The organism is Amycolatopsis anabasis (genome assembly GCF_009765355.1).
Taxonomy (GTDB): Bacteria; Actinomycetota; Actinomycetes; order Mycobacteriales; family Pseudonocardiaceae; genus Amycolatopsis; species Amycolatopsis anabasis.
The window spans coordinates 55,847-112,106 of sequence record NZ_VTHK01000017.1 but is presented as its reverse complement, the minus strand read 5'-3'; the positions used below and the strand labels follow the sequence as shown (position 1 = coordinate 112,106).

The following is a 56,260-nucleotide window of genomic DNA, read 5'->3' as shown; positions in this document are numbered from 1 at the left end:
CATCACGCTCACGTGTGCTGCGATCTGTAACCCGCCCACCCGAGCCTGCTGAGTCCGTATGACGACGCCGTGCGGGGAGGGACTCCCCTTCCCGCACGGCGTTCCAGCGAGCAGCCGTCGCGACCGAGTGGAGTGTGCGTGGAGCCGACCTTCCGATGCGCCGACGTGGCACTCGTCCGCGTTCCCCTGGGCGTGCGGCAAGCCGAGGAGGTGGCCCCGGACGCGGATGCGGTTCCCGCCTTCGACGACGAATGGTGGGAAAACCGATTCCGGCGGCTCGCCGAAGACGAGGCCCTGGTCGAGGCGGTGGAGCACGCCAGCCCGAGCCTGGCGCGGGTGGTGTCCAAGGTGCTCCGCGGCGAGCCGGTCAAGTCCAAGGTGCTGCGCCGCGCCACGCTCGCGTTGACCAAGTACCACCTGCGCAGGAACGGCCGGCCGACGCCGTTCGGGCTGTTCGCCGGGGTCGCCCTGGCTCGCATCGGAGACCACCCGTCGGTGCGCTTCGGGACTGAGCACCGCTCGGTCAGCCGGCCGGACGCGGGCTGGCTGGACACCGTGCTCGAACCCCTGCGCACCGATGCCGACGTGCTGGCGAACGCCGTCGTGGTCGCCAACGCGGTGCACCTCGTCCGCGACGGGCGGCTCGTTCTGCCGGAACGTTACGACGAACGCGGTGAGCGCCGGCTGGACACCTCGGTCCGGTTCACCCCGCTGGTCCGCGAGGTGCTGCGGGCGGCGGCGGAACCGATCCGGTGGTCCCGGCTGCTCGACCAGCTGCGCGCCAGGTTCGCCGTCGACCAGGGCACGGCGCTCGAACCGGTGCTGCGGCAACTCGTCGCGGCGCGGTTCCTGATCACGGATACCGAGCCGCCCCCGGACTGCACCGATCCGCTCGGTCACCTCCTCGCCGATCGGCGACGCGCGGCTCATCCGCTGTTCGAAGAACTGCGGGAGGTGCGGCGCGGCCTGAACGAGTTCGACGGCAGTCCCGCCGGGCAGCGGCAGCCGATCATGTCCGCCGTGTGGAAGCGGATGCGGTCGTTGTGCGAGGCGGAGAACCTGGTGCAGACCGATGTGCGGCTCGATCTCGACCTCACGCTTCCCGCGGAACTCGCCCGGGAAGCGGAACGTGCCGCCCACACCCTGGCGCTACTCGGTGTTGCCGAGGGGCCGCGCTGGTTGCCGGGTTACCACGAGCGGTTTCTGGAGCGCTACGGCACCGAACGCGTCGTTCCGGTGCTGGAGTTGCTCGACGGTGACCGGGGGCTCGGTCTGCCACCGGAGTACCTCGGTCAGGACCTCGGCCCCCGGGGACGACCGGACGACCGGCCGGACCGGGATCTCTTCCTCGGCGAGCTGGTGATGGACCACCTGAAGCAGGGTGGTGACGAGATCCTGCTGAGCGATGCCGACCTCGAGCGGCTTTCCGCGGCGCCGGAGGAGGCCCGTTACCCGGTTTCCGCGGAGCTGTGCACCGAGGTCGTCGCCGAAAGCTGGCAGGACCTGTGCGCCGGCGATTTCCGCTTGATCGTCGCGGAGTACTTCGCGTCACCCTCGGCCGGAGCGACCGTCTCGCGGTTCGCGCACCTGTTCCCGGCGGAGCAGGACGCGCTGAGGCGGCTCGCCACCGCCGCCGTGTCCACCCACGGGGCGGTCGCGGCGCAGGTCGCCTTCCGCCCGCGAGCGCCGAGATCGGCCAACGTGGCGTCGATTCCGCAGTGGCTACCGGTGCGCATCCCGCTCGGGCACGGCCCCGCCGCGCGCGGGACCGAGGACGTGCGGCTGCGCGACCTCGCTGTCGGCGGCACCGTCGAGCGGCTCTACCTGGTGGACACCGCGACCGGCGACCACGTCGTGCCGGTGCTGTGTTCGATGGTCAACCCGCGCACCGGCCATGTGCCCCCGACGGCGCGCTTCCTGCTGGAGCTGGGCGAACAAACCCTGCCGCGCTGCCAGCCGTGGCAGTGGGGCTCGTGGGCGAACGCGCCGTACCGCCCGAGAATTCGCCACGGCAGAACGGTCCTCGCGTCGGCCAGCTGGCTGCCCAGCCGGGCGATGGTCGACGCCGTGCGGAGTCCGGACGACTGGCGACGCCAGGTGCACGCCTGGCGGGAACGATCGGGCGTCGCCCGTCAGGTCCGGCTGACCACCGCGGACAACCGGGTGCCGGTGGACCTCGACGATCCCCTGCACGTCGAAGTGTTTCGCCAGGAGCTGCGGAAGAACCCCCGGCTGTACCTGCAGGAAGTCCCGCGGCAGTCCGGTGCGGGCTGGTTGCGCGGGCCCCGCGGCGGGCACGCCAACGAGGTCGTCTTCCAGCTGCTGGGAAACCGGCCTTCCCCGGAGAAACCGGCGCAGCCGGTCGCCGCCGTGCGGCGGACGGCCGATCTCGTCCACCTGCCGGGCGGCGAGTGGTTGTACGTGAAGTTGTACGCGAAAGACGACTCCGTGGAACGAATGGTCCGGGAGCATCTCGGCCGGTTGCTCGGGGAAGAACGAGCCGCCGGTTCGGCGGTGGACCGGTGGTTCTTCGTTCGATACGCGGATCCGGACGCGCACCTGCGACTCCGGTTCCACGGGAAAACGGAATTCCTGTGGTCGGCACTGCTGTCCCGGCTGCACGACTGGGCGAGCGGGCTCCGGGAGGCCGGTTTGCTGAACCGCTTCGAACTCGGCAGCTACGAACCGGAAGTGGAACGTTACGGCGGCGAGGACCTGCTGACCGAGGCGGAGCAGGTCTTCCACGCCGACAGCGAACTCGCCCTGGCGTTGACGCCGTTGCCGCGATCGAGCGACACCGCCGAATCGATCGCCGCGCTCAGCGCGCTGGCCCTGCTGATCCGGTTCGCCGGGGTGCCCGAGCTGATCGGCTGGCTCGAGGCGGTGCTGCCGGTGGACGAGCGTCGCGAGATCTCCTGGGACAGGCGGGAGGCGCTGGCCGAGCTGATCACCCCGGACGGGCTCGTGCGCGCCGAGGGGAGCCTCTTCGGGCAGAGCCAGGTGCGCTCGACGTGGGAGCGCCGGGACGAGGTCGTCCGGGAATACGCGGCCGCGTTGTCCCGGTCGGGTTGCGGCTCGGTCGAGCGTCACCGCATCGGCATGAGCCTCGCGCATATGCACTGCAACCGGTTGTTCGGGCCGGATCGCGCCGCCGAACGCGCGGTGTACGCGTTGCTCCACGGTGCGCTCGGCCTGCGCGTGGACCGCGATCGGCACGGCCGGTGAACGACCCGCGGGATCGGGCGCGCCACCTCGCGGTCGAACTGGGTGAACGGCTACGGCCCCCCGAAGCCGTCGGCCGCGTGGCGGCGAACGCCCCGCGGGTTCCCGGGCAACCGGCCTGGGACCCGGCCTCGCTGCTGCTCGGTCATCCCGGGATCGCCCTGCTGCACGCGGTGCTGTCCAGGCACGACCGTTCCTGGGCGACGGCCACCCGCGCTCACCTCGCGGCCGCCGTCGACACGTCCGCCGGTGCGGCCCGGGCCAGCCGCGGTGGAATCGTCGAACTGGTTCCCGCGGCCGTGCTGCACCGGACGAGCGACGGCGGGTTTTCCGGTTTGCTGGAAAAGGCGTCCCTTTCCCTCGCCGAGATCTGCGATTCGCTGACGAGAACCTGCGAAGAGAATCTCGACCGGCAGGGCACGAATGGCCCTTGGGTGAATTACGACGTGGTGACCGGGCTGGCCGGAAAAGCGCGGATGCTGGTGGCGCTCACCGATCTCGGCTACGAGCGATGCCGGACGGCATTGCGGGCCGCGCTGCGATTCCTGGTCGCGTTGACCCGGCCGGTGACGGTGTACGGCGCGGAGGTTCCCGGGTGGTGGTCCGCGCCGAGCCAGTACGCCGATCCCGACGACCGGTCGCGGTACCCGCGAGGCGATTTCAACCTCGGGCTCGCACACGGTATCGCCGGGCCGCTCGCCTTGCTCGCGATCGCCGAGCGCAAGGGTTACCGGGTGGCGGGCTCGGCGGAGGCGATGCGGCGGATCGTCGAATGGTTGCTGGGCTGGGTAAGGGAAGACGAGTTCGGCCCGATGTGGCCGCAGCGGGTCAGTTTCGCCGAGCAGGCCGGCCGGTCCGGCATCGAGCCGCTGCCCACCAGGGCCGCGTGGTGTTACGGCACGGCCGGGGTGGCCCGGGCGATTCAGCTGGCCGGTCAGGCGCTCGGCGACGCCGGTTTGTCGGCCCTCGCGGTGGACGCGTTACGCGGAATCTTCGCGCGTCCCTGGTCGCGGGCCGACCTGGAAGGTCCCACGATCTGCCACGGGGAAACCGGGCTGCTCATGATCGCGTTGCGCGCTGCCGCCGATCACCCCGACCCCGCGTTGCGGAAATGCGTGGACGATCTCGCGGACCGAATCATCGGAAGTTATTCTCCCGCGGCGCCGTTCGGATTCCAGCACCACATCACTCATCGGTCCGAGCCGTTCTTCCTGGATTCGCCCGGCTTGCTGCAGGGCGCGGCGGGAATCGCGCTCGCCCTGGCCAGCTTCGCCGACCGGGAAACCAATCCATCCGGCACGGAATGGGATTCGTTCCTCCTGTTGAGCTGACCGGCTGCGACGGGTCAACGGCGCCGGGGGTTCAGGCGTTCGGCCCGGGCGGCGCGGGTGTCCAGGATCGCGCAGACCAGGGAGCCCAGTGCGGCGAGGATGCCGAGGTAGCGGCCGAAACCGGCGTTGATCGCGACCCCGGCGATCTTGAAGATCTCGCGCTGGTCGTCGTCGAACTGCAGCTCGATGAACAGCCAGCCGAGCACCACCAACAGCAGCGCGACCGCGGCGGCGACCAGCCACAGCTGGGGGAGCCCGCTGGACCGGACCTTCCGGAGCTGGCCGAACACCACCACGACCAGCCCGGCGAGCAGCAGCAGGATGGGCGGGAACCAGCCGAAGAACGTCGAGTTCCAGGCGTTGCGGGCCAGATCGCTCGCCGGTGCGTCGCGCAGGTCGCCCGCGGTCTCGGAGTTCGTCGCGCTGAGCACCGTCCACGGGAGGAAGGTGGCCGCGAACGCGAGCAGCCCGGCGGCGAGGCCGGACCACTCGCGCCAGCTGACCTGTCGGAACGAGAAGGACACTTAGGCGCCGACTCGTTCCAGGACCAGTTCCCGCACGCGTTTGGCGTCGGCCTGGCCCTTGGTCGCCTTCATGACGTCCCCGACGATCTTGCCCGCGGCCTGGACCTTGCCGCCGCGGATCTTGTCGGCGATGTCCGGGTTCGCGGCGAGCGCCTCGTCAACCGCGGCGAGCAGCGCCGAGTCGTCGGAGACCACCTTCAGGCCGCGCTGCTCGACCACCTCGTCCGGTTCGCCCTCACCGCCGAGCACGCCGCGCACGACCTCGCGGGCGAGCTTGTTGGTCAGCTCGCCGGAGTTGATCAGCGCGATGACCCGGGCCACCTGCGCGGGGGTGATGGCCAGCTCGGCCAACTCCACCTCGCGGGAGTTGGCTTCCTGGGAAAGGAAGTTCACCCACCAGCCGCGCGCCTCGTCCGGCTTCGCCCCGGCGTCCACGGTGGACTGCACCAGCTCGACCGCGCCGGTGTTGAACAGGTCGCGCAGTTCCTCGTCGGAGAGTTCCCACTCGGCCTGGATGCGCTTGCGGCGTTCCGAAGGCATCTCCGGCAGGGTCCCGCGCAGCTCCTCGACCCACTCGCGGCTCGGGGCGATCGGCACCAGGTCCGGCTCCGGGAAGTACCGGTAGTCCTCGGCGGTTTCCTTGGTGCGGCCGGACGACGTGGTGCCGTCGGCCTCCTGGAAGTGCCGGGTCTCCTGGGTGACCGTGCCGCCCCCGGCGAGCACCGCGGCCTGCCGGGTCATCTCGTAGCGCACCGCGCGTTCCACGCTGCGCAGCGAGTTGACGTTCTTGGTCTCGGTGCGGGTGCCGAACTCGCTCGCGTCCTTCGCCATCAGCGACACGTTCGCGTCGCAGCGCAGCGAACCCTGGTCCATGCGCACGTCCGACACGTTCAGCGCGCGCAGCAGATCGCGCAGCGCGGTCACGTACGCGCGGGCCACCTCGGGCGCGCGCTCACCGGTGCCGGTGATCGGTTTGGTGACGATCTCGATCAGCGGCACCCCGGCGCGGTTGTAGTCCAGCAGCGAGTGCTCGGCGCCGTGGATGCGACCGGTCGCGCCGCCGACGTGCAGCGACTTGCCGGTGTCCTCCTCCATGTGCGCGCGCTCGATCTCCACGCGCACGACCTCGCCGTCGTCCAGCGTCACGTCCAGGTAGCCGTTGAACGCGATCGGCTCGTCGTACTGCGAGGTCTGGAAGTTCTTCGGCATGTCCGGGTAGAAGTAGTTCTTCCGGGCGAACCGGCACCACTGGGCGATCTCGCAGTTCAGCGCCAGGCCGATGCGGATCGCGCCCTCCACGGCCTTGCCGTTGACCACCGGCAGCGAACCGGGCAGCCCCAGGCAGGTCGGACAGACGTGCGTGTTGGGCTCGCCGCCGAACTGGTTCGGGCAGCCGCAGAACATCTTGGTGTTCGTGTTCAGCTCGACGTGCACCTCGAGCCCGAGCACCGGGTCGAAGCGCTCGATGACGTCGGCGTAGTCCATCAGCTCAGCCACCGCGGTCACTTCCCCGCTCCCTTCAGCTCCGGTACCCGGTGCACCAGCGAACCGCCCGCGGCGGCGTTGCGCGCGGCCTCGTAGGCCGCACCGACCCGGTAGAGCCGGTCGTCGGCCAGCGCCGGGGCCATGATCTGCAGCCCGACCGGCAGTCCGTCCTCATCGGACAGTCCACTCGGGACACTCATGGCGGCGTTCCCGGCCAGGTTCGACGGGATGGTGCACAGGTCCGCGAGGTACATGGCCATCGGGTCGTCGACCCGCTCGCCGATCTTGAACGCGGTGGTCGGCGTGGTCGGCGAGACCAGCACGTCGACCTTTTCGAAGGCCTGCGCGAAATCGCGGGTGATCAGCGTGCGGACCTTCTGCGCCGAACCGTAGTAGGCGTCGTAGTAACCCGAGGACAGCGCGTAGGTGCCGAGCATGATCCGCCGCTTCACCTCGGGGCCGAACCCGGCCTCGCGGGTGAGCGACATGACCTCCTCGGCGCTGTGCGCGCCGTCGTCGGACACCCGCAGGCCGTAGCGCATCGCGTCGAACCGGGCCAGGTTCGACGAGCATTCGCTCGGCGCGATCAGGTAGTACGCGGGCAGCGCGTAGGTGAAGTGCGGGCAGGACACCTCGACCACCTCGGCGCCGAGCGCGCGCAACTGCTCGACGGCCGCCTCGAACGAGCGCAGCACGCCGGGCTGGTAGCCGTCGCCGCCGAACTCCTTGACCACGCCGACGCGGACGCCCTTCAGGTCGCCCGAAGCGCCCTCGCGGGCGGCGGCGACCACCGGCGGCACCGGGGCGTCGATCGAGGTCGAGTCGAGCGGATCGTGCCCGGCGATCACCTCGTGCAGCAGGGCCGCGTCGAGCACCGTGCGGGTGCACGGGCCCGCCTGGTCGAGCGAGGACGAGAAGGCCACCAGGCCGTACCGGGAAACGCCGCCGTAGGTGGGCTTCACGCCGACCGTGCCGGTCACCGCGCCGGGCTGGCGGATCGAGCCGCCGGTGTCGGTGCCGATGGCCAGCGGCGCCTCGAACGCGGCGATCGAGGCCGAGGACCCGCCGCCGGAACCGCCGGGGATCCGGGCGTGGTCCCACGGGTTGTGGGTCGGGCCGAACGCGGAGTTCTCCGTGGAGGAGCCCATCGCGAACTCGTCCATATTGGTCTTGCCCAGGATCACCACGCCCGCTTCGCGCAGTTTGCGGGTGACCGTGGCGTCGTACGGCGGCAGCCAGCCCTCGAGGGTGCGGGAACCGCAGGTGGTCGGGATGCCCTTGGTGGTCAGCACGTCCTTGAGCGCGAGCGGGACCCCGGCGAGCGCGGACGCGGGCGCCTGACCGGCGGCGAGGCCGTCGTCCACGGCCTGCGCGGCGGCGAGCGCGCCCTCGGTGTCCACGTGCAGGAACGCGTGCACGAAGTCGTCGACCTCGGCGATCCGGTCCAGATGGGCCTGGGTGACCTCGACCGAGGACAGCTCCCGGCGGTGGATCTTCTCGGCGAGCTCGGCCGCGGTCAGCTTGGTGACATCGGTCATTGTTCCTCCCCCAGGATCCGCGGCACCCGGAAGCGGCCTTCCTCGGCGGCGGGCGCCCCGGCGAGCGCCTGCTGCTGGGTCAACCCCGGCCGGACCACGTCGTCGCGGAAAACGTTGGTCAGCGGCACGGCGTGCGAGGTCGGCGGGATGTCCGCTTCGGCGACCTCGCCGACCTTGGCCACCGCGTCCAGGATCTGGTCGAGCTGGCCGGCGAAGACGTCGAGTTCCTCGTCGGTGACGGCCAGCCTGGCCAGTTTGGCAAGGTGCGCGACCTCGTCGCGGGATATGTTGGGCACGCGGGTGACTCCCGGGGTGTGCTGGTCGGACGGGTGTTCGAGCAGCAAGTCTATGGCGGACGACGGCGTCGTCTCGACTGGGTTACGGGTCGGCCGGGGATCTCGCTAGGCGGACGGCGGATCGGGTTAGCTCTTCTGGTCTGCCACAATCGTCGACCGGCAGACGTGCTCCACGGCGAGGCTGGAGTGCCCGAGACGAGAGGGGTGCACGTGTCCTTCCTGATCCGGGTCCAGCTCCCGGACAGCCCGGGAACCCTGGGCGCGGTGGCCACGGCGCTCGGCACGATCGGTGCGGACATCCTCAGCGTCGACGTGGTCGAACGCGGGAACGGGGTGGCGATCGACGACCTGGTGGTGGAGATCCCCACCGGGCGGCTGCCCGACGCGCTGATCACCGCCGCGGAGAGCGTCGAGGGGGTCGAGGTGGACGCCGTACGGCCGTATGCCGGGGTCCTGGACACCCACCGCGAACTCGAACTGGTCGAGGAGATCGCCGCCCGCCCGGCCGACGGACTGGACGTCCTGGCCGAGGGCGTGCCGCGGATCATCCGGGCGGGCTGGTCGCTGGTGGTCAAGCACTCCGAGGCCGGGCTGCACCGCCTCGCCGCGTCGGCCGCGGCCCCCGAGTCCGATCTCACCGAACTCCCGTGGCTCCCGCTCGAACGCGCGACCATCCTCGACTCCGAGGACGGCTGGATCCCGGAGACCTGGAAGGAACTGGGCACCGAACTCGCCGCCACCCCGCTCGGCAAACCGGACAAGGCCCTGCTGGTGGGCCGCCCGGGCGGCCCGATGTTCCGCGCCGCCGAGGTCGCCCGCCTCGCCCACTTCGCCGGAATCGTCGCCGTCGTCCTCGACACCTGACCGCGAGTCCCCCGCTCACACACGCGAGTTGCACACTCGGGCAAGCGAGTTCGACGTTCGGGCAAGTGAGTTACACACTCAGGTAGGCGTGCTCGCGAGTTCCCCACTGAGGTTTTCTCCAGCGGGGTCGCCCTGTGTCGCGCTGGCCAGCTACCGAAACGGGGAACACACGCGACCAGAACGGGGGACTCGCGGGCGGGCTGCTTGCGGGAACGTGCGGCTCGCGGGTCAGAGAGGGAACGCGTAGGCGAGGAGGCGGACGTGGGGTTCGGGGCCCCAGTCGCGTTCGGGGAGGCGGGTGAAGCCGAGGCGTTCGTAGAGGCGGTGGGCGGTGGTCATCTTGTCCAGACTGGACAGGACGACCTGGTGGGCGCCCAGTTCCTGGGCGCGGCTGAGGACGGCCCGGGTGAGTGCCTCGCCCACCCCGCGGCCGCGGGCGGCCGGGGCGACCGAGAGCATCCGGAACTCCAGCTCGCCCTCGCGGGAGATCTCGGCGAGCGCGGTGCCGGGCCGGACCACGGTGACCGAGCCCAGGACGACGCCTTCCGCGTCCACCGCGGCCAGCAGTTCCGCGTCCCGCGCCCGCGCCTCGGTGTCGCGCAGCTTCTCGGCGTAGCCCGCCTCGGCGCCGTCCAGGAAGCCCTCGCCCCGGTAGGCGGCGACGGTGATCTCCCCGATCTCGGCCAGTTCCCCGGGCCGCGCCGGGCGGATCTCGAATTCACTCACCGGACTCCCCAGTCTCTTCTTCACCCGCGGGCAACGCGACCTCGGCAGCCGCCTCCGGCCCGCGGTCGAGCAGCACCCGGAACCCGTCCTCGTCCAGGACCGGCACCTTCAGCTGCACCGCCTTGTCGTACTTCGATCCGGGCGAGTCGCCGACCACGACGAACGCCGTCTTCTTCGACACCGAACCGGCCGCCTTCCCGCCGCGCGCCATGATGGCCTCCTTGGCCTCGTCGCGGGAGACGGTGGCCAGCGAACCGGTGACCACGATGGACAGCCCCTCCAGGTTGCGCGGGATGGAATCGTCGCGTTCCTCCGCCATCCGCACCCCGGCCCGCCGCCACTTCTCCACGACCTCGCGGTGCCAGTCGACGGCGAACCATTCGCGGACCGCCGTCGCGATGGTCGGCCCGACACCGTCCACATCGGCGAGTTCCTCCTCGCTCGCCGCGTCGATCGCGTCGATCGAACCGAACTCCCGGGCCAGCGCCTGCGCCGCGGTCGGCCCGACGTGCCGGATGGACAGCCCGACGATCACCTTCCACAGTGGACGATCCTTCGCGGCCTCCAGGTTCACCAGCAGCTTGCGCGCGTTCGCGGAAAGCTCGCCCGCCTTGGTGCGGAACAACTCCACCCGCGTGAGCTTCTCCTCGTCGAGGTCGAAGATCTCGCCCTCGTCGGCCACCACCCCGGACTCCAGCAGCGCGACCGCCGCCTCGTACCCGAGCACCTCGATGTCGAAGGCGCCGCGCCCGGCCAGGTGGAACAGCCGCTCCCGCAGCTGCGCGGGGCAGGACCGCGCGTTCGGGCAACGGATGTCGACGTCGCCCTCCTTCTGGTACGCCAGCCGCGTGTCGCATTCCGGGCAGCGGGTCGGCATCAGGAACTCGCGCTCCTCGCCGGTGCGCACGTCGACCACCGGGCCGAGCACCTCCGGGATCACGTCCCCGGCCTTGCGGATCACCACCCGGTCGCCGATCAGCACGCCCTTGCGCTTGACCTCGTCCGCGTTGTGCAGGGTGGCCATGGCCACCGTGGACCCGGCGACCTTCACCGGCTCCATCACCGCGAACGGGGTGACCCGGCCGGTGCGGCCGACGTTGACCTGGATGTCCAGCAGTTTCGTGGTGGCTTCCTCCGGCGGGTACTTGAACGCGATCGCCCAGCGCGGCGCCCGCGACGTGGTGCCCAGCCGCCGCTGCAGCGTCACCTGGTCGACCTTGATCACCACGCCGTCGATCTCGTGCTCGGCGTCGTGCCGGTGCTCGCCCCAGTACTTGATGTGCTCGAGCAGCTCGTCCGCGGTGTCCACGACCTTGCTGTGCGACGAGACCGGCAGGCCCCAGGCCGCCAGCGCCGCGTACGACTCGGACTGCCGGACCGGCTCGAACCCGTCGCGCTTGCCGAGCCCGTGGCAGATCATCCGCAGGTTCCGGCTGCGCGTGATCTTCGGATCCTTCTGCCGCAGCGATCCGGCTGCGGTGTTGCGCGGGTTGGCGTACGGCGGTTTGCCCGCCTCGACCATCCGGGCGTTGAGCTCCAGGAAGTCCTCCACCCGGAAGAAGACCTCGCCGCGCACCTCGACCAGGTTCGGCACCGGGAACTCGCCGGTCGCGGTGAGCCGCTCCGGCACCTGCTCGAGCGTGCGGACGTTGAGCGTGACGTCCTCGCCGGTGCGGCCGTCGCCCCGGGTGAGCGCGCGGGTGAGCAGCCCGTTCTCGTAGAGCAGGTTGACCGCGAGCCCGTCGATCTTCAGCTCGCACAGGTACTGGGTGGCCCCGCCCACCTCGCGCTCCACCCGCTCGACCCAGGCGAGCAGTTCCTCGGTGTCGAACACGTTGTCCAGGCTGAGCATCCGCTCGAGGTGGTCGTACGCGGTGAACTCGGTGGAAAACGTGCCGCCGACGTTCTGCGTCGGGGAGTCCGGCGTGGCCAGGCCGGGATGGGCTTCCTCCAGGCGCTCGAGCTCGTGCAGCAGCTCGTCGAACTGCCCGTCGGAGATCGTGGGCGAATCCAGCACGTAGTACCGGAACTGGTGCCCGCGCACCTCTTCGGCGAGCGCCGCGTGGCGCTCGCGCACGTCCGCGGGCACGTCGCCGAGATCTTCGGCGGCGCCCGGGGCGACCTGGTCTTCGGGAAGCTCTTCGCTGCTCACAGCCGGTAAGACTAGTGGGCCCCGCCGACATTTTCTCCGCCGCGCTCGGCCAGCCCGCGGACCAGCTCACGCAGCTCGAGGAGCGAGATCGCCCCGGCCGGTTCGGACTCGGCGGTCTCCACCCTGCGTAACCGTTCCCCCGCGAGGCGTTCCCCGAGGGCCGCGTCCAGCGGCAGGAAGGTCATCGCGCGGCGCGCGGCCTCCTCCAGTTCGCCCAGCCGCGGATGGTGCACGGCGACGTCGACCACCGCCTCCGCCTCGTCGACCTGGGCGGCCACCCGCACGTCGGCGAGCGAGATCCGGTGCTCGCCCAGGTTCACCGTCACCTCGGCCGGGTCCGGCACCGGGGGCACCGAATCGTGGTACTCCCAGATCGGATCCTCGTCCGGGGCCGCGGCCTTCCAGGCGTCGGTGTACGGCCGCAGGGCCGGATCCTCCTGCCCGGTGACCACCAGCGCGTAGACCGCCTGCTGCCCGCGTTCCAGGGAGAAGTGCAGGTCGGGGTGCACCAGCGCGACCGCCTCGCACAGCTCGTGTTCCACCCGCCGCGGTTCGCGGTCGCCCAGCGCGGCGCTGATCTCGGGCAGCAGCTCGGACCAGCGGCGCCAGAACCCGGCCGCCGCGGCCGCCGGATCCTCGGGCACGTGCGGCTCGGGCCAGGCCGTCCGAGGATCGGGCGCGTCGTTCTTGCGCCGCCGGAACCACTTCATCCCGTCGTTCCTACCAGCTCTCCGGCGGCTCGGTGAACGCTTTGCCCAGATCCCGGGTGAGCGCCAGGGCCCGGCGCATCCACGCCGTGGTGGCCCCGGCGAACCCGCAGGTCGGGGTCGGCACGGTTCGTCCGGCCAGGATCGACCGGTTGAACCCGAGCCGGTCGACGAGCCGCAGCGCGGGCCGGGCGACGTCGTGCAGCGTCGGCGGCGTCGCGGGTTCGAGCGCCGGAACCAGGCCGAGGAACAGGACCGTGCCGCCGTCCCAGGCTTCGCCGATCTCGTCGAGCAGCGAACCGGGCGCCCCGTCGAGCAGGGTCGCGTCCAGCGCGAGCGCACCCGCCCCGGCCGAGCGCAGCAGGCCGACCGGCGGCCGCGGCGCGCAGCAGTGCACCACCACCGGCTGCCCGCTGATCCGCCCGGCGTGTTCGATGACCGAGGCGAGCAGGGACCGCGCCTCCGGCTCCGGAACCGAGGGGACGGTGCCGTAACCCGACGGCGTGGGCAGCGAACCGGCCAGCACGTCCGGCAGGCTCGGCTCGTCGAACTGGACGACCACCTCCGCGCCGGTCCGGGACTTCAGCTCGGCGACCTGCCCGGCCAGCCCCTCGCCCGCCGATTCGGCGAATTCGCGCAGCGCGCCGGGATCGGTGAGCACGCGGTGCCCGCGCGGCAGTTCGATGCCCGCGGCCAGCGTCCACGGACCGGCGACCTGGAGCTTGATCACGCGCGGTTTGGTGCCCGCGCGATCGTGCGCCGCCTCGAGCGCGTCGAGGTCCCAGCGCAGCAGATCGACCGCGCGCCGGTGGTCCCGGCCGGGCCGGGCGGTGACCCGGTAGCCGCTGGGCACCACCTCGACGGCCAGATCCACCAGGAGCGCGGCGGTCCGGCCGATCAGATCGGCGCCGACGCCGCGCGCGGGAAGTTCGGGCAGGTGCGGGAATTCGGGCAGCTCTCCGAAGACGACGGCGGCCGCCTCGCCGGGGTCGGCGCCCGGCATCGAACCGATACCGGTGGCGGCGCCTGGGGGCCATGCTCGTTCGCTCACAGGGCGATTGTGCTCGGTGCCGAACCGACTGTTGCGCAGAGGTAAATGATCGGCCCGATCGGGTTCGTCGTGTCGCGTCCGGGTAGTCCACTCGCGTACCGTTTCGGGCACGCGGCCGGTGGGCACGCGTGGCGACAACTCACCACACGTCAACACGCACCGGCGGCTTCGCCGTTGCCATCGCAGGTGAGGTCGCCGAAGGGGTTCGAGCGTGAGGAGGTGAGACGCATGAGAGTGGCACTGGCCCAGACCGACTGCCGGCTCGGCGACATCGAAGGAAATCTCGTCGACACCGAACGGATCATCAAGGAATCCGCCGCGGAGGGCGCGGACCTGGTGGTCTTCCCGGAACTGAGCCTGACCGGCTACGCCCTCGGCCAGCTTGCCGAGGACATCTCGATGTGGCCGGACGACACCCGGCTGGCCGAACTGTCCCGGCACGGCCCGGACGTGGTCATCGGGTTGCTCGAAGACGGGCGCATCCGGCGGCACAACACGGCGCTCTACCTCTCCGGCGGCGAGCTGGTGCACAACCACCGCAAGCTCTACCTGCCGAACTACCTGATCTGGGAGGAGCGCAAGCACGCCAGCCCCGGCCAGCACATGCGCGCCTTCGACACCCGGCACGCGCGCATGGCGACGCTGATCTGCAACGACGCCTGGCAGCCGATGCTGCCGTGGCTGGCCGCGCAGGACGGCGCCGAGGTGCTGATCGTGCCGACGAACAGCGCGGCCAAGCTGACCGCGGGTTCGTTCGATCCGGCCGAGTACTGGCACGACCTGCTCACGTTCACCGCGCGCATGCAGCAGTGCTGGGTGATCTTCGTGAACCGGGTCGGGGACGAGGCCGGGGTGCGGTTCTGGGGCGGTTCGCGGGTGATCGATCCGTGGGGTTCGGTCGTGGCCACCGCGCCGACCTGGGAGGAGTCGCTGACCGTCGTCGAAATCGACCCGGGCGCGGTGCGGCGCCGCCGCCGGGAGATCCCGCTGCTCGCGGACGCCCGCCTCGGGCTGCTGCGCCGGGAGTTGGAGCGCCTCATCAACGAAAGCGGAGACGACTAGGTTGGTTATTTCCGGGATGCCCGGATTGGGACACGGACATTCTCCGCATTTCCCATTCCGGGCTCCCAATTTCCGGTTCCGCCATTACGCTGACCTGCCATGACGAGCAATTCGCCGCCACAACCGGGCTGGTACCCGGATCACGCCGACCCGCGCCTGCTCCGCTGGTGGGACGGCCGGGCGTGGACCCCGAACACTCGTCCCGCCGAACGGCCGCACGACGCGAACCCGTTCGAACTCGACGTGGAATACGGGCACGATCCGGCGCGCGTTCAGGCGCAGGTCGCGAAGGGCACCCGCGGCCGGGGCGGCGGGCTCGCCGGAGGCGGCACGCTGTTCACCGAGCCGATCCTGGTGGTCAACCAGCGGGCGAAGCTGATCGAGATGGCCAACGAGTTCGGCGTGTTCGACCAGCACGGCCGGCAGCTCGGCGCGGTCGTGCAGGTCGGCCAGAGCACGCTGAAGAAGATGGTGCGGTTCTTCAGCAACTACGACCAGTTCCTGACGCACAAGTTCGAGGTCCGCGACGCGAACCACAGCACGGTGCTGAAGGTGACCCGGCCGGCGAAGGTGTTCAAATCCCGGTTCCTGGTGACCCGGGCGGACGAGTCGCCGATCGGCGAGATCATCCAGGAGAACGTCTTCGGCAAGATCCGGTTCGCGTTTTCGGTGAACGGGCAGAAGATCGGCGGGATCTTCGCGGAGAACTGGCGCGCCTGGAACTTCTCGATCCGGGATCACCACGACTCCGAGGTCGCCCGGGTCACCAAGACGTTCGGCGGTTTCCTCAAGGCGGCGTTCACCACCGCGGACAACTACGTCGTGGAGATCCACCGCCCGCTGCCGGAGCCGCTGGCCAGCATGGTGGTGGCCTCGGCGCTGACCATCGACACCGCGCTCAAACAGGACGACCGCAACTGACATTCCACGCGTGAGATGTGTCTCACCACGTTCCTGTAGACACTTCATCCGGTTCGGATGAAAGTGGGAGGACTGGGAGACAGAGAGGTCGCCGTGGAAGCGCTCACCGAGGACAGCACCCGTCACTGGACCGAGCCGGGGATCTACGCGGTCGCGCCCGGCGTGTACCGGATCCCCCTCCCCCTGCCGAACGACGGCCTGCGCGCGGTGAACGTCTACGCGATCACCGACGGGACCGAGCTGGTGCTCATCGATTCGGGCTGGGCGCTGGACGAATCCCGCGAACTCCTGCAGGCGGCGCTGAAGGCGATCGACGCCGATCTCGGGGACGTGCGCCAGTTCCTGATCACCCACGTCCACCGCGACCACTACACCCAGGCGGTCGCGCTGCGCCGGGAGTTCGGCGGGCGGATCGCGCTCGGGCGACACGAACAGGCGTCGTTGCGGCTGTCCATCGATCCGGCGACCGTCGAGCTCAACGCCCAGGTGGTCGGCCTGCGCCAGTACGGGGCGGAGGAGGTCGTGGACGCGCTCGCCAAGATGTTCGGCGGCGAAGAACGGCTGGCCGACCGGAACATCTGGGAGAACCCGGACGAGTGGCTCACCCCGGGCCCGCGCACGGTGCTGCCCGGGCGGGACCTGGAGGTCGTGCACACCCCCGGGCACACCGCGGGGCACGTGGTGTTCGACGACGGCGCCGCGGGGCTGCTGTTCACCGGCGACCACGTGCTCCCGCACATCACGCCGTCGATCGGCTTCCAGCCGGCGCGGGTGGAACTGCCGCTGCGGGACTTCCTCGGCTCGCTGCGCCTGGTCCGCGCGCGGCCGGACCGCCGGATGCTGCCCGCGCACGGCCCGGTGACCGACAGCGTGCACGCGCGGGTGGACGAACTCCTCGCCCACCACGACGGGCGGCTCGCCGCGATGGGCGAGACCGTGGCGAACGGCGCCAGCACGGCGTACGAGGCGGCGTTGCGGCTGGGCTGGACCCGGCGGCAGCGCAAGCTCGGCGAACTGGACGCGTTCAACCAGATGCTCGCGGTGCTGGAAACCGGTGCGCACCTGGATCTGCTGGTATCCCAGGGAAAGCTCGCGCGGACCGAGGTCGACGGCGTGCTGCGCTACGCGCCGAGCTGATCCCGGAGTTCCCGTTTGAGGATCTTGCCCGAGGCATTGCGCGGCAGCTCGCCGACGAAGTGCACGGCCTTGGGCACCTTGAACGCGGAGAGCTTCGCGCGGGCGTGGGCGATCAGGGCGTCCGCGTCGACGTCCTCTTTGGACACCACGACCGCGGTGATCGCCTCGATCCACTTCTCGTCCGGCAGCCCGATCACCGCGACCTCGGCGACCGCGGGATGCGTGTAGAGCGCGTCCTCCACCTCGCGGGAGGCCACCAGCACCCCGCCGGTGTTGATCACGTCCTTGATCCGGTCGACGACGTAGAGGTACCCGGCCTCGTCGGCCCGGACCAGATCGCCGGAGTGGAACCAGCCGCCGCGGAACGCCGCCGCGGTCTCCTCGGGTTTGTTCCAGTACCCCTCGCACAACTGCGGTGACCGGTAGACGACCTCGCCCGGTTCGCCGGGCGGGACGTCGTCGCCGTTCTCGTCGACCACCCGCAGTTCCACGAACAGCGCCGGACGGCCCGCGGACTCCGGGCGGTCGGCGTGCTCGGCGGGGCCGAGGATGGTGGCCAGCGGCGCGATCTCCGACTGGCCGAAGCAGTTGTAGAAACCCAGTTCCGGCATGGCTTCGCGGAGCCGCTCGAGGATCGGGCCGGGCATGATCGAGGCGCCGTAGTAGGCCTTGCGCAGGGCGGACAGGTCGCGGGCGCCGAAGTCGGGGTGGTTGGTCAGTGCGACCCAGAGCGTGGGCGCGGCGAAGAACGCGCGGTGGCCGTCCTCGATGCGGCGCAGGATCTCGCCGGGGTCGGGTACTTCGAGGAGCTGGTTGGTGGCGCCGACCGCGAGCCACGGCAGCAGGAAGACGTGCATCTGCGCGCTGTGGTAAAGCGGCATCACGTGCAGCGGATCGTCGTCCTCGGTGAGGTCGAGGCCGACGATGCAGGAGACGTACTCGTGCACCAGCGCGCGATGCGTCATCATCGCGCCCTTCGGCCGGGAGGTGGTGCCGGAGGTGTAGAGCAGCTGGGCGAGATCGGTGTCGGCGACCTCGACGTCGAGTTCCGGAGTCTCGCCCTCGGTGGCGGCGGCGAGCAGGGAATCGCCGGTGTCGCGCAGCGGCAGCAGGTGGGTGAGCCCGCCCGCGACCGCGTCCAGCGCGGGCCGCAGCGCCGGATCGGTGAGCGCGACCGTGCTGCCGGACTGGTCGAGCAGGTAGGCCAGTTCCTCGCCGGTCAGGTTGTAGTTGATCGGCACGTGGATCAGCCCGGCGCGGGCGCAGGCGAGGAAGCCGATGAGGTAGGCGTCGGAGTTCTTGCCGTAGGCGGCGACGCGGTCGCCCTTGGCCAGGCCGAGCCCGAGCAGGTGCGCGGCGGCCCGGGTGACCGCGGCGTCGAGTTCGGCGTAGGTCCACCGCCGGTCGGCGAACCGCAGGGCGATCCGGTGCGGAACCCGGGCGGCGCTGCGGCGCAGAACGTCCGCGACGGTGCTGGAGCGGAGCGCGGTCATCTCTGGACCTCCTGGCCTCGGCGCCGCGTGGGCGAGATCAAGATTAGCCGCGCCCGGGTGCCGGATGTGCGTTCGCGAGGTCGGTGACCGCTTGCCAACCCCCATCCGGCATGCGCGGGGCGGCACTTCGGTGGGAAAGCGCCGCCGAGCACCCGAAAGCGCGCGCACTTTCGGGTGTCGGCGGGTCAAGCGGTGGCGGAGATCTTCGCGCTGCCCAGCACCAGATCGCCTTCGGGGTCCGGGCGGTAGAGGACGACGACCTGGCCCGGGGCGACCCCGCGCAGCGGTTCGCGCAGCGAGACGGTCACCTCGTCGCCGGTCACCTCGGCCACCGCCTCGACCGTGCCGCCGTGCGCGCGGACCTGGGCCACGCATTCGGTCGGCCCGTCCAGCGGGCGTTCGCTCGGCCAGATCGGGCGGTCGGCCCGGATCTCGCGGACCCCGAGGTGATCGGCCGAGCCGACCTTGACCGTGCCGGAAACCGGTTCCAGCGACAGCACGTACCGCGGCCGCCCGTCCGGCGCGGGCGCCTCGATGCCCAGGCCCTTGCGCTGGCCGACGGTGAACCCGTGCACGCCGGTGTGGCGGCCGAGCACGGCCCCGGTCTCGGCGTCGACCAGTTCCCCCGGCCGCTCGCCGAGCCGCTTCTCCAGGAACTTGCGCGTGTCGCCGTCCGGGATGAAGCAGATGTCGTGGCTGTCCGGCTTGCGCGCCACGGCCAGCCCGCGCCGCTCGGCCTCGGCGCGGACGTCGGTCTTCCAGGAATCGCCGAGCGGGAAGAACGAGTGCCGCAGCTGCTCCGGGGTCAGCGAGGCGAGCACGTACGACTGGTCCTTGCCCTCGTCCGCACTGCGCCGCAGCTCCGGCACACCGTCCACAACGGACAGTCGCGCGTAGTGCCCGGTGGCGACCGCGTCGAAGCCCAGCGCCATCGCCTTGTCCAGCAGCGCCTCGAACTTGATCTTCTCGTTGCAGGTGACGCACGGGTTCGGGGTGCGCCCGGCGGCGTACTCGCCGACGAAGGTCTCGATGACCTCCTCGGTGAACCGCTCGGCGAAATCCCAGACGTAGAACGGGATGCCGAGGATGTCCGCGGCCCGCCGGGCGTCGTGCGAATCCTCGATCGTGCAGCAGCCCCGCGCGCCGGTGCGCAGCGTGCCCGGTTTGGCGGACAGCGCCAGGTGGACACCGACCACGTCGTGCCCGGCGTCCACCGCCCGCGCGGCGGCCACCGCCGAATCCACGCCCCCGCTCATGGCGGCCAGTACGCGCATGGCGCTACACCCCCGCCTTCTTCTCGTTCGTCCGCTTTTCCGCCGGCTGTTTCCGCATGCCGCTCAGCCCCGCCTGCCGCGCCCGGGCCACCACGAAACCGATCTCCCGGGCCAGCGCGTCCACATCGTCCTGAGTGGACGTGTGGCCCAGCGAGAACCGCAGCGAGCCCCGCGCCGACGCCGCGTCGGCGCCCATCGCCAGCAGCACGTGGCTGGGCTCGGCGACGCCCGCGGTGCACGCGGAACCGGTCGAGCATTCGATGCCCTTGGCGTCCAGCAGCATCAGCAGGCTGTCCCCCGCGCAGCCCGGGAACGTGAAATGCGCGTTGCCGGGCAACCGGCCTTCGTCCGGCCGGGCCCCGTTGAGCACCGCGTCCGGCACCTCGCGCAGCACCGCGGCGATCAGCCGGTCGCGCAGCCCGGCGATCTCGGCGGCCTGCGGGTCGAGCGCGCCGATCGCGGCGCGCACGGCGGTGGCGAACGCGTGGATCGCGGGCACGTCCAGGGTGCCCGAGCGCACGTCCCGTTCCTGCCCGCCGCCGTGCAGCAGCGGCTCGCACGGGGTGTCCCGGGCGAGCAGCAGCGCGCCGATGCCGTACGGCCCGCCGAGCTTGTGCCCGGAGAGCGTGAGCGCGCTCGCGCCGCTGGCCGCGAAGTCCACCGGGATCGCGCCGACGGCCTGCACCGCGTCGGTGTGCAGCGGGATGCCGTGCTCGGCGCAGATCGCGGCGAGTTCGGGCAGCGGGTTGACCGTGCCGACCTCGTTGTTGGCCCACATGATCGTGACCAAAGCCACATCGTCCGGCTCGTCGCCGATCGCCTTGCGCAGGGTCTCCGGCTCCACCCGGCCGTGCGAATCCACGTCGAGCCAGGTGATCTCGGCGCCCGCGTGATCGGCCAGCCACTGCACCGCGTCGAGCACGGCGTGGTGCTCGACCGAACTCGCCAGCACCCGGCGGCGCTTCCGATCGGCGCCGTTGCGGGCCCAGAAGATGCCCTTGACCGCGAGGTTGTCGCTTTCGGTTCCCCCGGCGGTGAAGATGACCTCGGACGGCCGGGCGCCCAGCGCCTCGGCGAGCACCTCGCGCGCCTCCTCCACGACCCGCCGGGCCCGGCGGCCGGAGGAATGCAGCGAGGAGGCGTTGCCCACGGTGGACAGCGCCTCGCTCATCGCCGCTATGGCTTCCGGCAACATGGGGGTCGTCGCCGCGTGGTCGAGATAGGTCATCGCCTATCCAGGGTAGCGCCTCACCGAAGGTGACCTCATACCCTCGACGGCCACCGCCCGGTCACCCGCACCCCGGTCAGCGCGATGGCCGCCAGCACCGCGCCGAGCACGGCGATCGCGGCCGACGGGTGCCGCGCCGAGGCCAGGACGCCGAGCAGCACTCCGCCGAAACCGACGGTCAACGCGGAGCCCACCCAGTCGCCGAGCTGCATGGCCGAGGTGTTGAAACCGCGTTCGGCTTCCGGCGAGAACCGCAGCAGCAGCACCGAGATCGCGGGCATCGCGATGCCCATCCCGGCGCCGCCGATCGCGCAGGCCGCGAACGCGGCCCAGCCGGGGAACCACGGCTGCGAGACGAACGCGAAGATCGCCAGGCCCGCGGCCACCAGCGCGAACCCCAGCCGCAGCGACGCCTCGCGCGACCAGTCCGGGTACCGCCCCTGCACCGCCGAACCCGCCGACCAGCCGAGCGCGGTGACCGTCAGCGGCAGCCCGGCGGCGGCCGGGGAATAGCCGTGCACGGTGCTCATGGTGAGCGGCAGGTACGCCTCCATCCCGGCGAACGCGCCGCCGATCAGCGCCCGCGAGGCGACCACCGTGGGCAGCCCGGGCCGGGCGGTGAGGGTCCCGGGCGGCAGCAGCCGCCGCAGCGCGAACGCGAGGGCGGCCAGCCCCGCCGCGCCGTACCCGAGGGCGAGCCCGGACGGGTGCTGCGCCGCCCAGGTCAGCGCGGCGACCCCGGCCGCGGCGGCGACCGCGGCGACGACACTCGCCCGCCGCTGCCGGTCACCGCCGGGCACGTGCCGGTCCAGCCGCCGGATCACGGTGACCAGCAGCCCGAGACCGAGCAGGACGAGCGGGGTGAGGCCGAGGAAGACCCACCGCCAGCCGATCCGCTCGGTGACCACCCCGGCCACCGACGGGCCGACCACCGCGGGCAGCACCCACGCGGCGGCGTTCGCGGCGTAGATCACCGGCCGTTCCCGATCGGTGAACACGAGCGCGATCAGCAGCGAGACGGCCACCAGGAGCACGCCCGAGCCGAGGCCCTGCAGGACCCGGCCGAGCAGCAGCAGGGCCATGTCGTGGGCGAATCCGGCGACCAGCAGGCCGCCGAGGAACAGCGCGGGCCCGAGGACCAGGGCGGGCGCGGGACCCCGGCGGTCGCCGAGCCGCCCGGAGAGCACGGTGGCCACCACGCTGGCAACCAGGAACGCGGTGAACGGCCAGGAGTACAGCGCCTGCCCGTGCAAGGCGGAGACCATGGTGGGCATCGCGGTCGCGACCCCCATGTTCTCGAACGCGATGAGCGTGACCACGAGCAGGATCGCCGCCGTGGTCGTCCGATGCGCGGGTGTCCACAGGACACGCGGCCGCGCCGCCGCCTCGGTTGCCATGATCGAAGCGAACAACCTCCAGCGCGCTGGAGGTCAAGCCGCGCGAGTCGCACACTCGGGCACGCGAGTTACACGCTCAGGCACGCGAGTTACCCGTTCGCGCGCCCGAGTTCGACGTTCGGTCAGGCGAGTTCGCGTTTCGGGGCGGGCGATTCGATGACCGGACGCGGCGCCGGTGCCCGGCGGCGGGCCTGGGCGGGGATCCGGACGGTGCCGAGCGCGGAATGCACGGCGGCCTGGGCGACGGCGGCGAGTTCGCGGCGGTTCTCCGCACGGCCGGGCGCGATTTCCGGGCACACGAACATTTCCAGCACCAGCCCGCGGAGCCGGGCGACCCGGCGCAGCGAGGCGATCAGCGTCTCCGGTCCGATGAACGCGGGTTGCGTGGTCTCCCGGCCGTCGGAAAGCCGGTACCGCAGCGCGACCGGCCGCACCGGTACGCCACCGTCGATCGCCGCCTGGAACACCGCCGTCCGGAACCGGCCGGACGCCAGACCGCACCACGTGGTGCCCTCCGGCGTCGCGTTGACCATCGACCCGCCGCGCATCGCCTCGGCGAGTTCGGTCATCGTCGCGGGCAGGGTGGACAGCCGTTCCCGGTCCAGGAAGATGCTGCCCGCGCGGGAAACCAGCACGCCGAGCACCGGCCAGCTCCGGATCTCCTTCTTGGCCAGCGCGCGCATCGGCCGCACCGCGTTGATCGCCACGATGTCCAGCCACGAGATGTGGTTGTTCACCACGAGCGCGCCACGACCGGGTTCGGGGAATTCGCCGTGCACCACCAGCCGCACGCCGAACGCGTGCAGCACCGCGCGGAACAGCGTGCGCACCACCCATTCCCGCGCGCCGCCGCGCAGCAGGAACAGCACCGGCGACACCAGCAGCGCCGCGATGACCACTCCGATCGCCACGGCGAACCGCATGGCCCGCCGGGCGAAACCGACCGTGGGCGCACCCGGCGTCAAACACCCGTCGCCGCAGGGCGACGCGGGCATCCACGCGTGGCTCATACCTGGACCCCGAGGAAGAACTTCAGGTAGCGCTCGTCGACCTGGTGCAGATCCAGCAGCATGAAGAAATCCGCGACACCGAAGTCCGGGTCGTGCGCGGGCGGGCCGCCGACCGTGGCGCCGAGCCGCACGTAGCCCTTCAGCAACGGCGGCAGCACCGACCGCGCCGGACGGGCGACGCCCTCGTCCTGCCACGGGTGCAACGGTTTCACCCGAGCGGACTCGGGCGCGTAGTGCTTGGCGCGCACCACATCCCACACACCGGCGGCGTAACTTCCCCCATCCGTCAACGGAACCGAAGCGCACCCGGCGAGGTACCTGTGCCCGGACAACAACATGTAGCGCGCGATCCCGGCCCACACCAGGCTCACCACCGCACCGGTGCGGTGCTCGGGGTGCACACAGGAGCGTCCGGTCTCGACCAATGAGCCGCGCAGCCCAGCGATGGCCGTCAGGTCGAATTCGGTGTCCGAGTACAACCGGCCCGCCCGCACCGCGCGCTCGGGCGGCAGCATCCGGTAGGTGCCCACGATCTCGTCGGTGTTGTCGTCCCGTACGACCAGGTGGTCGCAGAATTCGTCGAAGTAGTCGACGTCCAGTCCATGTGCGAGCGAATTGAGCGTCGCGCCCATTTCCTCGGCGAATACCTGGTGCCTGAGCCGCTGCGCGGCAAGCACCTCGTCGTTGTCATTGGCGACGAGCAGGGAATAGCGGGGCGCGTCCGCCGGGAGCTCGACACCCGCCTGATCAGTGCTGACGAGTAGCTGTGACCGCGTCATGTCCTAGGTGTACCTGCCGCGAAGAAACCGTGGAGAGAGTCATCCGATGACCGCTTGGTGCACGTTCAGTTAATAGCGGGTTCTCAGGTTCCCTTAAGGTAACGAAAACGGGGCGGCCCCTCAAGGGAACCGCCCCGATTGGTCGAGTTTCGACGTCAGCCCTTGCGCTTGGCGACCTCTTCGGTCAGCTGCGGCGCGACGTTGAACAGATCGCCGACCACACCGAAGTCGGCGATCTCGAAGATCGGCGCCTCCGGGTCCTTGTTCACCGCGACGATGGTCTTCGACGTCTGCATCCCGGCGCGGTGCTGGATCGCACCGGAGATGCCGAGCGCGATGTACAGCTGCGGCGACACCGTCTTACCGGTCTGTCCCACCTGGAACTGCGCCGGGTAGTAGCCGGAGTCGACCGCGGCGCGCGAAGCGCCCACCGCCGCGCCGAGCGCGTCGGCCAGCTTCTCGACCACGTCGAACTTCTCGGCCGAACCGACACCGCGGCCACCGGAGACGACGACCGACGCCTCGGTCAGTTCCGGACGGTCGCCGCCCACGATCGGCTCCACACCGGTGATCTTGGCCGACTTCGCCGCGTCCACCGCGGGCAGTTCCACGGCCTCCTCGGCCGCCGCGCCCTCGGCCGGTTCGGCCTCGACGCCGCCCGGGCGCACCGAGATGACCGGGGTGCCCTTGGCCGCCTTGGACCTGACCGAATACGCGCCACCGAAGATCGACTGCTCGACCGTGCCGTCGGCGTTGACGCCCACCGCGTCGTAGAGCAGACCGGAGCCGATCCGCACCGCCAGGCGGCCGGACACCTCCTTGCCCTCCGAGGACGCGGCGACCAGGACCGCGGCCGGGGACGCCTGCTCCACCAGCTTGGCCAGCGCGTCGACCTTCGGGGTCACCAGGTAGTTCCCGGCGTCCTCGGATTCGGCGACGTAGACCTTCGCCGCGCCGTAGGCCGCCAGCGACTCCTTCACCTTGCCCGCCGTGCCGGGGGCGCCCACCACGACCGCCGACGGCTCGCCCAGGGCGCGCGCCGCGGTCAGCAGCTCGAGGGTGACCTTCTTGACCTCACCGTCGACGTGGTCGACGAGGACCAGTACTTCAGCCATCTGTCTGTTTCCTCCTCGCTCGCTTGTCTCAGATGAGTTTCTGGCCGACCAGGTACTCGGCGACCTTGGCGCCGCCGTCGCCCTCGTCCTCGACCCGCTGACCGGCCTGGCGCGGCGGCTTCGGGGCCGCCTCGGCCACGGACACCCAGGCGTTGGCGAGGCCGACCTCGCCCGCGTCCACGCCGAGGTCGGCGATGGTCAGGGTCTCGACCGGCTTCTTCTTGGCCGCCATGATCCCCTTGAAGGACGGGTAGCGCGGCTCGTTGATCTTCTCGGAAACGCTGACCACGGCCGGCAGGTTCGCCTCGAGGTGGGTGATGCCGTCCTCGGTCTCGCGGTCGCCCTTGACGGTGGAGCCCTCGACCGTCAGCGCGCGCACGTGGGTCAGCTGCGGCAGGCCGAGCAGCTCGGCGAGGATCGCGGGCACCGCGCCACCGCGGCCGTCGGAGGCCTCGTTACCGGCGATGACCAGGTCGTAGCCCTCGACCTTGCCGATCGCGGCGGCCAGCACCTTGGCGGTGGCGATCAGGTCGGAGCCGTGCAGGGTCTCGTCGGAGACGTGGATGGCCTTGTCGGCGCCCATCGACAGCGCCTTGCGGATGGCGTCGGTCGCCCGGTCCGGGCCCACCGAGACCACGGTGACCTCGCCTTCGCCGGCTTCCTTGATCTTCAGGGCCTCCTCCACCGCGCGCTCGTTGATCTCGTCGAGCACGGCGTCGGCGGATTCGCGGTCAAGCGTGTAGTCACCGTCGGAGAGCTTCCGCTCCGAATAGGTGTCCGGCACCTGCTTGACCAGGACAACGATATTGGTCATGGGTCTTCTTCGACCTCCCGATATTGGGCGCGTGAACGCAGCCGGAACAGGCCTCTACTCGCCGGTAGCTTAGGGAAGACTTGCTTCCGTGGCGCGCCGAGGTGACGCCATTCACCTGGATGAAGCGTTTACTGGGACGATCGTCCCGGTAGTTGCCCGTGCGAAGTCTACCGTGGGTGGCCCCTAGCCCGCTTGGCGGAACGCCGGGGTACTCCTGTTGGGTGCGAGGGGTTAGCCTCCGAACCGTGCCCAGTCATGTCGCCGTAGTCACCGACTCGACCGCCTGCCTGCCCGATCACCTGATCAACCAGTGGGGCATCAAGGTCGTCCAGCTGCAACTGCAGGTGGGCGCCCACGTCGACGACGAGCACAGATTCAGCCGTCCGGAGATCATCGAGGCGCTGCGCATGGGTAAGACGGTGGCCACCGCACCACCGGATGCGGGCGCCTTTTTCTGGACCTACCAGGACGCGGTGAGCGCGGGCGCGACCGCGATCGTCAGCGTGCACATCTCCGGCCGGATGTCGGCCACCGCCCAGGCCGCCCGCGAAGCCGCGCAGCAGGTCCGAATCCCGGTGCACGTGCTGGACAGCGAGATCCTGGGCATGAGCCTCGGGTTCGCGGCGCTGTCCGCGGCCCGGGCGGCGGCCGCGGGCGGGCAGGCCCGCCGCGTGATCGAGGCCGCCGAGCGCCGCTACACCACCAGCACCGAGCTGATCTACGTCGACACCCTGGAGTACCTGCGCCGCGGCGGCCGGATCGGCGCGGCGACGAAGTTCCTCGGCACCGCGCTCTCCATCAAGCCCCTGCTCACCGTGCGCGACGGCGAGGTGGCCCCGGTCGCCCGGGTGCCCGGAACCCGCCGTGCGCTGGCGAAACTGGCCGACCTCGCGGTGGACCGGGCGGGCGGGCAACCGGTCGACATCGCGGTGCTGCGCTTCGGCGCGCCGGACGAGCGGATGGAAGAGGTCACCGCGCGCCTGAAGGAGCGGCTGCCCGCCGTGCGGGACAGCCTGCTGCTGGAGGCGAGCACGATAATAGGCGCGCATGTGGGCCCTGGCGCGGTCGGAATCACGGTTTCCCCGGCCGCTTAGGAACTTCCTGTCGCCCATGTCCGTTGAACTGTCGAAACGGACATAACGCCACGGAAGGCAGCACCATGGCATCGCTGTTCAACAAGCTCGCACGCCTGGCCAACACCCCGCAGGGCAAGAAGGCCATCCGGCAGGCCAAGGAGTTCGCCAACGACCCGCGCCGCAAGCAGCAGGCGAAGGAAGCGCTGAACAAGCTGCGCGACCGGGCCACCGGCAAGGGCAAGCCGCCCGCGCACTAGGTCTCGCGGCGCCCCGGGATCGCCAGCACGGCCAGCGGGAGCACCACGATCGCCGCGGTCGTCGCCGCGATCAGCACCCGGTCCACGGTTTCGAAGTGATGCAGGTGCGTCACGTGGTAGCCGAAGTGCGGCACCGAGTAGGCCAGCCAGGCCAGGGCGGCCAGCCGGGCGGCGGCCGTGCTGCCGATCACCGCGGCGCCGAGCGAGAGCACGCACAGGGCGAGGAAGAGGCCGCCGACGTCGCGGATCAGGTGCTCGTTGAAGGGCCCGTCCAGCGAGATCCAGGCCGACCGGAAGCCAGGGAAGTCCGGGTAGAAGGACGCGGGGAAGAACTGCGCCCAGACCCCCGCCACGGCGATGCTCACGCCGAGCGCGATCAGCAGGACACGGGTGACTGTTCGTTGCATACCACTAGGACAGGACAGCCGTGCCGAACGTGACAGGAGATAGGGTCGCCGGGTGACCCCATCCACCGAGGCGGCCGGACGCGCCGAGGCGCTGCACCTGACCGGGGAACGCACCGTTCCGGGCATCCCCGAGGAGAACTACTGGTTCCGGCGGCACGAGGCCGCGTACCTCGCGCTGCTGCCCTACTGCGCCGGTGCGACCGTGCTCGAGGCCGGATGTGGCGAAGGTTACGGCGCCGGGCTGATCGCCTCGCGGGCCGCGCGGGTGATCGCGCTGGACTACGACGAGCCGACCGCCGCGCACGTCGCCCGGCGCTACCCGGACGTCGGCGTGCTGCGCGCCAACCTGGCGTACCTGCCGCTGGGAACGTCCACAGTGGACGTGGTGGCGAACTTCCAGGTGATCGAGCACCTGTGGGACCAGGGCGGCTTCCTCGCCGAATGCCACCGGGTGCTGCGCCCCGGCGGCCGCCTGCTGGTCACCACGCCGAACCGGCTGACCTTCACCCCGGACAGCGACACCCCGCTGAACCCGTTCCACACCCGGGAACTCGCACCGTCCGAACTGGACTCGCTGCTGCGCGAAGCGGGGTTCGGCGTCGAACTGCTGCACGGCCTGCACCACGGGCCCGGGGTGCGGGCGCTGGACGAGCGGTACGGCGGTTCGATCATCGACGCGCAGCTGGACGTGGTGCTGGGGCAGCTGCCCGGGCAGGCGAGCTGGCCCGCCGGGCTGCTCGCCGACATCGCGGCGATCGGGGCGGCGGACTTCGCGATCCACGACCGGGAACTGGACGCGAGCCTGGATCTCGTCGCGGTGGCGGTGCGCCCGTGAGTCGATCCGAGGGCACGTTCTGCCTGGTCGTGCACAGCCACCTGCCGTGGCTGGCGCACCACGGTTCCTGGCCGGTCGGCGAGGAGTGGCTCTATCAGGCGTGGTCGCATTCCTACCTGCCGGTGGTGGACCTGCTGCGGCGGTTCGCCGAGGAGGGCAAGCGGGACGTGCTCACCCTCGGGGTGACGCCGGTGCTCGCCGCGCAGCTCGACGATCCGTACTGCCTGCGCACCTTCCACGACTGGCTCGGGCACTGGCAGCTGCGGGCCCGCCAGGCCACCACGCTCTGGCGCGACGACCCGCTGCTGCGCGATCTCGGCGCGAGCGAGTACCTGACCGCGACCCGCGCGGTCGAGGAGTTCGAAACCCGGTGGCGGCACGGTTTCTCGCCGATCCTCCGGTCCTTTGTGGACTCCGGGGTGATCGAACTGCTGGGCGGGCCGCTGACGCATCCGTTCCAGCCGCTGCTCGATCCGCGGATCCGTTCGTTCGCGCTGCGCGGCGGGCTGGACGACACGTTCCTGCGGATCGGCCACCGGCCCGAGGGCATCTGGGCGCCCGAATGCGGGTACGCGCCGGGGATGGAGACCGGGTACGCCCGCGCCGGGGTCCGCCGGTTCCTGGTGGACGGGCCGTCGCTGCGCGGGGACACCTCGGCCGCGCGCACGGTGGGCTCGTCGGACGTGGTGTGCTTCGGGCGGGACCTGGAGGTCACCTACCGGGTCTGGTCGCCGAAGGCGGGCTACCCCGGGCATGCCGCGTACCGCGACTTCCACACCTGGGACCACCGGGTGGGGCTGAAGCCGTCGCGCGTCACCGGGAAGACGGTCGAGCCCGCGAACAAGGCGCCGTACGATCCCGCGCTCGCGGCGGACACGCTCGGCCTGCACGTGAAGGATTTCGTGGACACCGTGGTGACCCGGCTGCGGTCGCTGCGGGAGAAGCACGGGCGGGAGTCGCTCGTGGTCGCCGCGTACGACACGGAGTTGTTCGGGCACTGGTGGCACGAGGGACCGGCGTGGCTGGAAGGCGTGCTGCGGGCGCTGCCGGAAGCCGGGGTGCGGGTGACCACGCTGCGCGGGGCGCTGGAGGCGGGCCATCTGGGCGCCCCGGTCGACCTCCCGGCGTCCTCCTGGGGTTCGGGCAAGGACTGGCGGGTGTGGGACGGCGAGCAGGTGGCCGACCTCGTCCAGGCCAACGCCGCCCTCCAGGAGCGCCTGCTCACCTTCACCGGGCCGCCGCGGCAGGAAGGGACCTTCGCTCCCGGCAAACCGGAGCGTGGGACTTTTACTACGGAAATTCGTGAGCAAAGGTCCCTTCCGGCAAGTTTGGCGGCGCGGAATGGGAGCCGGGACCAGCTGGTGACCGAGGCCCTGCTCGCCCTGTCCAGCGACTGGGCGTTCATGGTCACCAAGGATTCCGCCGCCGACTACGCGCGCCGCCGCGCCCGCGTGCACACCGAGCGGTTCGACCGGCTCGTCGCGTTGCTGCGCGACGGGCAGCACGAGAGCGCGGCGCGGCTGGCCGCCGAGTTGCGCGCCGAGGACAACCCGTTCGGGCATCTCGACGCCCGCGACCTGTGACCGGCAAGAGAAGGAGCATCGAGTTGAGCGTCCACGACATCCCGTTGACCACGCTGTCCGGCGAACCCGCCACCCTCGGCGCGCTGGGCGGCCAGGCCCTGCTCGTGGTGAACGTGGCTTCCAAATGCGGGCTGACCCCGCAGTACGAGGGCCTCGAGCGGCTGCAGAAGCGCTACGCCGACCGCGGTTTCTCGGTGGCCGGGTTCCCGTGCAACCAGTTCGCGGGCCAGGAACCGGGCACCGCCGAGGAGATCCAGACCTTCTGCTCGACGACCTACGGCGTGAGCTTCCCGCTGTTCGCCAAGGTCGAGGTCAACGGGGAGAACCGCCACCCGCTCTACGCCGAGCTGACCCGGACCCCGGACGCCGACGGCGAAGCCGGGGACATCCAGTGGAACTTCGAGAAGTTCCTGGTCGGCCCGGACGGCAAGGTGGTCGCCCGGTTCCGCCCGCGCACCGACCCGGAGGACACCGCGGTCACCGAAGCGATCGAGTCCCTCCTCGCCTGAGCACCCGAGGTTTCATGAGGGGACCCCTCCAGACGAATTTTGTCTGGAGGGGTCCCCTCATGAAACGGAGAGCCGTCACACGGTGCGCAGCCCCCACACGCCTCGCCAGGTCTCGCGGGGGCGCAGGACGACCAGGCCGTCGCCGGTGTTGAAGCAGTTCGGCGCGCAGCTGACCGGTTCGACGGTGAGCCCGGACCGCGGCGGGTGCCCCTGGGGACCGTCGTCCGTGTACACCTGCAGGTAGTCGTAGCCCTCGTCCATCCACAGCTCGACGTCGTGCCCGCCCGGCCGGGTGAAGCCGACCGTCGCGAGCCCGTCGGCGCCCCGGCGCACGTCGGAGAACGCGGTGTCCATCTTCGTCGCGCCGATCCGCCGCGCCTGCCGGAAGTCGTACGGGGTTCCGGCGACCGGGGCCGTCCCGGTCGGGATCAGCCGGTCGTTCACCACGTAGTACGTGCTCGCGCCCAGCTCCAGGTCCATCGCGTCGATCCGGCCGCCCGCTGGCGCCGCGACGTAGGTGTGGTTCGCCGTGCCGAACGGGGCCGGGCCGTCGCCGATGTTGCGCGCGGTCAGCGTGCACGCCAGCCCCCGGCGCCCCAGCGCGAACTCGATCCGGAACGCCAGGTGAAACGGGTAGCCGTAGTGCGGGTGCTGCTGGATCTCCAGCACCACCGACTCGCGTCCACAGCGGACCGGCGACCATTCGGTGAAGCTCAGCAGCCCGTGCAACGCGGTGTCCCGGTCCGGTTCGTTGATCGGGACCGAGTACTGCTTGCCGCCGAAGGTGTAGCGTCCGTGATCGATCCGGTTCGGCCAGGGCAGGATGGTCTTGCCCTGGTATCCCTCGCCCATCTCCGCCGCGGGATGGGTGAGCAGCAGTTCCTCGCCGTCCACCCGGTACGACAGCAGGGTCGCCGAAACCCCGCCCACCACGGCGCGTTCCCGGCCGCGGCGCAGCTCGTAGACCCGCCCGCTCGCGGTCTGCCGAGCACTATCCACTGTGGACTCCGCTCGCGCGGGCGCGGCCGTCGCGGTCACCGCCCCCGCGGCCAGTGCCGCGCCGAGTGCGCCGCGCCGGGTGAAATCCCGTCCGGACCCCATTGTCCCTCCCCAGCTGGAGGTCATTGCGAACCCGCGGAGATTACCGCGCGATTGCGTTCGGCGACAACGGGAAGCACCGGTTTGACCACCCGCCGGTCGTAGGTGAGGTAACCGTTCACCTCGTTCTCCACGTCGGTGGTCTGGGTGTAGATCGCCCCGGACAACCCGTTGGCGCGCACCACGTTCTCCAGGTCCCGGCTGACTTCCACATACCGCTCGGTGAGCCGTTGCCGGGTGGGCGTCATCTCGTACGCCTGCGGCGGCCCCGGCCACCGGTTGCCGTCGAGAACCAGCCCCAGCCCGCCGTACTCGCCGTCGACGATCACCCGGTGGTCGCGGATCTGCGGCCGCCCCGGCCCGACGTAGGTGTGGTCGTCGTAGATGTCCCCGGCGCCGGTGTCCGGCCGCGAGAAGCAGCAGTTGACGCCGCTGTTCGGGTTCACCATCCGGCTCGGATCGGCGGACTTGACCGAATTCGCGATCCGCGCGGTGTCGTATTCGCCCCAGCCCTCGTTGAACGGAACCCAGCCCACGATGGACGTGACGCTGCGCAGCTGGTCCACCATCGCCGCGAGCTCGGCCTCGAAATGCGCCTTCGCCTCGGGCACCGGATCCGGCGCGGGCCCCGGCGGGCCGTCGAAGGAGACGGTCAGCGACGGCATGTCCTGCCACACCAGCAAACCCAGTTTGTCCGCCCAGTAGTACCAGCGCGCCGGTTCGACCTTGACGTGCTTGCGGACGAAGTTCAGGCCCAGCGCCTTGGTGCGCTCGAGGTCGAAGCGCAGCGCCTCGTCGGTCGGCGCGGTGTAGATGCCGTCCGGCCAGTACCCCTGATCCAGCGGCCCGTGCAGGAAGGTGATCTTCCCGTTCAACGCGATCCGGGGCCGCCCCTGCGCGTCGTCGACCGTGCCGATCGTGCGCAGTCCCGCGTAACTCCGCACCTCGTCCACCACGTGCCCGAACGGCGAGAGCAGGCGGACCCGCAGGTCGTACAGGTACGGATCGTCGGGCGACCACAGGCGCGGCCGCGGCACCGGGACGCGCAGCCGCTGCCCCGGCTTCCCGGTCGAGCGCGCGACCTCCGCGCCGCCCGGTTCGCTGACGACGACCTCGGCGCGCTGATCGGACACCCCGGAAGCCCTTGGCGTGACGGCGAAACCGGTCAGATCCGGGGTGATGTCCAGCTTGTCCACGTGCGCGTACGGCACCGGCTCCAGCCAGACGGTCTGCCAGATCCCGGACGCGCCGGTGTAGAAGATGCCACCGGGCTTGTTGCGCTGCTTGCCGACCGGGAACGTGTTGATGTCGTTGCGATCCTCGACCCGGACGGTGAGTTCCTGCGAGCCGTGCGAACGCAGCGCGCGCGTGATGTCGGCGGTGAACTCGGTGTACCCGCCCTCGTGCTGCGCGACCTGCTGGTTGTTCACCCAGACCGTGGCGATCTGGTCCACGGCGCCGAAGTGCAGCAGCACGCGCTGGCCGCCCCAGTCCCCGGGGATCTGGAAAACCTTGCGGTACCACATGAAATCGTCGTGCCGCTGGATGCCGGACAGCGCGGACTCCGGCGGGTAGGGCACCAGGATCCGCTCGCCGTACTCGGCGATCGACGGCGGCGCGGACCGCGCGGACGCCGAACGGCCCGCGTACTCCCAGACGCCGTTGAGGTTCTGCCACCGCGGCCGGGTCAGCTGCGGGCGCGGGTACTCCGGGAGCGCGTTGCCCGGTCCCACCTGGTAGGTCCACGGGGTGGACAGCGGCGGGTCCTTCGGCTCCCAGGCCGGCGCCGCGCTCGCCGGGGTGGTCACCATCACAATTCCCGCCAGTACCCCCAGCCCCAGCACCGCCAGACGCTTGATCCTCACGGAACTCAACATCATCCAACAACAGTGACCAAGGTCACCGACCTTGTCAGCGTCTTTTCGGGTGGTTCCTGGCGAACTGGCGGGCTTTTCCGACGGCGGCTACCCCATCTGGCGTCCGCCCGCGCGGCGCCGAACCGACTAGTGAGTAACCTCGGCCCATGCGCGTGCTGATGTTGTCTTGGGAATACCCGCCGGTCGTCGTCGGCGGCCTGGCCCGGCACGTGCACGCGCTGGCCCGGCACCTGGCCCGCGACGGGCACGAGGTGGTGGTGCTCTGCCGCCACGTCGCGGGCACCGACGCCTCGACGCATCCGAAGACCGATCGCGTGGTCGACGGGGTGCGGATCATCCGCGTCGCCGAGGACCCGATGCACGTGACCTTCGAACGCGACCTGGTGGCGTGGACCCTGGCCATGGGCCACGCGATGATCCGCGCGGGCACCGAACTGCTGCGCGGCTGGCAGCCGGACGTGGTGCACGCGCACGACTGGCTGGTGACTCACCCGGCGATCGCGCTCGCCGAGGCCGCCCGCACGCCGCTGGTCGGCACGATCCACGCGACCGAGGCCGGTCGCCACTCCGGCTGGCTGTCCCACCCGCTCAACCAGCAGGTGCATTCGGTGGAGTGGTGGCTGGCCAACCGCGTCGACGAGCTGATCACCTGCTCGCAGGCGATGCGGCGCGAGGTCGCGCACCTGTTCGAGGTCACGGCCGAGGACATCACGGTCATCCACAACGGCATCGAGGAACGCAGCTGGCAGGTGCCCGCGGCGGAGATCGCGCACGCGCGCGAGACCTACAGCCCGTCCGGCGCGCCGCTGCTGCTGTACTTCGGCCGCCTGGAGTGGGAGAAGGGCGTGCAGGACCTGCTGGCCGCGCTGCCCGGCATCCGGCGCGAGCACCCGGGCACCCGGCTGGTCGTCGCCGGGAAGGGCCGCCACCTGGAAGAGCTGATCGAGCAGGCGCGGAAACTGCGGGTGCGGCGGGCGGTGGACTTCGTCGGCCACCTCTCCGACCGCGACCTGCGGGCGGCGCTGGCCGCCGCGGACGCCGTCGTGCTGCCCAGCCGCTACGAGCCGTTCGGGATCGTCGCGCTGGAGGCCGCCGCCGCGCAGGCTCCGCTGGTCGCCTCCACGGCGGGCGGGCTCGGCGAGGTGGTCGTCGACGGCGAGACCGGGCTGGCCTTCGCGCCCGGTGACGTGGCCGCGCTGAGCGCCGCGGTGGACACCGTGCTCGCCGACAGGGCGGCGGCGGCCGAGCGAGCGCGCACGGCACGCTCCCGGCTCGCCGCGGATTTTGACTGGCGCCGGATCGCTCAGGCCACCGCCGAGGTCTATCGCCGAGCGCGCCCCGGTACCGAGACCGAACTGGGCCGGCCCAAGATCGCCACCGGGAACGCTTTCGATCTCTAGAAGCCGCCGCACCTCGGTCTGAAGCAATCCACCTGGTCACCGACCGGCAGAACGTCGAACACGGGTGTCGGCGCCGGGACGGCGGACGCTTCCGCGGCCATGGCCGGGGCGCCGAAACCGACGGCGAGCAGGGCGAACGCGATCATCGCGGAAATACGGTAACGCAACTTCATGGGAAACTCCTGAGGCAGGGAGAGCATCCGTAAGGAGAGCATCTGCTTCGGGAGCGCGAAAAACAATCCGTGGAACACTAGGTAAGCGCTACGTATTCCCGCCCGTATCGCGGTCAGAACACCGGCAACAGCAGGCCGTGTTCGGACTCCGGCCGGGGGCCGAAAACGCGGCGTTCGGACGCGTCGATCCGGACGTCGTTGATACTGGCCTCCCGGCGGCGCAACAGGCCTTCCTCGCTGAACTCCCAGAGTTCGTTGCCGTAACTGCGCCACCACTGCCCGTCGGCGTCGCGGCATTCGTACTGGAACCGCACGCCGATCCGGTTGCCGCGGAAGCCCCACAACTCCTTGCGCAAGGCGTAGTCGAGCTCGCGTTCCCATTTCGCGCGCAGGAATTCGACGATCCGCGGCCGCCCGACGACGTACTGGTCGCGGTTCCGCCACACGGAGTCCGGCGTGTAGGCCAGCGAGACGCGTTCCGGGTCGCGGGTGTTCCAGGCGTCCTCGGCGGCCTGGACCTTCTGCCGGGCGGCCTGCTCGTCGAAGGGCGGGAACGGCGGGCGTGGATTCATCGGAGCCTCCTGTGGGCACGCGGAGAACGCTCGTTCTCCTGTCCTGAGCTAGGCTAGAGAACGACCGTTCTCCGCGCCAGTGAGGAAGATCTCATGGATGCCCAGGAAGCCACCGCCCGGTTGCTCGACGCGGCCGAGGCCCAGTTCTACGCGCGGGGCATCCAGGCGGTCGGGATGGACGTCCTCCGCGCGGAGTCCGGGGTGTCGCTCAAGCGCCTGTACCAGTGCTTCCCGTCGAAGGAACGGCTCGTCGTGGCGTACCTGCGGCGCCGGGACGAACGCTGGCGCGCCCGGCTGGCCGAGTACGTGCGAGCCGCCGGGAACGATCCGCTCGCGGTGTTCGACTGGCTGCACGAGTGGTTCCGCGAACCGGGTTTCCGCGGCTGCGCCTTCCTGAACGCGTTCGGCGAGCTCGGCGCGGAAGCGCCCGGGGTCGCCGCGGCGGTCCGGGAGCACAAGGAGGCCGTGCTCGCGTACCTGCGCGAACTCACCGACCGGCCGGACGTCGACGATCCGGCCGCGCTGGCGCGCCAACTGCTCGCCCTGGTCGACGGGGCGATCGCGGTGGCCGCGACGACCGGCGACCCCGCGGCCGCCCGGACCAGCCGCGCCGCCGCGGCGACCCTGCTCTCCGCCGCCGTTCGCGCCTAGTCGGAAAATTCCCGTATCCCGGCCTTACCGGGAAAAGCACTAGACGGATTCCGCACCCGGCTCCCGAACCGTCCGAAATGGGCAGAGTGAACCGCGATCGATCGCCTCGATTCTGATGGGAGTTCACCGGTGTCGGTTCGAATGGGGCGCCGCGGCGCCATGGTCGCGTTGGGACTCGGCGTGCTGAGCACGGTCGCCGCGGTCCCGGCCCGCGCGGCGGCGTGGCCGTCGGTCCTCGGCGGCCGCGCGCCTTCGCTGCACCCCGAGGGCGTCTGCTGGGATCCGACCCGGCACACCTTCCTGGTCGGCTCGATGCGGCACGGCACGGTCTCGGTGGTGCGGCGGGACGGTTCGGTGCGCACGCTGGTCGACGACGGCGTGATGGTGTCCACGATCGGGGTGCGCGTGGACGCCGCGCGGCGGCGGGTGCTGGCCGCCTACCAGGACCTCGGCGTGGGGACGAAATCCAGCGAGGCGACGAAGAACCGGCAATCCGGGGTCGGCGTCTTCGACCTCGCGACCGGGGCGTTGCGGCACCGGGTCGACCTGTCCGCGGTGCCCGGCGCCGCGCCCGGCGCCCACGGCACGAACGACGTGGCCGTGGACGCGCACGGCAACGCCTACGTCACCGACGTCTCGGCCGGGGAGATCTACCGCGTCGATCCGCACGGGCGGGCGTCCGTGCTGGTCTCCCGCCCCGACCTGCTGGGCAAGGACGGCGTGGGGCCCAACGGGATCGTGTGGCATCCGGCCGGTTTCCTGCTCGCGATCCGGTACGACCGGGGCGAACTGGTCCGCGTCCCGATCCGCGCCCCGCACCGGGCTCGCGTGGTGCGCACGGACGAGGCGTTCGTCGGCGGGGACGGGCTGGCCCTGCGCCCCGACGGCAGTCTGGTGGTCGCGTGCAACCACGTCGCCTGCGCCACGACGTCGAGGGTGTCGGTGCTGCGCTCGTTCGACGGTTGGGCGAGCGCCCGCGCGGTCGCGCGCTCCGGGGTCTGGCCGGACGAGAACCCCAGCACGGTGGCGGTCACCCCGCACGGGACCTACGTGGTCGAGGGCCGCATCGCCGACCTGTTCGCCGGGAAGTACCGCGACACCTTCACCCTCCGCCGCCTGTAGAAGTGGAAGGGGACGGTAACCACTCAGGAAGGAGTCAGCCGGTGGCGGGTCGATGGGGGCGCCGGGGTGTGCTGGTCGCGGCGGGCCTGGGCGTGCTGGGAGCGGCGGCCGGGGTTCCGGCGCGGGCGGCGGGCTGGCCCGCCGTGATCCGCGGTTGCGCGCCCGCGCTGCATCCCGAGGGAATCGCCTGGGACCCGACCCGGCGAACCTTCCTCGTCGGCTCGGTCCGGCACGGGACGATCTCCGTGGTCCGGCCGGACGGCTCGGTGCGCACGCTGGTCGACGACGGCGTGCTGGTGTCCACGCTCGCCGTGCACGTGGACGCCGCGCGGGGCCGGGTGCTCACCGCCTACCAGGATCCCGGGTTCGGGGCCAGGACGAGCGAGGCGACCAAGTACCGGCAGTCCGGGATCGGCGTCTTCGATCTCGCGACCGGCGCGTTGCGGCACCGGGTCGACCTGTCCGCGGGGCGCGCCGGTCACGGCGCCGACGATCTCGTGGTGGACGCGGCGGGGAACGCCTACGTCACCGATATCGCCACTGGTGAGATCCACCGCGCCGATCCGGCCGGGCGGCCGTCGGTGTTGCTCGCCCGGCCCGATCTGCTGGGCAAGGACGGCGTGGGGCCCAACGGAATCGTGTGGCATCCGGCCGGTTTCCTGCTCGTGGTGCGCTACGACACGGGCGCCCTGTTCCGCGTTCCGACGCATGCCCCGGAGCGGATCCGGCCGGTGCGGCTGGACGAGCCGATCGTCGGCGGGGACGGGCTCGCGCTGCGCCCCGACGGCGGCCTGGTGGTCGTGCGCAACCGCATGGCCGCCACCGTCACCCCGCACGTGTCGGTGCTGCGCTCGCCCGACGGCTGGGCCACCGCGCGCACGGTCTCCCGGTCCGGGCCGTGGCCGGACGCGGACCCGACCACGGCGGCGGTCACCCCGCACGGGACCTACGTGCTCGAAGGCCGCCTCGGTGACCTCTTCTCCGGGAAGCTCAGCGACACCTTCACGCTGCGCCGCCTGGACACGTGACGGAACCGGGTGCTGGGGGTCGTGAGTGGACAGACCGGTTAGAGCGGACTCTCATTTGGTCACCTACTTGTGACCTGGCGTTTCCGTTCGACGAGCCGCACTTGGCCGACAAAGTGCGAAACCGCGCTGGGTGGTGGTGCTCGGAGGTACCCAATGCGGCGTTCGGTACCTTCAACGCCCCGAAAGCCACATTGGTGTCCTGCGAGTTCCCCATTTCGGTAGGTGCCCCCGGGCACCCCGACGAGCACGGCCTCGTTGCGGCCCCTCTTGGCCGCCACAGTGCGACGAGCTGCCGGGTGGCAGCCAGGCGGCGCCTGCACGCCCAGGCCGGTCACCGTCTCGTGTAGGGGAACCAAGTACTGGGGGTCGTGAGCGTTCCGGCCGGTTAGAACCGGCCGGAACACTCACGACCCCCATACCCCGCACGGTTCTCATTCGCTGGTGAGGTGGTCGAGCCAGGACTGCCAGGCGGCGGCGCGGGACTCGCGGTCCACGGTGACGCCGTAGAAGTACTGGGTCGTGCTCACCATGTGGTGCAGATCGTCGGCCAGGAAGCGGTAGAAACCGTGCTCGGTGCGGATGCCGAGCAGCGACCCGGCGCGCAGGTCCACCACGCCCTCGATGGGTTCGAGGCCCGCCGGGGTGAGGCGCACCCGCTCGCCGAGCGCCGGATCCGCGCCGAGCCGGGCGATCAGCTTGGCCCACACCGTTTCGCCGGGCAGGTCGGTGAACCCGGTGGCGACCACGTTGGCCACCGGCAGCCCGGGGAAGTACCGGAAGTACTCGGCCAGGTTGTGGAAGAACATGTCCCAGCCCTTGCCGAACCCGTCGTACTCGGCCGCCCAGTCGTCGCCGCCGAAGAATCCGCTTTGGACAAGCCGCAGCACGGTGGTGCCACCTTCCTTGCCCTCGACCAGGAACTCGAGCGTCATCGGGGGTTCGCCGTCCGGACCGGGCGCTCCGTAGACGACCCGCTTGCCCGGCTCCCACTCCAGCACCTGGCCGGCCTGGGTGTTGCCGCCGCCGAAGTCCGCCTCGATCTCCCCGCCCGCCTGCTCGTGCGGCACGAACCAGATCGACATGCCCTCCGGGGTGGAGATCGCCTGCCAGACCTGTTCCGGGTTGGCGGCGAGTTCGATCTCCTTGGCCAGGCGTCGGCGCTCGTCCACCGCGATCAGTCCTGCTGCACGAGCACGATGAGGTTGCCGCAGGTGTCGTCGAACACCGCCTGCGCGCCGAAATCGGTCTTCGTCGGCTCCTGGGTGAACCGGACCCCGCGTTCGGTCATCCGCTCGTAGTCCTTTTGCAGGTCCGTGCTGCCGAGCATGGTGAACGGCATGCCCGCGTCGTAGAGCGTCTTCTTGTACACCTGCGCGGCCGGCTTCCCGTCGATCTGAATCCCGGGGTTGCCGTCCGGCTCGAGGAGCAACTCGACGCCGTCCGGCGCGTCGGGCGAGACGACGGTCAGCCACTTGGCGCCGCCGACCGGGATGTCGGTCTTCTTCACGAAGCCCAGCACGTCGGTGTAGAACGCCAGGGCTTTGTCCTGGTCGTCGACCAGGATGCTGGTCACCGGAACGAACATCATCAGCCTTTCTCTTCTCCTCGAACAGCCGGATGCACGGCGATCACCTCCTCGTCGCGCAATCACACCTTCGCACCGACAACTTTTTTTGTCAAGGCGGGAACCTCCCCATGAACGGGTGAACCGCGAAAACAGAACGGGCCGGGTAGGAGGGAACCTCTCCTACCCGGCCCGCGTTCGTACCGTCCGACCGGGCGGCACCGCCGGTTTCCCTTGTCAGGTGAGGGAAACCGGAGTCATCGGTAATCGGTGAGATACCGCGCGTACGCACCCGTGGTGAGGAAGCTGGGCAGCTTCTCGCCGAGCGCGGTCTCGACGAAGATCTCGCGGGCGTCGTCGAGGCGGTTGCCTTCGCCCAGATCGGCGCGGACCTTCGCGAGCTCCTCCTCGAGGAACCCGGTGACCAGCTGGTGCGTCACCGCGGTGCCGTCGTCGAGCTTGGTGCCGTTGCGGATCCACTGCCACACCTGGCACCGCGCGATCTCCGCGGTGGCCGCGTCCTCCATCAGGTTGAAGATCGCCGCCGCGCCGGTGCCCCGCAGCCAGGCGTCCACGTACCGCAGCGCGACGTTGATGTTGGCGCGCAAGCCGTTCTCGGTCACCTCGCCGCCCGCGCTCGCCACGTTGAGCAGATCGTCGGCGGTGACCACGACGTCTTCGCGCAGCTTGCCGATCTGGTTGGGCTTGTCGCCGAGCACGCCGTCGAACACCTCGCGGCACACCGGGACCAGGCCGGGGTGCGCCACCCACGAACCGTCGAACCCGTCGCCCGCCTCGCGTTCCTTGTCCTGCCGGACCTTCTCCAGCGCGGTCGCGTTGATCTCGGGATCCTTGCTGGGGATGAACGCGGCCATCCCGCCGATCGCGTGCGCGCCGCGGCGGTGGCAGGTGCGCACCAGCTGTTCGGTGTAGGCCCGCATGAACGGCACGGTCATCGTCACCTGCGCGCGGTCCGGCAGCACGAAGTCGGCGCCGCGGCTGCTGAAGTTCTTGATGACGCTGAAGATGTAGTCCCAGCGGCCCGCGTTCAGCCCGGCCGCGTGCTCGCGCAGTTCGTAGAGGATCTCGTCCATTTCGAACGCCGCGGTGATCGTCTCGATCAGCACGGTGGCCCGGATGGTGCCGCGCGGGATGCCGAGTTCGTCCTGTGCCAGCAGGAAAACGTCGTTCCAGAGCCGGGCTTCGAGGTGGCTTTCCAGCTTCGGCAGGTAGAAGTACGGACCGCTGCCGCGGGCGAGCAGCTGGCGGGCGTTGTGGAAGAAGTACAGTCCGAAGTCGACCAGGCTCGCCGAAACCGGCCGCCCGTCGATGCGGATGTGCTTCTCCACCAGGTGCCAGCCCCGCGGCCGGGCGACGATGGTGGCCGGGCTGTCGCCGATCGCGTAGCGCTTCCCGTTCTCCGTCGTGAAGTCGATGTTCCGGCGGATCGCGTCGAACAGGTTGAGCTGCCCGTCGACGATGTTGTGCCAGGTCGGCGAGGTCGCGTCCTCGAAGTCCGCGAGCCACACCTTCGCCCCGGAATTCAGCGCGTTCACCGTCATCTTGCGGTCGGTGGGACCGGTGATCTCGACCCGCCGGTCCTCCAGCCCCGGGGCCGCACCGGCCACCCGCCAGTCGCCCTCGCGGACCCACCGGGTCTCGTGCCGGAAGTCCAGCTCCTCCTCGCCGGTCCCGAGCTTCTCCCGGCGCAGCCGGCGCGCGTCCAGCAGCTCCCGGCGCCGACCGGCGAACTCGTTGTCCAGCCGCGCCACGAAGTCCAGTGCGGCCGGGGTGAGGATCTCGTCGAACCGGTTACCCGCCGGACCGGTGACCTCGATCCGGTAGTTGAGCCTGGCAGCCATCTCGTCCCTCCAGAGGGGCGTGGTCGGAAGTTTTGGGGCACTCGGCCGGTTTCGCGCGCGTGGAAGGCATGCGCGAAACCGGCCGAGTGCGGGATCAATCCGTCAGAACTGGGCTTCCTCGGTGGAGCCCTTGAGCGCGGTGGTCGAGCTCTCCGGGTTCAGCGCGGTGGACACCTGGTCGAACCAGCCGGTGCCGACCTCGCGCTGGTGCTTGGTCGCGGTGTATCCGCGGTCCTCGGCGGCGAACTCGCGCTCCTGCAGGTCGACGTAGGCGGTCATGCCGTCCGCCGCGTAGCCCTTGGCCAGGTCGAACATCGAGTAGTTCAGCGCGTGGAAACCGGCCAGCGTGATGAACTGGAACTTGTAGCCCATGTGGCCCAGCTCGCGCTGGAACTTCGCGATGGTCGCGTCGTCCAGGTGCTTCTTCCAGTTGAACGACGGCGAGCAGTTGTAGGCCAGCAGCTGGTCCGGGTACTTCGCCTTGATCGCCTCGGCGAAGCGGCGCGCGACCTCGAGGTCGGGCTCGGAGGTCTCCATCCACAGCAGGTCGGCGTACTCGGCGTAGGCCAGGCCGCGCTCGATGCACGGCTCGATGCCGTTGCGCACGGTGTAGAAGCCCTCGGAGGTGCGCTCGCCGGTGACGAACTTGCGGTCGCGCTCGTCCACGTCGCTGGTGAGCAGCGTGGCGGCCTGGGCGTCGGTGCGGGCGATGATCACCGACGGCACCCCGGCCACGTCCGCCGCGAGGCGGGCCGCGTTCAGGGTCCGCTCGTGCTGCTTGGTCGGGATCAGCACCTTGCCGCCGAGGTGGCCGCACTTCTTCTCCGAGGCGAGCTGGTCTTCCCAGTGCACACCCGCGGCGCCGGCGGCGATCATGCCCTTCATCAGCTCGAACGCGTTGAGCGGGCCACCGAAGCCCGCCTCGGCGTCGGCGACGATCGGCGCGTACCAGTCGATCGAGGTGTCGCCCTCGGCCCAGGTGATCTGGTCGGCGCGGCCCAGCGCGTTGTTGATCCGGCGGACCACGGCCGGCACCGAGTTGGCCGGGTACAGGCTCTGGTCCGGGTAGGTCTGGCCCGCGAGGTTCGCGTCCGCGGCCACCTGCCAGCCGGACAGGTAGATCGCCTTGAGCCCGGCGCGCACCTGCTGCACGGCCTGGTTACCGGTCAGCGCGCCCAGCGCGTGGATGTAGTCCTCGGTGTGCAGGAGGTCCCACAGCTTCTCCGCACCGCGGCGGGCGAGCGTGTTCTCCTCGACCACACTGCCGCGCAGCTTGACCACGTCGGCGGCGGAGTACGACCGCTTCACGCCCCGCCAGCGAGGGTCGGTCTCCCACTGCTTGGCGAGCTCTGCTGCCGCCTGCTCCACCTGGTTGGCCTCTGCCATCGGTTCTCTCCACCTTTGCGAACTTTGCGATTACTCGCCTTGCTACCGCGACCATGGCATGTCCAGCGGAAACGCAGCCAGCCCTCCAATTTGCCAATTTCTGCGAAGATTCCGTAGCATCCTGTGAAGGTTGCGAACTCGCCCTTTCGCAGCCCTTCGAAAATCCACGGGCTTGATCGTTTACTTAATCGTTCAGGCCCGGAAACCTTGCGGACAGGGAGGCCGGCGTGGACAAAACATTCGCCGGGGCACGGCTGCGGCACCTGCGCGAAAGCCGCTCGATGAGTCAGGCGGACCTCGCGCGTGTGCTGGAGATCTCACCCAGTTACCTCAACCAGATCGAGCACAACTCCCGGCCGCTGACCGTCCCGGTGCTGCTGCGCATCACCGAGGCGTTCGGCGTGGACACCGAGTTCTTCGCCAACAACGACACCGCCCGCCTGGTCGCCGACGTCAAGGAGGCCCTGCTGGACGAGGTGATCGGCGCGGAGGTCTCCACCGGTGAGCTGAACGACCTGGCCACGAACCTGCCGACCATCGCGCAGGCCCTGGTCAAACTGCACCGCAGCTACCGCAACGCGGTGGAGAACACCGCGGCGCTGACCACCGAGAACGGCACCGGCCTGCACGGCAGCGCGGCCGCCCCGCTGCCGCACGAGGAGGTGCGCGACTTCTTCTACGAGCGGGAGAACTACGTCGCCGAACTGGACGAGCGCGCCGAGCGGATGGCCGCGGAGGTCCCGCTGCGCCGCGGCGAGGTGCTCGGCGCGCTGCGCGCCCGGCTGACCGATCGCTACGGCGTGCGGGTCACCAGCGAGGGCATCGACGAATCGGCGGGCGAGCAGCACCGCTACGAACCGGGGGCCCGCATCCTCCGCCTCGCGCCGAGCCTGCGCGTCGGCCAGCAGGCGTTCCGCATGGCCTCCCAGATCGCCCTGCTCGAATACGACGACCTGATCACCGAACTCGCCGACTCGTGGGCGTTCTCCGGCCCGGCCGCCCGCTCGCTGGCCCGGGTCGGCCTGGCGAACTACTTCGCGGGCGCGCTGATCCTGCCCTACGGCGCGTTCCACTCCACCGCGGAACGGTTCCGCTACGACATCGAACGGCTCTGCGACCACTTCGGCGTCGGCTTCGAAACCGTGTGCCACCGGCTGTCCACGCTGCAGCGGCCGAAGATGCGCGGGGTGCCGTTCTCGTTCGTCCGGGTGGACCGCGCGGGCAACATGTCCAAACGCCAGTCGGCGGCCGGTTTCCACTTCTCCCGCGTCGGCGGCGCATGTCCACTGTGGACCGTGTACGAGGCGTTCGCCACGCCGGGCAAGATCCTCACCCAGATCGCCAGCCTGCCGGACGGGAAGAGCTACTTCTGGATCGCGCGGACGATCTCGCGCAACATCGGCGGCTACGGCAGCCCGGGCAAGATGTTCACCGTCGGCCTCGGCTGCGAACTGCGGCACGCGCGGCGGCTGGTCTACTCGACCGGCCTCGACCTGGACGACAAGGCCGCCGCCACGCCGATCGGCATGGGCTGCAAGGTGTGCGAACGCCCCGCCTGCCCGCAGCGCGCGTTCCCGACCATCGGCAAGCAGCTCACCGTGGACGAGAACACCAGCACGTTCGTCCCCTACCCCGCGGTGCCGAAGTCGTCCTAGGGGTCAACTCCGTTCGCGAAGCAGGACGGCCACGCCCGCGGCGACCGCGAAGAGCGCGGCCAGCACGGCGAAGGCCAGCCGGTAGCCCGCGGCCGCGGCGGCGGCTTCGGGCATCCCGGTGGCGGCGAGCGCGTCCTGGCGGCGCAGGGCGACCGTCACGAACGTGGCCAGGCCGAGCGCCCCGCCGAGCTGGTAGACGGTCGTCTGCACCCCGGAACCGATGCCCGCGTCGTCCCCGGTGACGCCGTGCAGCGCGGCGACCGCGAGCGCCGGGAAGCAGGTGCCCAGCCCGAAACCGAGCAGCAGCGTGCCGGGCAGCACCTGCGCGGCGAACGAGCCCTGCGCGGGAAGCCAGCTCAGCCAGCACATCCCGGCCGCGCCGAGGACGAATCCGGCGGTCAGCGCGGCGCGCAGGCCCAGCCGTTTCATCAGCTGCGCGGACGCGGCGTACCCGGCGAGGGTGACCGCGCAGAACGGCAGGTACGCCAGCCCGGTCCACAGCGCGGAGAACCCGAGAACGTCCTGCAGGTAGAGGGTGAACAGGAAGAAGAACACCGTCATCGCGATGGCGAGCACCACGTTCAGCAGGTTCGCGAGCAGGCGGATCCGGTTGCCGAAGAAGGACAGCGGGAGCAGCGGATGCGCGGTGCGGCGCTCCACCACGACGAACCCGGTGAGCGCGGCGGTCCCGGCCACCAGCGGGACGAGCACCCGCGGGCTCGCCCACGCGTGCGTGGCGGCGGCGAGCAGCCCGTCGACCAGGGCGAGCAGGCCGCCGGTCACCAGGATCGCGCCCGGCACGTCGATCCGGCCGCCCGTGCTGGCCCGGCTCTCCGCGGTCAACCGGACCACGCGGAACGCGGCGAACGCGGCGACCGGGAGGTTGATCAGGAACAGCCAGCGCCAGTTCGCCAGTTCGGTGATGACCCCGGAGAGCAGGACGCCCGCGGTGGCCGCGGTGCCGGTCACCCCGGCCCAGACCCCGAACGCCTTCGCCCGGGCGGCGGGCTCGGGGAACAGCAGGGCGATCATCGACAGCGCGGCCGGGGAGGCGAGCGCCTCGCCGATCCCCTGCGCGAACCGCGCGCCGACCAGGACCGCCGGATCCCAGGCGAGCCCGCAGAGCAGCGACGCCAGCGCGAACACGCCGATCCCCGCGATGAACGTCCGGCGGCGGCCGAGCAGGTCACCGAGCCGCCCGCCGAGCAGGAGCAGCCCGCCCGCGGCGAGGACGTAAGCGTTGACCACCCAGCCGAGCCCGACCGGGGAGAAGCCGAGATCGCGCTGCACGGTCGGGAGCGCGACGTTCACCACCGAGTTGTCGATCAGGATCATGAACTGCGCCAGCGCGAGCACGAACAAAGCTCGCCAGCGGCGCGGATCGGTTCCCGCCTCGGGCGGTGCGGACTGGACAGCGGGCATCGAATCTCCTTCACGACCGGGATGCGGTGTCCAGGACAGCAATCCCGCTCGCGCGGCGTCCAACAAGTTCTCGCGCGCATTGACAACTCCCGGTTGTCACCCCAGGCTGGCCGCTTGTGGATCTTGATCTGACGCTGGTTCGCTCGTTCGTCGCGACCGCCGAGGAACGGCATTTCGGCCGCGCCGCCGCGCGCCTGTTCGTCACGCAGCAGGCACTGTCCAAACGCATCGGCCGCCTGGAGAACCACCTCGGCGCCACCCTGCTCACCCGCACCACCCGCGGTGTTTCCCTCACCGAAGCGGGCCTTCGTTTCCTCGACCCGGCCCGGCGCGCCCTGGACGCCGCCGACCTCGCCGTCGCCGCGGTGCGCCAGGAGGAACGCATGCTGCGCGCCGACGTCGTCGACGACCGCCTCTCCCCGATGCGGCTGATCCGGCGGCTCATCGACGAACGGCCCGAGGTGCCGCTGAACCTCACCGCGCGCCAGTCGCTGTCCGCCGCGCTGCCCGCGCTCGCCCGCGGCGAGATCGACGCGGCCTTCGGTCGCCCGTACGACCTCGCCGGAACCTGGCCGAAGGGGCTCGCGCACCGCCTGGTCCGCCTCGAACCGGTGCGCGCCCTGGTGACGCCGGGCCATCCGCTCGCCGACCGCCCCGCGCTGGACCTCGCCGAGCTGGCCGAGCACGGGATCTGGATGCCCGCGTTCGCCGAACGTTCCGAATGGGCGGGCTGGGTCCGCGAACTGACCGAGCGCTTCGGAATTCCCCTGGTGGAGGCGGGTCCCGCGATCGGCGAGGACCACTTCGCGGAGCAGATGTGGCAGTACCGCGCGCGAGCTTCCCTCGGCGGCGCGGACGTGTCGTACGCCTACACCCCGGACATCCGCACGATCCCGCTGGCGAACCCGGAACCGCTGCACGCGTGGTGCCTGGTGTGGCGCGCGGACGACCGGCACCCGCTGGTCAGCCGCCTGCTCGAACTCGCCCGCGAAGAGGCGGGCGCCTGGCTCGCCTACGACCCGGCCACCCAGTGGCTACCCGACGCCGACCTCCCCCTCCTGGACTGATCTCCCCGCCGCGAGTTGCACATTCAGGCACGCGAGTTACACGTTCGGGCACCCGAATTGCACGTTCGGGCACCCGAATTGCGCACTCGTGGTACGCGAGTGGTCTCTGTGGGGCGCCGCGGGGCGCATTCGGGCTGCCGGATGCGCGGTGTGCGGTACCCGGCGGGTTCCCGATCGCGGTGGACGCCGGGAAGCCGACCGGTGTCCGGGGTGGTCTCGAATGTGTACTTCGCTTACCCGAGCGTGTAGTTCACTTGCTTGAGTGTGGAGTTCGGCGGCGGAACGGGGACTCGGGATCAGGATTCGCCGAGGGTTTTCTGGAGGGCTTTGTCGGCTTTGCGGGCCATGTCCTTGACGGCTTCGCGGCGTTCCGCGTCGGCTTCGTAGTCGGCCTTGCGGTCCCGGACGACCCGGGCCGGGGAGCCGACCGCGATCGCGTAGTCCGGGATGTCGCCGCGGACCACGGCGTGGGCGCCGAGCACGCAGCCCCGGCCCACCCGGGTCCCCTTGAGCACCGACACCTTGGTGCCGATCCAGGTGTCCGGGCCGATCCGCACCGGCGACTTCACGATGCCCTGGTCCTTGATCGGCAGGTTGATGTCCGTGGTGACGTGGTCGAAGTCGCAGACGTACACCCAGTCCGCCACCAGGGTCGCCGCGCCCAGTTCGATGTCCAGGTAGCAGTTGACGACGTTCTGGCGGCCGAACACCGACTTGTCCCCGATCCGCAGCGACCCCTCGTGACAGCGGATCGCGTTGCCGTCGCCGATGTGGACCCAGCGCCCGATCTCCAGCCGCCCGTAGCCCGGGCGGCAGTGGATCTCCACGTCCTTGCCGAGGAACACCATGCCGCGCAGGACGATGTGCGGATTGGCGATCCGGAACTTGAACAACCGCCAGTACCGGACCAGATACCAGGGCGTGTAGGCGCGGTTGCGCAGCACCCAGCACAGGGAATCGGCGGTCAGGAACTTCGCCTGGCGCGGATCCCGGCGGGCACGCCGCCACGCACGCAGCCGCGAGATCGCGGGGGAACCCCACATGGACGTCATGCCTGTGACCGTAACCTGTGACCGGGACACTCACGGCCGAGGGAGCCATATGGGGACGAAGCTGATCATCGACACCGATCCCGGGGTCGACGACGCGTTCGCGATCGCGCTGGCCGCGCTGAGCGAGGACGTGGACCTGCTCGGGGTGACCACGGTGTTCGGCAACGTGCCGCTGTCCGCGACGACCCGGAACGCGCTGCGCCTGCTCGCGCTGTGCGGGCGCGGGGACGTCCCGGTCGCGGCGGGCGCCGAGCGCCCGCTGGTCTACCCGCATCCCCACCGGGGGACCTACGCGCACGGCGCCGACGGGCTGTCCGGCCGGGCCGAGGTGCTGCCGCAGCCGGGGCGCGAACTCGAACCGGTCGACGCGGTCAGCCTGCTGGTTTCCCTGCTGGAGGCCGCCGAGGAGCCGGTCACCATCGCGCCGATCGGCCCGCTCACCAACATCGCGCTGCTGCTCGCCGCGCACCCCGGCATCCGGGAGAAGATCGACCGGCTGGTGATCATGGGCGGCGGCCTCGACCACGGCAACACCACGGCCGCCGCGGAGTTCAACATCTGGAGCGATCCCGAAGCGGCCCGCCGGGTGCTCGTCGAGGAGCACGTGCCGTGCGTGCTGGTGCCGATGGACCTGACGCACCGGTGCGCGGTGGACGCCGACTGGCTGGCGAAGCTGGCCGCCTCGGGGTCGGTCGGCGCGGCGCTGAACGGGCTCACCCCGGACTACGTCGAGTACTACAAGAAGGCCCTCGGTTTCGCGGGCATCGCGATGCACGACGCGGTCGCGGTGGCCGAGGCGATCCGCCCCGGCATCCTGCGGACCGAGGAGTTACCGGTGGAGGTCGAATGCTCGTTCGGCCCGAGCCGCGGGGCGACCGTGGTGGACCGCAGGCGACCGGCGTTGCGCGCCAAGATGAACCAGGACGCCCCGGCCGTGGCCGTCGCGGTGGACACCGATCTCGACGGGCTGCGCGGTTTCGTGCTCGACCGGATCGCGGGCGGGCAGTCATGACCGAGCAGGAGCAGTCCCGGCCCGCCGGGCGGCGGAAGTTGCTGGTCACGCTGGCCGCGGTCGGCGTGGTCGCGGCCGCGCTGGTCGCCGTGGTGCAGCTCGGCCCGGGCGAGCAGGCGGCCAGCGTCGCGAACACCTCCGCGGCCCCGGCTCCCCCGCCGCCTCCGTCGGAGGCCCCGGCGGCGCCCGCCGAGCAGAAGGTCAGCCAGCCGCCGCAGACCCCGGCCCAGCAGGTGCCGAACACCCCGGGGAGTGAGTTCGACGCGTGGGTCGGCAAGGTCGCCGGCTGGCTGGACATCCCGCCGCGGGCGATGTCCGGCTACGCGAAGACGACCGTGACGATGACCAAGGAACAGCCGAACTGCCACCTGTCCTGGGTGACCCTCGCCGCGATCGGCCGGGTCACCACCAACCACGGCCGGGCCACCGGCGCCGCGCTCGGCGACGACGGCACGATGGCCAAACCGATCGGCACCCTCGAGGTCAAGGACTTCTACGGCAAGGTCGTCTCCACCCCGAACGCCTCCGGCCCGATGCAGCTGTCCCCCGCGCTGTGGAAGAAGTGGGGCAAGGGCAACGCGCAGAACATCGACGACGCGTCCCTGGCCACCGGCCGCGCGCTGTGCGACGGCGGCCTCGACCTCACCCGGGGCGAGGCGTGGTGGAAGGCGGTGTCCACGCTGCAGGGCGCGCCGCTGTTCCTGCACCGCGTGCTGGCGACCGCGAACGTGTACGGGACCGTCGGCCGGGACGCCGAACCGCCGAAGCCGCCCGTGCTCAAGGCGGTGAACTTCGCGATCGAGAAGATCGGCCTGCCGTACGTGTGGGGCGGCAACGGCGAGGAGAAGGGCGACCTCGGTTTCGACTGCTCGGGGCTGACCACCGCCGCCTACGGCAGCGCGGGGATCACGCTCAAACGCACCGCGCACTGGCAGTACGGCAGCGTGCCGCTGATCCCGTCCGGCTCCGATCCGCGACTCGGCGACCTGATCTTCTACGGGAACCCGGCGACCAAGATCCACCACGTCGGGATCTACATCGGCAACCAGCAGATGATCGACGCGCCGACCTTCGGGCAGGCGGTCCAGGTGCACACCTACCGCAAACCCGGTGACGACTACGCGGGCGCGGGCCGCCCGGCGGCCTGAGTTCCCTGGCGTCTTTTCCACGCAGCGGCCAAGATTGCCGGATGATCGAGACAGCCGATTACGACGGCATCGCGCTCCTGACGCTGCACCACGGACCGGTGAACGCGCTGGATCTGGAGTTGCTCACCGCCGTTCCCGAGACCTTGGCCGCCGTCGCCGACGCCCGCGCCGTCGTGCTCACCGGCAGCGGGCGGTCGTTCTCGGCAGGGGTGGATCTGAAGCGGATCGCCGACGGCGGTCCGCGGTATGTCGAGGAGTTCCTGCCGGCGCTGAGCCTCGCCGCGCTCACCTTGTTCGAGCATCCGAAGCCGGTCGTCGCCGCGGTGAACGGGCACGCGCTGGCCGGCGGCTGCGTGCTGGCGGCCGCCTGCGACATCCGGCTGATGTCGAGTGGCACCATCGGGCTCACCGAACTCGCCGCGGGCGTGCCGTTCCCCACGGTGCCCCTGGAGATCATGCGCCACGCCGTCGGCCCGGCGCTGGACGCGATGGTGCTCGAGCCCGGCCGGCTGGCTCCCGACCAGGCCACCTCGATCGGCCTGGTGCACGAAATCGTCGAGGCCGACCAGCTGCTCACCGCGGCCCTGCGCCGGGCGGAAGGGCTCTGCGCCGCCCCACCCGACGTGTACGCCCTCGCCAAGCGCCAGCTCCGGCGGCCCGCCCGCGAGCGCATGGACGCCGACCGGCCGGCGGATGATCCCCGGGTGCTGGAACTCTGGAGCGCCGAGCGCACCGGCCAAACCCTGCGCGACTACCTCGCCTCCCTGCGCCGAACCTAGAATTCCCCGGTTTCCGGTGTCGATTCGGGGTCGCCCCGGTCGACGCACGGGTATGACTGAGAATTCGCACGAACCGATCTCGACCACCAACCTCGACCGGTACGGGTCCGCGGAGCTGCCGTGGAGCCGTGCGCGCGACCTCCTCGTCAGCGACACGCCCACGGCCGACCTGACGTTCTTCGTGGCGACCGTGCGCCCCGGCGGACGCCCGCACTCGGCGGGCGTCGGGGCCGTGTGGGTGGACGACGCGCTGTACTTCACCGGCGGGCCGGGCACGCGCAGGTCGCGCAACCTGGCGGCGAACCCGGCGTGCAGCGTGTCGGTGCGCTTGCGCGGCCTCGACCTGGTGCTCGAAGGCGAGGCCCACCGGGTCACCGATCCGTCCACTTTGGAACGTGTGGCGGCCGTTTACCGCGTGGGCGGGTGGCCGGCCGCGGTGGAAGGTGACGCGCTCACCGCCCCGTACAGCGCCCCCAGCGCCGGGCCGCCACCCTGGCACCTGTACCGCCTCACCCCGCACACCGCCGTCGGCGTGGCCGGCGCCGAGCCGCACGGCGCCACCCGCTGGGACTTCCCCCGCTGAACCGGCCTTGGCCGCCACCGCATGTTGGTGACTCGAATGTCGGTGGCGGCCTCTACCATTCCGCGAGTGACCGCCTACGACGACCTTGACGCGTTCGAGCACCTGGACACCTCGACCCTGCCGCCCCGCCAGCAGCGAATCCTGGCCACGATCCGGGATTGGGTGGTCCGGTACGGGTACTCGCCGAGCACGCGGGAAATCGGCGACGCGGTCGGCCTGCGGTCTTCGTCGTCGGTGTCGAAACACCTGGCGAGCCTGGAGGAGAAGGGTTTCCTGCGGCGCGGCACCACGATGTCCCGGCCGATCGACGTGCGCGTGTTCCTGCGGGAGCCTTCGACGCGGGAGCCCGCCGAAGACTCGGTGAGCGTGCCCGTGGTCGGCGACATCGCCGCGGGCACGCCCATCGCGGCCGAAGAGCACGTCGACGACATGCTGACGTTGCCCCGCGAGCTCACCGGGCGGGGCAACGTGTTCGGGCTGCGCGTGCGCGGTGACTCGATGATCGACGCCGCGATCTGCGACGGCGACATCGTCGTGGTGCGCCAGCAACCCGAAGCCCACTCGGGCCAGATCGTCGCCGCGATGATCGACGGCGAGGCCACCGTCAAGGTGTTCCGCCGCCGCAACGGTCACGTCTACCTCGAGCCGCGCAACCCGGACTACGAAGTCATCGACGGCGACGAGGCCGTGGTGCTGGGCACCGTCGTCTCGGTGCTGCGCAGCGTCTGAGTTTTCAGGGCGCGGGTGGCGGCGCGATCGGCGGTTTGTCGGCGGCGCCGTAGGACAGCCGCAGGGCCGCCCACCCGTTCCGCTCCCGGGCGCAGATCTCCTCCACGGCCTCCACCAGTGCGGTGCTGGCGCCGGGTTCGGCGTATTTGCCGTGCTGGGCGGCGAAGAGCGCGATCTCCCGCTCGATCGCGTAGCGCGCCCGCGTTCTGCTCGTCCAGTTCTCCTTGTAGCTGCCCAGCGCGCGAATACCGTTGAGCAACACCGCCAGCGAGCCGAAGACCGCGATCAGCCGCGAGTCGAGGGCGTAGGCGGCCAGCGCCGGAATGGCGGCGCTCACCACCAGACTGGACAGCTCCACAATGGAATGGCGGCGCCGGGCGGTCCACGAGGATCGCTGGTAGCGGCGCCACTCCGCCAGGACCGACGGGGGAACGGGCTGACCATCGGCTCCGCGGACCTCGAGGATCCAGTCGCTTGCCGTCGACGGGCGCGATTCTGACACCGTCGCAACTTGTCACCCGCGCCCGCGCCGGTCAAGCGATCCAGGCGCAACTCGACACGTGTCAAGTAGGCTCGGGGCGTGCCCGAGGCAAGACGGCGGTTGACCCCGGAACAGCGGCGTAGCCAGTTGCTCGACGTCGGCGCCGCGATGTTCGCCGAGCACGCGTACGAGGACGTGCTGATGGAGGACATCGCGGCGCGGGCCGGGGTTTCGCGCGCGCTCGTGTACCGGTACTTCCCCGGCAAGCGCGACCTGTTCGCGGCGATCTTCCAACGGGACAGCGAGCGGCTGCTGGCCGCGAGCGAAATCGACCCCGCGCTGCCGATGGCCGACCAGGTGCGCGCCGGGCTCGACGCGCACCTGGACTACTTCGCCACGCACAAGCAGAACATCCTCACCGCGAACTACGGCGCCCTGGCCGGAGACCCGGCGGTGCAGGCGATCATCTCCGACGAACTGGCCGCGCTCCGCAACCGCATGCTCGAAGCCCTGGGTAGCCGGGGACACGCGCGGGAGGTGGCTTCGGTGGCGCTGCACGGCTGGCTGGCGTTCGTCCGCACGGTGTGCGTCGAATGGTTGCTGGGCTCGGAGTTGTCCCGGGACGAGGTGCGCGACCTGTGCTTCCGCGCCCTGTCCGGCCTGTTCGCCGCACAGCTCGGCTTCGACCGGCTCACCGGCGCGGAAGAGCAGCGCTAGGAGCTTTGCCGACGGCGAACAACCGCGCCGCACCGGCGAGGACGAGCGCGAGCGCCACCAGCAGCGCGCTGACCCACAGCGCCGAGCGGTAGCCGAGCGCCGCGCCGATGGCCACGCCGCCGAGCGTGGGGCCGAGTGCGGCGCCGACGTTGAACGCGGCCGTGGCGAAGCCCCCGCCCAGGGTCGGCGCGCCCGGCGCCGCGTAGAGCGCCTGCGAAATGAGGGTGGAGCCGACGCCGAAGGAGAGGGCTCCTTGGACGAGCACCAGCACGAGCGTCGCCACCGGGTTTCCGGCCGTCAGCGCGAAGAGCACCCAGCCGAGGAGCAGCGCGACCCCGCCGATCACCAGCAGCCGCCCGGGATGCGCGTCGGCCAGGCGGCCGCCGAGGGTGACGCCGAGGAACGAACCCAGGCCGAAGAGCGCCAGCAGCACGGGCACCCAGCCGGTGCCGAAGCCGGACACCCCGGTGACCAGCGGCCCGAGGTAGGTGAACGTGCAGAACGTCGCGCCGTTCACCAACGTGCCCAGGAGCAGGGTCACCAGCAGCCGCGGGCTGCGCAGCGCGCGCAGTTCCCGGCGCGCGCTCGGCGCGGCCGGGTCGGCGGCCCCGCCCGGTACCGAGCGCAGGATGGCGAGGAGCGCGGGAACCGAGATGATCGCGACCGCCCAGAACGCCGCACGCCATCCCCACACCTGGCCGAGCAGCGCACCGGCGGGAACGCCCGCGACGCAGGCGAGCGTGACCCCGCCGAGCAGGACGGAAGTGGCGCGCCCCTTGGCGTTCGGTTCGACCAGGGCGGTCGCGGTCGCCAGGCCCACCGCCAGGAACCCGGCGTTGGCCAGCGCGCCGACGACCCGCGTGGCCAGCAGCACGCCGAAGCTGGTGGTGACCGCCCCGAGGACGTGCACAAGCAGGAAGGCGGTCAGGAAGACCAGCAGCGCGCGCCGCCTCGGCCAGCGCAGGCTCAGCATCGCCATCAGCGGCGCGCCGATGATCATCCCTGCCGCGAACGCGGTGGTGAGGGATCCCGCGGCCGGAATGGACACGTGCAGATCGTCGGCGATGTCCGCGACGAGACCGGAAAGCATGAACTCGGACGTGCCCTGGGCGAACACCGCCAGGGCGAGCAGGTAAAGAACGAATGGCACAGCAGAACTCCGCAACCGTGATCAGGAATCGACAGCGCGACGGCCGCCGACCGTCCGATGAGGACACCGCGGCTACCGCGCGTGAGGAGAAGAGGCCGAAAACAGCCCACGTCAGAACGATCCGGTGGCAGAGTTCCCCGCGAACAGAGGTTCAGCGGGTTCGGCGAAGACAGCCACCGGACAACCGGTGGCTAGAGTCTGGACGCCTCGGGGCTGGACATGGGGTGCACGCTAACGGCACCCCGGCCACCGTGTCCACCCGTTTACGTCGGCGAAAGTGGCAGCACTTTCGGGTTTCGGGGCAGGGGTTGGAAATTCCGGTTCTGTCAGGGGTGGGTGAAACAATGAGCCATCGCTGCACAGAGAGGTCACCGCGTTGTCCGGACAGAGCCATACCAATAGAAACAAACGCCGCCTGGGGCGCAAACTCCGCGAGATGCGGGAGCGCGCCGAAATGACCCTGAACGAAGCCGCGTCCCTGCTCGACAAGACGCGCACCAGCCTGCACCGGATCGAGGTCGGCGAGACCCTGGCCGACGTGCACCTGATCCGCACCATGATGGACATCTACGACCACCGCGACGACAGCCTGCTCGATCTTTCCCGGGAGGCCAAGAAGAAGGGCTGGTGGTACCCCTTCTTCGGCCCCACCACCGAACCCACGTACGTCGAGGACGAAGCCGCGGCCAGCCACGTTTTCTTCTTCGAGGTAGTCACCATTCCCGGGTTGTTGCAGACCGAGCCGTACATCCGAGACTGCTTCGCCGCGATGCGGATGCCTTGGACCAAGACACGCGTGGATGACGTGGTCACCGTGCGAAAGATTCGCCAGAAACGCCTGTCCGACAAAGAGAAACCCCTGCACATGCACGCGGTGATCGACGAGCTGGTGCTGCGCCGGATGGTGGGCGGGCGCGAGGTGATGCGCGACCAGCTGCT

General features: G+C 70.8%; 54 protein-coding genes (2 of these 54 cut by a window edge). 25 read left to right on the top strand and 29 right to left on the bottom strand.

Annotation, left to right across the window (positions count from 1 at the left end; genetic code table 11):
- The 3 genes from FXO23_RS22960 to FXO23_RS22950 form a co-directional block, all read left to right on the top strand.
- Nucleotides 1–52, top strand: the 3' portion of a protein-coding gene (locus FXO23_RS22960; RefSeq protein ID WP_158887461.1) for a hypothetical protein. The gene continues 101 nt to the left of window position 1, outside the view; 52 of the gene's 153 nt are visible here — the last part of the coding sequence; the start codon falls outside the window, past its left edge; its stop codon occupies nt 50–52.
- An 86-nt stretch (nt 53–138) separates the two neighbouring features.
- Nucleotides 139–3,225: a lantibiotic dehydratase gene (locus FXO23_RS22955; RefSeq protein ID WP_158887460.1), complete on the top strand. Its 3,087-nt coding sequence runs from the start codon at nt 139–141 to the stop codon at nt 3,223–3,225.
- The gene (locus tag FXO23_RS22950) at nt 3,222–4,553 is read left to right on the top strand and encodes a lanthionine synthetase C family protein (RefSeq protein ID WP_158887459.1); all 1,332 of its coding nucleotides are present in this window, start codon (nt 3,222–3,224) and stop codon (nt 4,551–4,553) included. Before FXO23_RS22955 ends, FXO23_RS22950 begins: the two co-directional genes overlap by 4 nt.
- 14 nt (nt 4,554–4,567) lie before the next feature.
- Here the strand turns inward: FXO23_RS22950 and FXO23_RS22945 are convergent, their stop codons facing one another.
- The 4 genes from FXO23_RS22945 to gatC are packed head-to-tail and all read right to left on the bottom strand — an operon-like array spanning nt 4,568 to nt 8,396.
- Nucleotides 4,568–5,077: a hypothetical protein gene (locus tag FXO23_RS22945; protein ID WP_158887458.1), complete on the bottom strand. Its 510-nt coding sequence runs from the start codon at nt 5,075–5,077 to the stop codon at nt 4,568–4,570.
- Entirely contained in the window at nt 5,078–6,583 is a 1,506-nt protein-coding gene (gene gatB / locus FXO23_RS22940; protein ID WP_158887457.1) for an Asp-tRNA(Asn)/Glu-tRNA(Gln) amidotransferase subunit GatB, read from the bottom strand.
- Complete coding sequence (gene gatA, locus FXO23_RS22935) at nt 6,580–8,100, bottom strand: Asp-tRNA(Asn)/Glu-tRNA(Gln) amidotransferase subunit GatA (RefSeq protein ID WP_158887456.1); 1,521 nt, start codon at nt 8,098–8,100, stop codon at nt 6,580–6,582. Before gatA ends, gatB begins: the two co-directional genes overlap by 4 nt.
- Nucleotides 8,097–8,396 carry an Asp-tRNA(Asn)/Glu-tRNA(Gln) amidotransferase subunit GatC gene (gatC, locus tag FXO23_RS22930; RefSeq protein ID WP_158887455.1) on the bottom strand — a complete coding sequence of 100 codons (300 nt, stop codon included), beginning with the start codon at nt 8,394–8,396 and terminating at the stop codon, nt 8,097–8,099. The genes gatA and gatC overlap by 4 nt, the downstream gene beginning before the upstream one ends.
- A 210-nt stretch (nt 8,397–8,606) precedes the next feature.
- On the opposite strand from gatC, the gene FXO23_RS22925 reads away from it, so the two are divergent.
- The gene (locus FXO23_RS22925) at nt 8,607–9,260 is read left to right on the top strand and encodes an ACT domain-containing protein (protein WP_158887530.1); all 654 of its coding nucleotides are present in this window, start codon (nt 8,607–8,609) and stop codon (nt 9,258–9,260) included.
- A 228-nt stretch (nt 9,261–9,488) separates the two neighbouring features.
- On the opposite strand, the gene FXO23_RS22920 is transcribed toward FXO23_RS22925, so the two are convergent.
- From FXO23_RS22920 to FXO23_RS22905, 4 genes are read right to left on the bottom strand one after another with little or no spacing between them, the layout of a single operon-like run.
- Nucleotides 9,489–9,986 carry a GNAT family N-acetyltransferase gene (locus FXO23_RS22920; RefSeq protein WP_158887454.1) on the bottom strand — a complete coding sequence of 166 codons (498 nt, stop codon included), beginning with the start codon at nt 9,984–9,986 and terminating at the stop codon, nt 9,489–9,491.
- Nucleotides 9,979–12,138 carry an NAD-dependent DNA ligase LigA gene (ligA, locus tag FXO23_RS22915; protein WP_158887453.1) on the bottom strand — a complete coding sequence of 720 codons (2,160 nt, stop codon included), beginning with the start codon at nt 12,136–12,138 and terminating at the stop codon, nt 9,979–9,981. Before ligA ends, FXO23_RS22920 begins: the two co-directional genes overlap by 8 nt.
- 11 nt (nt 12,139–12,149) lie before the next feature.
- Nucleotides 12,150–12,848, bottom strand: coding sequence for a hypothetical protein (locus FXO23_RS22910; RefSeq protein WP_158887452.1), 699 nt, complete (start codon nt 12,846–12,848; stop codon nt 12,150–12,152).
- A gap of 10 nt (nt 12,849–12,858) precedes the next feature.
- Entirely contained in the window at nt 12,859–13,896 is a 1,038-nt protein-coding gene (locus FXO23_RS22905) for a uroporphyrinogen decarboxylase/cobalamine-independent methonine synthase family protein (RefSeq protein ID WP_158887451.1), read from the bottom strand.
- Between the two features lie 228 nt (nt 13,897–14,124).
- On the opposite strand from FXO23_RS22905, the gene FXO23_RS22900 reads away from it, so the two are divergent.
- The 3 genes from FXO23_RS22900 (at nt 14,125) to FXO23_RS22890 (ending at nt 17,016) form a co-directional block, all read left to right on the top strand.
- Nucleotides 14,125–14,958 (top strand): nitrilase-related carbon-nitrogen hydrolase, encoded by an 834-nt coding sequence (locus FXO23_RS22900; RefSeq protein ID WP_158887450.1) that lies wholly within the window; start codon nt 14,125–14,127, stop codon nt 14,956–14,958.
- A gap of 99 nt (nt 14,959–15,057) precedes the next feature.
- On the top strand, nt 15,058–15,879 hold the full coding sequence (locus tag FXO23_RS22895) for an LURP-one-related family protein (protein ID WP_158887449.1): 822 nt from the start codon (nt 15,058–15,060) through the stop codon (nt 15,877–15,879).
- 93 nt (nt 15,880–15,972) lie between these two features.
- Nucleotides 15,973–17,016 carry an MBL fold metallo-hydrolase gene (locus FXO23_RS22890; protein WP_158887529.1) on the top strand — a complete coding sequence of 348 codons (1,044 nt, stop codon included), beginning with the start codon at nt 15,973–15,975 and terminating at the stop codon, nt 17,014–17,016.
- Here the strand turns inward: FXO23_RS22890 and FXO23_RS22885 are convergent.
- From FXO23_RS22885 to FXO23_RS22850, 8 genes are all read right to left on the bottom strand, one after another.
- On the bottom strand, nt 17,001–18,509 hold the full coding sequence (locus FXO23_RS22885) for an acyl-CoA synthetase (RefSeq protein WP_158887448.1): 1,509 nt from the start codon (nt 18,507–18,509) through the stop codon (nt 17,001–17,003). The genes FXO23_RS22890 and FXO23_RS22885 overlap by 16 nt on opposite strands.
- A 185-nt stretch (nt 18,510–18,694) precedes the next feature.
- Nucleotides 18,695–19,783, bottom strand: coding sequence for a tRNA 2-thiouridine(34) synthase MnmA (gene mnmA, locus FXO23_RS22880; RefSeq protein WP_158887447.1), 1,089 nt, complete (start codon nt 19,781–19,783; stop codon nt 18,695–18,697).
- A 4-nt stretch (nt 19,784–19,787) separates the two neighbouring features.
- Nucleotides 19,788–21,011 (bottom strand): cysteine desulfurase family protein, encoded by a 1,224-nt coding sequence (locus FXO23_RS22875; protein ID WP_158887446.1) that lies wholly within the window; start codon nt 21,009–21,011, stop codon nt 19,788–19,790.
- Between the two features lie 35 nt (nt 21,012–21,046).
- Nucleotides 21,047–22,408: an MFS transporter gene (locus tag FXO23_RS22870; RefSeq protein WP_158887445.1), complete on the bottom strand. Its 1,362-nt coding sequence runs from the start codon at nt 22,406–22,408 to the stop codon at nt 21,047–21,049.
- A 122-nt stretch (nt 22,409–22,530) separates the two neighbouring features.
- A complete protein-coding gene (locus FXO23_RS22865) occupies nt 22,531–23,418 on the bottom strand; it encodes a lysophospholipid acyltransferase family protein (protein WP_158887444.1) in 888 nt (295 codons plus the stop codon).
- Nucleotides 23,415–24,197, bottom strand: a complete 783-nt coding sequence (locus FXO23_RS22860; RefSeq protein ID WP_158887443.1) for a GNAT family N-acetyltransferase — start codon at nt 24,195–24,197, stop codon at nt 23,415–23,417. Before FXO23_RS22860 ends, FXO23_RS22865 begins: the two co-directional genes overlap by 4 nt.
- A 155-nt stretch (nt 24,198–24,352) precedes the next feature.
- Entirely contained in the window at nt 24,353–25,312 is a 960-nt protein-coding gene (locus tag FXO23_RS22855) for an electron transfer flavoprotein subunit alpha/FixB family protein (protein WP_158887442.1), read from the bottom strand.
- A gap of 28 nt (nt 25,313–25,340) precedes the next feature.
- Nucleotides 25,341–26,126: an electron transfer flavoprotein subunit beta/FixA family protein gene (locus FXO23_RS22850; protein WP_158887441.1), complete on the bottom strand. Its 786-nt coding sequence runs from the start codon at nt 26,124–26,126 to the stop codon at nt 25,341–25,343.
- A 245-nt stretch (nt 26,127–26,371) separates the two neighbouring features.
- On the opposite strand from FXO23_RS22850, the gene FXO23_RS22845 reads away from it, so the two are divergent.
- Nucleotides 26,372–27,220, top strand: coding sequence for a DegV family protein (locus FXO23_RS22845; RefSeq protein ID WP_158887440.1), 849 nt, complete (start codon nt 26,372–26,374; stop codon nt 27,218–27,220).
- A gap of 65 nt (nt 27,221–27,285) precedes the next feature.
- On the top strand, nt 27,286–27,459 hold the full coding sequence (locus tag FXO23_RS50785; protein WP_179956847.1) for a hypothetical protein: 174 nt from the start codon (nt 27,286–27,288) through the stop codon (nt 27,457–27,459).
- Here FXO23_RS50785 and FXO23_RS22840 read toward each other — a convergent pair.
- Nucleotides 27,456–27,866, bottom strand: a complete 411-nt coding sequence (locus FXO23_RS22840; RefSeq protein WP_158887439.1) for a hypothetical protein — start codon at nt 27,864–27,866, stop codon at nt 27,456–27,458. The two genes, FXO23_RS50785 and FXO23_RS22840, sit on opposite strands and share 4 nt — an antisense overlap.
- A 52-nt stretch (nt 27,867–27,918) precedes the next feature.
- Here FXO23_RS22840 and FXO23_RS22835 point away from each other — a divergent pair, with 52 nt between their 5' ends.
- The 3 genes from FXO23_RS22835 to FXO23_RS22825 are packed head-to-tail and all read left to right on the top strand — an operon-like array spanning nt 27,919 to nt 30,793.
- A complete protein-coding gene (locus tag FXO23_RS22835) occupies nt 27,919–28,701 on the top strand; it encodes a class I SAM-dependent methyltransferase (protein WP_158887438.1) in 783 nt (260 codons plus the stop codon).
- Complete coding sequence (locus FXO23_RS22830; protein ID WP_158887437.1) at nt 28,698–30,284, top strand: 1,4-alpha-glucan branching protein domain-containing protein; 1,587 nt, start codon at nt 28,698–28,700, stop codon at nt 30,282–30,284. Before FXO23_RS22835 ends, FXO23_RS22830 begins: the two co-directional genes overlap by 4 nt.
- 23 nt (nt 30,285–30,307) lie before the next feature.
- Entirely contained in the window at nt 30,308–30,793 is a 486-nt protein-coding gene (locus tag FXO23_RS22825) for a glutathione peroxidase (protein ID WP_158887436.1), read from the top strand.
- Nucleotides 30,794–30,868: 75 nt separating this feature from the next.
- Here the strand turns inward: FXO23_RS22825 and FXO23_RS22820 are convergent, their stop codons facing one another.
- Together FXO23_RS22820 and FXO23_RS22815 are read right to left on the bottom strand one after the other, a co-directional pair.
- A complete protein-coding gene (locus FXO23_RS22820; protein WP_158887435.1) occupies nt 30,869–31,894 on the bottom strand; it encodes an aldose 1-epimerase family protein in 1,026 nt (341 codons plus the stop codon).
- Between the two features lie 20 nt (nt 31,895–31,914).
- Nucleotides 31,915–33,702: a glycoside hydrolase family 2 protein gene (locus tag FXO23_RS22815; protein WP_218952131.1), complete on the bottom strand. Its 1,788-nt coding sequence runs from the start codon at nt 33,700–33,702 to the stop codon at nt 31,915–31,917.
- Between the two features lie 212 nt (nt 33,703–33,914).
- On the opposite strand from FXO23_RS22815, the gene FXO23_RS22810 reads away from it, so the two are divergent.
- Nucleotides 33,915–35,168, top strand: coding sequence for a glycosyltransferase family 4 protein (locus FXO23_RS22810; RefSeq protein ID WP_158887434.1), 1,254 nt, complete (start codon nt 33,915–33,917; stop codon nt 35,166–35,168).
- On the opposite strand, the gene FXO23_RS22805 is transcribed toward FXO23_RS22810, so the two are convergent.
- Both FXO23_RS22805 and FXO23_RS22800 read right to left on the bottom strand, forming a co-directional pair.
- Complete coding sequence (locus FXO23_RS22805; protein ID WP_158887433.1) at nt 35,165–35,341, bottom strand: hypothetical protein; 177 nt, start codon at nt 35,339–35,341, stop codon at nt 35,165–35,167. The genes FXO23_RS22810 and FXO23_RS22805 overlap by 4 nt on opposite strands.
- Before the next feature lie 113 nt (nt 35,342–35,454).
- Nucleotides 35,455–35,913, bottom strand: coding sequence for a nuclear transport factor 2 family protein (locus FXO23_RS22800; protein ID WP_158887432.1), 459 nt, complete (start codon nt 35,911–35,913; stop codon nt 35,455–35,457).
- 93 nt (nt 35,914–36,006) lie between these two features.
- On the opposite strand from FXO23_RS22800, the gene FXO23_RS22795 reads away from it, so the two are divergent.
- The 3 genes from FXO23_RS22795 to FXO23_RS22785 all read left to right on the top strand — a co-directional run bounded on the left by FXO23_RS22795 (nt 36,007) and on the right by FXO23_RS22785 (nt 38,714).
- Complete coding sequence (locus tag FXO23_RS22795; RefSeq protein WP_158887431.1) at nt 36,007–36,564, top strand: TetR/AcrR family transcriptional regulator; 558 nt, start codon at nt 36,007–36,009, stop codon at nt 36,562–36,564.
- Between the two features lie 129 nt (nt 36,565–36,693).
- Entirely contained in the window at nt 36,694–37,686 is a 993-nt protein-coding gene (locus FXO23_RS22790) for an SMP-30/gluconolactonase/LRE family protein (protein ID WP_158887430.1), read from the top strand.
- Between the two features lie 41 nt (nt 37,687–37,727).
- Nucleotides 37,728–38,714, top strand: a complete 987-nt coding sequence (locus FXO23_RS22785; RefSeq protein WP_158887429.1) for an SMP-30/gluconolactonase/LRE family protein — start codon at nt 37,728–37,730, stop codon at nt 38,712–38,714.
- A 431-nt stretch (nt 38,715–39,145) separates the two neighbouring features.
- On the opposite strand, the gene FXO23_RS22780 is transcribed toward FXO23_RS22785, so the two are convergent.
- The 4 genes from FXO23_RS22780 to aceA all read right to left on the bottom strand — a co-directional run bounded on the left by FXO23_RS22780 (nt 39,146) and on the right by aceA (nt 43,526).
- Complete coding sequence (locus tag FXO23_RS22780; protein WP_158887428.1) at nt 39,146–39,883, bottom strand: SRPBCC family protein; 738 nt, start codon at nt 39,881–39,883, stop codon at nt 39,146–39,148.
- A gap of 5 nt (nt 39,884–39,888) precedes the next feature.
- Nucleotides 39,889–40,302 (bottom strand): VOC family protein, encoded by a 414-nt coding sequence (locus FXO23_RS22775; RefSeq protein ID WP_281356575.1) that lies wholly within the window; start codon nt 40,300–40,302, stop codon nt 39,889–39,891.
- A gap of 233 nt (nt 40,303–40,535) precedes the next feature.
- The gene (aceB, locus tag FXO23_RS22770; protein WP_158887427.1) at nt 40,536–42,140 is read right to left on the bottom strand and encodes a malate synthase A; all 1,605 of its coding nucleotides are present in this window, start codon (nt 42,138–42,140) and stop codon (nt 40,536–40,538) included.
- Between the two features lie 102 nt (nt 42,141–42,242).
- Nucleotides 42,243–43,526: an isocitrate lyase gene (gene aceA / locus FXO23_RS22765; protein ID WP_158887426.1), complete on the bottom strand. Its 1,284-nt coding sequence runs from the start codon at nt 43,524–43,526 to the stop codon at nt 42,243–42,245.
- Nucleotides 43,527–43,753: 227 nt separating this feature from the next.
- Here aceA and FXO23_RS22760 point away from each other — a divergent pair, with 227 nt between their 5' ends.
- Nucleotides 43,754–45,181 carry a short-chain fatty acyl-CoA regulator family protein gene (locus FXO23_RS22760; protein ID WP_158887425.1) on the top strand — a complete coding sequence of 476 codons (1,428 nt, stop codon included), beginning with the start codon at nt 43,754–43,756 and terminating at the stop codon, nt 45,179–45,181.
- A 3-nt stretch (nt 45,182–45,184) separates the two neighbouring features.
- Here the strand turns inward: FXO23_RS22760 and FXO23_RS22755 are convergent, their stop codons facing one another.
- A complete protein-coding gene (locus FXO23_RS22755; protein ID WP_158887424.1) occupies nt 45,185–46,603 on the bottom strand; it encodes an MFS transporter in 1,419 nt (472 codons plus the stop codon).
- 116 nt (nt 46,604–46,719) lie between these two features.
- On the opposite strand from FXO23_RS22755, the gene FXO23_RS22750 reads away from it, so the two are divergent.
- Complete coding sequence (locus FXO23_RS22750; RefSeq protein WP_158887423.1) at nt 46,720–47,670, top strand: LysR family transcriptional regulator; 951 nt, start codon at nt 46,720–46,722, stop codon at nt 47,668–47,670.
- Between the two features lie 296 nt (nt 47,671–47,966).
- Here the strand turns inward: FXO23_RS22750 and FXO23_RS22745 are convergent, their stop codons facing one another.
- Complete coding sequence (locus FXO23_RS22745) at nt 47,967–48,722, bottom strand: acyltransferase (protein ID WP_158887422.1); 756 nt, start codon at nt 48,720–48,722, stop codon at nt 47,967–47,969.
- A 49-nt stretch (nt 48,723–48,771) separates the two neighbouring features.
- Between FXO23_RS22745 and FXO23_RS22740 the strand changes: the two genes are divergently transcribed.
- From FXO23_RS22740 to lexA, 5 genes are all read left to right on the top strand, one after another.
- Nucleotides 48,772–49,734 carry a nucleoside hydrolase gene (locus FXO23_RS22740; protein ID WP_158887421.1) on the top strand — a complete coding sequence of 321 codons (963 nt, stop codon included), beginning with the start codon at nt 48,772–48,774 and terminating at the stop codon, nt 49,732–49,734.
- Nucleotides 49,731–50,882, top strand: coding sequence for a C40 family peptidase (locus tag FXO23_RS22735; protein WP_158887420.1), 1,152 nt, complete (start codon nt 49,731–49,733; stop codon nt 50,880–50,882). The genes FXO23_RS22740 and FXO23_RS22735 overlap by 4 nt, the downstream gene beginning before the upstream one ends.
- 41 nt (nt 50,883–50,923) lie before the next feature.
- A complete protein-coding gene (locus FXO23_RS22730) occupies nt 50,924–51,661 on the top strand; it encodes an enoyl-CoA hydratase/isomerase family protein (protein ID WP_158887419.1) in 738 nt (245 codons plus the stop codon).
- Nucleotides 51,662–51,713: 52 nt separating this feature from the next.
- Entirely contained in the window at nt 51,714–52,244 is a 531-nt protein-coding gene (locus tag FXO23_RS22725) for a pyridoxamine 5'-phosphate oxidase family protein (RefSeq protein WP_158887418.1), read from the top strand.
- 66 nt (nt 52,245–52,310) lie between these two features.
- Nucleotides 52,311–52,973, top strand: coding sequence for a transcriptional repressor LexA (gene lexA / locus FXO23_RS22720; RefSeq protein WP_158887417.1), 663 nt, complete (start codon nt 52,311–52,313; stop codon nt 52,971–52,973).
- Between the two features lie 4 nt (nt 52,974–52,977).
- Here the strand turns inward: lexA and FXO23_RS22715 are convergent, their stop codons facing one another.
- Entirely contained in the window at nt 52,978–53,475 is a 498-nt protein-coding gene (locus FXO23_RS22715) for a DUF4231 domain-containing protein (RefSeq protein ID WP_158887416.1), read from the bottom strand.
- Between the two features lie 78 nt (nt 53,476–53,553).
- Between FXO23_RS22715 and FXO23_RS22710 the strand changes: the two genes are divergently transcribed.
- Nucleotides 53,554–54,171 (top strand): TetR/AcrR family transcriptional regulator, encoded by a 618-nt coding sequence (locus FXO23_RS22710; RefSeq protein WP_246257679.1) that lies wholly within the window; start codon nt 53,554–53,556, stop codon nt 54,169–54,171.
- Here FXO23_RS22710 and FXO23_RS22705 read toward each other — a convergent pair.
- Nucleotides 54,146–55,321, bottom strand: coding sequence for a Cmx/CmrA family chloramphenicol efflux MFS transporter (locus FXO23_RS22705; RefSeq protein ID WP_158887415.1), 1,176 nt, complete (start codon nt 55,319–55,321; stop codon nt 54,146–54,148). The genes FXO23_RS22710 and FXO23_RS22705 overlap by 26 nt on opposite strands.
- Nucleotides 55,322–55,697: 376 nt before the next feature.
- Here FXO23_RS22705 and FXO23_RS22700 point away from each other — a divergent pair, with 376 nt between their 5' ends.
- Nucleotides 55,698–56,260 carry the 5' portion of a helix-turn-helix domain-containing protein gene (locus FXO23_RS22700; protein WP_281356574.1) on the top strand. Its footprint extends 289 nt past the window's final position, so only the first 563 of its 852 coding nucleotides appear in the window; its start codon is at nt 55,698–55,700; its stop codon lies off the right edge, out of view.

What these genes read in the sequence shown, in the direction of transcription:
- gatA (WP_158887456.1), bottom strand. Translation starts at nt 8,100, where the DNA reads ATGACCGATGTCACCAAGCTGACCGCGGCCGAGCTCGCCGAGAAGATC.
- FXO23_RS22910 (WP_158887452.1), bottom strand. Translation starts at nt 12,848, where the DNA reads ATGAAGTGGTTCCGGCGGCGCAAGAACGACGCGCCCGATCCTCGGACG.
- FXO23_RS22900 (WP_158887450.1), top strand. Translation starts at nt 14,125, where the DNA reads ATGAGAGTGGCACTGGCCCAGACCGACTGCCGGCTCGGCGACATCGAA.
- FXO23_RS22895 (WP_158887449.1), top strand. Translation starts at nt 15,058, where the DNA reads ATGACGAGCAATTCGCCGCCACAACCGGGCTGGTACCCGGATCACGCC.
- FXO23_RS22885 (WP_158887448.1), bottom strand. Translation starts at nt 18,509, where the DNA reads ATGACCGCGCTCCGCTCCAGCACCGTCGCGGACGTTCTGCGCCGCAGC.
- mnmA (WP_158887447.1), bottom strand. Translation starts at nt 19,783, where the DNA reads ATGCGCGTACTGGCCGCCATGAGCGGGGGCGTGGATTCGGCGGTGGCC.
- FXO23_RS22875 (WP_158887446.1), bottom strand. Translation starts at nt 21,011, where the DNA reads ATGACCTATCTCGACCACGCGGCGACGACCCCCATGTTGCCGGAAGCC.
- FXO23_RS22870 (WP_158887445.1), bottom strand. Translation starts at nt 22,408, where the DNA reads ATGGCAACCGAGGCGGCGGCGCGGCCGCGTGTCCTGTGGACACCCGCG.
- FXO23_RS22865 (WP_158887444.1), bottom strand. Translation starts at nt 23,418, where the DNA reads ATGAGCCACGCGTGGATGCCCGCGTCGCCCTGCGGCGACGGGTGTTTG.
- FXO23_RS22860 (WP_158887443.1), bottom strand. Translation starts at nt 24,197, where the DNA reads ATGACGCGGTCACAGCTACTCGTCAGCACTGATCAGGCGGGTGTCGAG.
- FXO23_RS22855 (WP_158887442.1), bottom strand. Translation starts at nt 25,312, where the DNA reads ATGGCTGAAGTACTGGTCCTCGTCGACCACGTCGACGGTGAGGTCAAG.
- FXO23_RS22850 (WP_158887441.1), bottom strand. Translation starts at nt 26,126, where the DNA reads ATGACCAATATCGTTGTCCTGGTCAAGCAGGTGCCGGACACCTATTCG.
- FXO23_RS50785 (WP_179956847.1), top strand. Translation starts at nt 27,286, where the DNA reads ATGGCATCGCTGTTCAACAAGCTCGCACGCCTGGCCAACACCCCGCAG.
- FXO23_RS22840 (WP_158887439.1), bottom strand. Translation starts at nt 27,866, where the DNA reads ATGCAACGAACAGTCACCCGTGTCCTGCTGATCGCGCTCGGCGTGAGC.
- FXO23_RS22820 (WP_158887435.1), bottom strand. Translation starts at nt 31,894, where the DNA reads ATGGGGTCCGGACGGGATTTCACCCGGCGCGGCGCACTCGGCGCGGCA.
- FXO23_RS22815 (WP_218952131.1), bottom strand. Translation starts at nt 33,702, where the DNA reads ATGGTGACCACCCCGGCGAGCGCGGCGCCGGCCTGGGAGCCGAAGGAC.
- FXO23_RS22810 (WP_158887434.1), top strand. Translation starts at nt 33,915, where the DNA reads ATGCGCGTGCTGATGTTGTCTTGGGAATACCCGCCGGTCGTCGTCGGC.
- FXO23_RS22805 (WP_158887433.1), bottom strand. Translation starts at nt 35,341, where the DNA reads ATGAAGTTGCGTTACCGTATTTCCGCGATGATCGCGTTCGCCCTGCTC.
- FXO23_RS22800 (WP_158887432.1), bottom strand. Translation starts at nt 35,913, where the DNA reads ATGAATCCACGCCCGCCGTTCCCGCCCTTCGACGAGCAGGCCGCCCGG.
- FXO23_RS22795 (WP_158887431.1), top strand. Translation starts at nt 36,007, where the DNA reads ATGGATGCCCAGGAAGCCACCGCCCGGTTGCTCGACGCGGCCGAGGCC.
- FXO23_RS22775 (WP_281356575.1), bottom strand. Translation starts at nt 40,302, where the DNA reads ATGATGTTCGTTCCGGTGACCAGCATCCTGGTCGACGACCAGGACAAA.
- aceB (WP_158887427.1), bottom strand. Translation starts at nt 42,140, where the DNA reads ATGGCTGCCAGGCTCAACTACCGGATCGAGGTCACCGGTCCGGCGGGT.
- aceA (WP_158887426.1), bottom strand. Translation starts at nt 43,526, where the DNA reads ATGGCAGAGGCCAACCAGGTGGAGCAGGCGGCAGCAGAGCTCGCCAAG.
- FXO23_RS22755 (WP_158887424.1), bottom strand. Translation starts at nt 46,603, where the DNA reads ATGCCCGCTGTCCAGTCCGCACCGCCCGAGGCGGGAACCGATCCGCGC.
- FXO23_RS22745 (WP_158887422.1), bottom strand. Translation starts at nt 48,722, where the DNA reads ATGACGTCCATGTGGGGTTCCCCCGCGATCTCGCGGCTGCGTGCGTGG.
- FXO23_RS22740 (WP_158887421.1), top strand. Translation starts at nt 48,772, where the DNA reads ATGGGGACGAAGCTGATCATCGACACCGATCCCGGGGTCGACGACGCG.
- FXO23_RS22735 (WP_158887420.1), top strand. Translation starts at nt 49,731, where the DNA reads ATGACCGAGCAGGAGCAGTCCCGGCCCGCCGGGCGGCGGAAGTTGCTG.
- FXO23_RS22730 (WP_158887419.1), top strand. Translation starts at nt 50,924, where the DNA reads ATGATCGAGACAGCCGATTACGACGGCATCGCGCTCCTGACGCTGCAC.
- FXO23_RS22725 (WP_158887418.1), top strand. Translation starts at nt 51,714, where the DNA reads ATGACTGAGAATTCGCACGAACCGATCTCGACCACCAACCTCGACCGG.